The organism is Microbacterium sp. NFH-22A-Y, assembly GCF_021401375.1.
GTDB classification, from domain to species: domain Bacteria; phylum Actinomycetota; class Actinomycetes; order Actinomycetales; family Microbacteriaceae; genus Microbacterium; species Microbacterium hominis.
Genome location: NZ_JACBGF010000005.1, coordinates 57,672 through 114,557 on the forward strand (window position 1 = coordinate 57,672; position 56,886 = coordinate 114,557).

A 56,886-nucleotide genomic window follows, 5' to 3' on the forward strand; every position below is an offset into this window, starting at 1 on the left:
GTCGGCGGCACGATCGACATCGGCGGCACGAGCTTCGAGGTCGTCGGCATCGTGGCGTCCGCCTCCTCGTCGGCCGACACGGCGGCGAACGTCTACATCCCCCTCGACGTGGCCCAGACGCTGTCCGGCGCGGGCGACGTGGTGTCGGCGGTGTACGTCCAGGCGACCTCCAGCGATCGCATCGCCGACGTGCAGACGGCGCTGGCCGCCGTGCTGCCGGACGCGACCGTGAGCTCGCAGTCCGAGCTCGCCTCGACCGTCTCCGGCTCCCTCTCGAGCGCGAGCTCGCTCATCACGAGCCTCGGGACGTGGCTGTCGATCATCGTGCTCGCCGTCGCCGTCGCCCTGGCCGTGCTGTTCACGATCTCCGGCATCTCGCGTCGTACGCGTGAGCTGGGAACGCTCAAGGCGATCGGCTGGTCCAACTCGCGCGTCGTCGGCCAGGTCGCGGGGGAGTCGATGGTGCAGGCGCTGATCGGCGGTATCGCCGGTGTCGTGCTCGGCCTGATCGGCGTGGTCATCATCAACGTCATCGCGCCCACGATCTCCTCCACGCCCGCGACGACGACGGGCGGGCGAGGCCCCGGCGGCATGGGACAGGCCCCGGGAGGAGGCCAGGGCGGGTTCGGTCAGCTCGCACAGACCGCCACCGACATCGTCCTGCACGCGCCCCTCTCGGTCTGGATCATCGCGCTCGCACTCGGCCTCGCTGTGGCCGGCGGCCTCGTCGCCGGTGCCTTCGGCGGATGGCGCGCGGCCCGCCTGAGCCCCGCCGAGGCACTGCGAGCCGTCTCGTGAACGCCACCGCATCCCACCCCACCGACCCCCGTAACGAAGAGAGCTCCGACATGACCCTCATCGACCCGACCGTCGGGCGCGCCGCCGACCCCGCCGGCGCGCCCGCCTACCGGCTGACCGCCGTCACGAAGACCTACCGACAGAAGGGGCGCGAGGTCCAGGCGCTCCGGGGCGTCGACCTCGAGATCCCCACGGGAGAGTTCGTGACCATCCAGGGGCCGACCGGCGGCGGGAAGTCGACGCTCCTGCAGCTGCTGGGGGCGCTCGACACGCCGACCACCGGGAGCGTCGTCATCGGCGAGACCGACCTGGCCTCGGCATCCGGCGCGGACCTGGAGCGCCTGCGCGCCCACGAGATCGGCTTCGTGTTCCAGGCGTTCAACCTCATCCCGACGCTGACCGCGGCGGAGAACGTCGCGATGGGCCTCGAACCGCTCGGACTCGACCGGGCCGAGCGCGACGTGCGGGTCGCCGAGGCGCTCGACCACGTGGGGCTGTCCGACCGCGGCGCCCACCGCCCGGGTGAGCTGTCCGGCGGTCAGCAGCAGCGCGTCGCGATCGCGCGCGCCATCGCGAAGCGCCCCCGCGTGCTGCTCGCGGACGAGCCCACGGGCAATCTCGACGAGCACATGCGCGACGAGATCCTCGTGGTGCTCGAGCAGCTCAATGCGGAGGGGCTGACGCTGGTCATGGTGACGCACGACTCCGCGGTCGCGAAGCGCGCACGCCGTCGGCTGCGCCTGGAGAAGGGGACCGTCCGCGACATCAGCCGCTGACGCGCGACGCACCGGGGCGGGGCCTAGGGTGGCTCTCATGGCCCAGCCCCAGTGCGTCGTCTACGACGGCGGCATCGCCCACCCGATCGATGCCTCCCCGGCCGAGGCGCTCGCCGAGGCGCGCCGACGCGGCGGGATGCTGTGGATCGGGCTGACCGCGCCGACCGACGACGACGTGCACGAGCTCGCCGAGGTGCTCCACCTGGAGCGCCTCGGCGTCGCCACGGCCCTCCGCACGCATCAGCGCTCGAAGCTGGAGCGCTTCGGCGACCATCTGTACGTCGTCGTCCAGCCCTCCCAGTACGACGACACCACCGAGACGGTGCAGTGCCGAGAGGTGGACCTCTTCGTGGGCGCCGACTTCTTCGTCGTGATCTCCGGCGACGGCGCGGTCGACGTCGACCGGCTGCGCGCGCTACTCGACGAGCATCCCGACATCGCCGCGCGCGGACCGCTGGGCGTGCTCTGGGGGACCTTCGAGTACGTCACCCGGGGCTACCGCGACGTGATGGACGGCATCGAGCACGACATCGACGAGATCGAGGAGGAGCTGTTCGGCGAGGACGAGGGCGTGTCCCGGCGCATCTTCGCCCTGCAGCGCGAGGTGATCGACCTGCGACACGCGACGGCGCCGCTGCCGGCCATCATGGACAGGCTCGAGCACTACGTCGCCCTCCGGACGCCGAACGGCGAGGCACCCGGCTACCGCGAGCTCGCCGACCGGGCCCGGTACATCGACGCGCGGGTCGCGGCGTTCCGCGAGACCCTCGACAACGCGCTGACGATCCACGCGACGCTCGTCGACCAGCGTCGCAACGATCAGATGAGCGAGATGACGCGCCGGAGCATCGAGCAGAACGACCAGGTCAAGAAGATCTCGTCGTGGGCGGCGATCGGCTTCGCGCCGACGCTCGTCGCCGGCATCTACGGCATGAACTTCCAGCACATGCCGGAGCTGGCGTGGCCCTGGGGGTATCCGTTCGCCCTCGGGCTGATGGCGGCCGTGAGCGCGGGGCTCTACGTGGTCTTCAAGAAGAAGGACTGGCTCTAGGCGTTTCGGCTCACGGCTGCGCCGCGCGCTCAACGACCGGTGGTTGCCGTCCCGGTCGTTGAGCGCGCGCAGCGGGTCGAAACGCCCCGCTCAGCCGCGTCGCCCGCCTCAGTGGGTGTCTTCGGCCTCGATCTCGGTGCGGTCGCCGGACCACAGCGTGTGGAAGGTGCCGGGCTTGTCGATGCGCTTGTAGGTGTGCGCTCCGAAGAAGTCGCGCTGACCCTGGATGAGCGCCGCCGGCAGACGCTGTGCGCGCAGGCCGTCGTAGTACGCGAGCGACGACGAGAACGCGGGCGCCGGGATGCCGGCGGCGGCGGCCCGCGCCACGATGGTGCGCCAGGCATCCTGCGCACGCGTGAGCGCGTCGACGAAGTACGGCGCCGTCAGGAGCACCGCGAGGTCGGGCTCGGCGGCGTAGGCGTCGGCGATGCGGTTGAGGAACTGGGCGCGGATGATGCAGCCGGCGCGCCAGATCTTGCTGACCGCGCCGAGGTCGATCGACCAGTCGTAGTGCGCGGCGCCGGCGCGGATCTCGTCGAAGCCCTGCGAGTAGGCGACGATCTTCGAGGCGTAGAGGGCCAGGCGCACCTGCTCGATGAACGCATCGGCCTCCGCGCCGCTCAGGGGCGCGGCGCCGTCGTCGTCCGGTCCCGGAAGGCCTCCGGAGATCGAGCGCTGCTCGGGGTGGCTCGACAGCGACCGGGCGAACACCGCCTCGGCGATGCCCGAGACGGGCACACCGAGGTCGATCGCCGTCTGCACGGTCCAGCCGCCGGTGCCCTTGGCGCCGGCCTGGTCGAGGATGACATCCACCAGCGGCGCACCGGTCTCGGCATCCACCTGGCGCAGCACCTCGGCCGTGATCTCGATGAGGTAGCTCTCGAGCTCGCCGGTGTTCCACTGCGCGAACACGTCGGCGATCTCGGCGGGGGTCTTGCCGGTCGCGCGACGGATGAGGTCGTAGGCCTCGGCGATGAGCTGCATGTCGGCGTACTCGATGCCGTTGTGCACCATCTTCACGAAGTGGCCGGCGCCGTCGTGACCGATGTGGGTGACGCACGGCTCGCCCTCGGCGACCGCCGCGATGGAGCGGAGGATGGGGCCGAGCGTGACCCACGCCTCGTCGGGACCGCCGGGCATGAGCGACGGGCCGAGGAGGGCGCCCTCCTCACCGCCCGAGACGCCCATGCCGACGAAGTTGAACCCGCGCTCGCGCACGGCCTTCTCGCGACGGATGGTGTCGGTGAACAGGGCGTTGCCGCCGTCGATGATGATGTCGCCGGGCTCGAAGACGTTCATCAGCTCGTCGATGACCGCATCGGTCGGGCCGCCGGCCTTGACCATGATCAGCGCCGTGCGCGGCTTCTGCAGGCTGGCGGCGAACTCCTCGTAGGAGAAGGCGGGCACGAAGCCGGCTTCGGGGTGCTCGGCGACGAGCTCATCGGTCTTGGAACGCGACCGGTTGAAGACGGCGACGGTGTTGCCCTCGCGCGAGGCGAGGTTGCGGGCGAGGTTCGAGCCCATCACCGCGAGCCCGACGACTCCGATGTTGGCCGTGGGCGACACGGGCGTGGTGGTCTCGGCAGCGGTCTGTTCGGGCACGTCGAACTCCTCAGGGATCAGTCGGGGATTCACAAGTCAGCGTAGTCCGCCGCGGGGGTCGTCGGCGCAGCATGACGACGGGCGGTGAGCCGACGCGTCACCGAGATGTCCCGGTCGCCGAGTCCCTCCGCGACGATCTCGTCGAAGATGTTGCGCAGGGCGGGCAGCAGAGCGGGGTGGATGCCGGTGGCCCCGGCCACGTCGGCGGCGAAGCCGAGATCCTTCACCATGTATTTGGCGGCGCCGGAGGGGGAGTCGTCGCCGGAGACCAGTCGGTGCCGCCGGCTGGTGAGGAGGTTCGAGCCCGCGTAGCCGCCGGACAGGAGCGCCCACAGGGCGTCCAGATCCAGCCCCGACCGCGCGGCGAGCTCGGTCGCCTCGCCGAGCGCCGTGATGGTCGCCGCGACGACGAGCTGGTTGCACGCCTTGGCGACCTCGCCGGCGCCCAGCGGTCCGAGATGTACGGCGCGCCCGCACGGAGCCAGGAGCGCCGCCGCGCGGGCCGCGTCGTCGCCGGCGCCGCCGATCATGATGGACAGGGTGCCGTCTTCCGCGCCGTCCGCCCCGCCGGAGACGGGACAGTCCACGACCCGGATCGCCCCGCCGCTGGTCCGATGGAGACGCTCGGCGAGCGCGCGCACGCCGGTGGGCGACGAGGTCGAGCCGATCATCAGCAGCAGGGCGTCCGCGCCGGCGAGCAGCCCGTCCTCGCCGTCCAGGACGGCTTCCAGCTCGGGGAGGTCGGGGAGCATCACGAGGATCGCGTCGCTGCGGGCCGCGAGCTCGCGCGGTGTCGCGACGAGCGTGGCACCGCCGGCCTCGAGGTCGGGGCGCGGGGATCGCGTGAACACGCTCAGGGATCCGCGGGCGTGCAGCAGGCGACGCGCCATCGGCGCTCCCATCGCGCCCACACCGATCACGCCGAGGCGGACGTTCTCGTCATCGAGAGGAAGGGTCATGGAGGCCACGATAGCGGCTGTCCAACAGGATGGACAATGTTCAACAAAGTGGACGTGCGATAGAGTGGTGATCACGCCCACCCGATGAAGGGATCACGCATGTCGGACACGTCGATGGAGATCACCCCGTCCCCCGATGCGGGGTCCCCGACGGCGCCGTCGCTGCGCGCCGTCGCCGCCGTGCCGCTGCGGGAGGAGCTCTGCCGCCTCATCGAAGCGCTCGAGCCGCGCGTGCAGCTGGTGCGCGATCACGAGCTGGTCCCCCCGATGCGCGGTCCGGCCGACTGGTCGGGCGATCCCTCCTTCCGGCGCACGCCGGCCCAGCAGGAGCGCTACGAGCGCATGGTGGACTCGGCCGACGCGCTGTTCGGCATCCCCGATGTCGAGCCGGCGGCCCTGGCGCGCACCGTCGCCGCCAATCCGCGTCTGCGCTGGGTGATGACCACCGCCGCCGGCGGCGGTGCTCAGGTGCGCGCGGCGCAGCTGGCGCCCGAGGCGCTGGAGCGGATCGTCTTCAGCACCACCGCGGGCGTCCACGGTGCGGCGCTGGCCGAGTTCTCCGTCTTCGGCATCCTCGCCGGGGCGAAGGACCTGCCGCGGCTGCAGCGCGACCAGGCCGCGCGGGAATGGCCGTCGGCGCGCTGGGAGATGCGCCACCTGGACGAGCTCACCGTGCTCGTCGTCGGGCTGGGGGGCATCGGCTCCGCCTGCGCGGAGCGGTTCCACGCGCTCGGTGCGCGTGTCTGGGGGACGACGCGCTCGGGAGAGCCCGTCGCCGGCGTCGATCGGCTCGTGCCGCTCGACGAGCTCGCCGACGCGGTGGCGCAGGCGGATGCCGTCGTCGTCACCCTTCCCGGAACGGAGCAGACGCACCACCTCATCGACGCGCGCATCTTCGCCGCGGCGCGCCCCGGACTCCTCCTGGCCAGCGTCGGGCGCGGCAGCGTCATCGACGAGCGTGCGCTGCTGGCAGCGCTCGACGACGGCACGGTCGCCTTCGCGGCTCTCGACGTGTTCGAGGTCGAGCCCCTTCCGCGCGAGTCCCCGCTCTGGTCGCACCCGCGCGTGCTGGTGAGCCCCCACACGGCGGCACTGAGCAGTCGCGAGGAGGAGCGCATCGCGCGGCGGTTCGCGTCGGATGCGACGCGGCTGCTCGATGGCGCGCCGATGCACGCGGTTGTCGATACGGTCGAGTTCTACTGACGTCCGCGCGTGCCGGCGGACTCCGCGCGAAGGAGGACCATGAGCGACGACCTCGATGACCGCGCCGGACGCGACCCTGCGCCCGCCGTGACCCGCAGCATCCGCCTGCTGGAGCTTCTGGCCGAGGCGCGCCGACCGCTCAACCTCACCGAGATCGCCGGAGGGCTGGGGCTGGCGAAATCGTCGACCGCGAACCTCTGCCTCGCGCTGGAGGCGGCGCGCATGATCGAGCGCGGTGCCCAGGGGTACCGCCTCGGACTGCGCACCGCCGAGCTGGGCGGCGCCTTCGCCGCGCAGTTCAACCAGGTGCGGGAGTTCTACGACATCTGCGACGCCTCGCCGGTGCTCGCCGGCGAGCTCGTGCAGATCGCGATCCTCGACGGTGCCGACGCCCTCTACATCGCCCGGCACGAGGGGTCGCGCTCGCTGCGCATCGGGACCCCGTTGGGCTCGCGGCTGCCCGCGGCCCTCAGCGCGACGGGGCGGGCGATGCTCTCCACGCTGACGGATGCCGAGGTGACGGCCCTCGTCGGGCGGGACGCGGTCTTCCCCCCGGTGACGCAGAACTCGACGCGCGATCTGGCGGGGCTGCTGAGCCGGCTCGTCGAGGCGCGCGAGCGCGGGTGGGCACTCGACGCCGAGGAGTCGTTCCCGGGCATCGTGGGCGTCGCCGTCCCGCTCGAGGGGTGGGCGCCGGGCGACCCGCAGCTCGCGATCGGTGTCGGCATCCCCGTCGCCGAGGCGACGCCGGAGCATGTCGACGCCGTCGCCGCGGCTCTCCGTGACGTCGCGCGCCAGCTGACGAACCCGTTCAGCGCGGCCGCACGTCGCGGCTGACGACCTCGCGCCGGCCCGGGAAGCGATCTTCTGCGCGCCGACTGCGTTCAACATATTGAACTATGTCCACTGGGTTGATACTCTGATCGCACACGCGGCCCAGCCGTGCCGATCAAAGGAGATGGCAGTGACAGAGCTTCGACCCCCCGTCACCGCGAGTGCGGCCGACGACCCCGAGTACGCGGCGAACCTTCGCCGGGCCACGCTGGCCTCCAGCATCGGCAGCGCGCTCGAGTACTTCGACTTCGCCCTCTACGGGCTGTCGACCGCGCTGATCTTCAACGTGCTCTTCTTCTCGCAGGACGACCCGGCGATGGCGACGGTGGCGGCGTTCGCGACCTTCGGCGTCGGCTTCGTCGCCCGCCCGTTCGGCGGCCTGTTCTTCGGCGTGCTCGGCGACCGCCTCGGGCGCAAGTGGGTCCTCGTCATCACGATCCTCCTGATGGGCGGAGCCTCCACCGCCATCGGCCTGCTGCCCACCTATGCGCAGATCGGCCTGTGGGCGCCGGCCCTCCTCGTGCTCATGCGCCTTCTGCAGGGCTTCGGCGCCGGCGCCGAGCAGGCGGGTGCGACCGTGCTCATGGCGGAGTACGCCCCGGTGCGCCGACGCGGCTTCTTCTCGGCGCTGCCGTTCATCGGCATCCAGGCCGGCACGCTGCTGGCCGCCGTGGTCTTCAGTCTGATCACCCTCCTGCCCGATGACCAGCTGCTCACGTGGGGGTGGCGCGTCCCGTTCCTGTGCTCGTTCGCCCTCATCCTCGTCGCTCTCTTCATCCGCATGCGCCTTCGCGAGACGCCGACGTTCGTCGAGCTGGAGAAGCATGAGCAGATCAACGACCGTCCGGTGCGGGAGATCTTCGGCCACGGCCTGCCCGGCGTGATCGTCGGCATCGGTCTGCGGATGGCCGAGAACGGCGGCTCGTACATGTTCAACACCCTCGCGCTCACCTTCTTCGTCGCCGTCGCCGGGCACAACGCCGACAAGAGCCTGCTGACCTGGGGCGTCACGCTGGGCTCGCTCATCGGCATCTTCACCGTCCCGCTGTCGGGCGCCCTGTCGGATCGGATGGGACGGCGCACCGTCTACCGGATGGGCTCGCTGTTCCTGCTCGCGTACGCCTTCCCCGCCTGGTGGCTGCTCACCCTCGGCAACCACGCGATCGCCATCGCGGTGATCGCCGTCGGCATCGGCTTCGGGGTGAACGTCATGCTCGGACCGCAGTGCGCGATGCTGCCCGAGCTGTTCGGCAACCGCCACCGCTACCTCGGCGTCGCGATGGCGCGCGAGCTGTCCGCGGTGCTCGCGGGCGGTCTGGCCGGCGTGCTGGGTGCCTACCTGATCGCCGTCAGCGGCGGCAACTGGGTGCTCCTCGGCATCTACATGGCCACGCTGGCCCTCATCACCACGGCCTCCACCTTCCTCGTCCCCGAGACGCTGCGGCGAGACCTCACGCGCCTGGACGACGCCGTGAAGGTGTCGCGCGACGAGTCGGGGGAGGGCGTGTCCTCCACGACCGTGACGATCCGGACGGTCCGCTGGTGACGCGGTCCGCGCGTCCGGGGCAGTTCGCGGGGGAGTTCGCGGGGGACTTCCCGTGCTGATCGGTCGCGCCCGCATCGGAGGGGAGATCGTCGATGTGAGGTGGAGTCCCGACGGTCCGGTCCCGATCGGCTCGCCGTTCGCGGCCTTCGCGTCGGGGACGCTCCCGGTCGACACCGGCGCGCCGCGAGGGGATGCCGTGCTGCTGGCGCCGGCCGACCCGGGGGTGCTCGTCGGCATCGCGCAGAACGGCCCCGATCACGTCGCGCCCGTCCAGGCGTGGCTGAAGAGCCCCCGCACGGTGGTCGCCTCCGGCGTCGCGGTCCGCCTGCGCCGTGACGCGGGCCGCACGGTCGCGGAAGGCGAGATTGCGGTCGTGATCGGCCGCGACACCGCCGGTCTCACCGCGCAGACGGCGGAGCGCTATGTGCTGGGCGTGACCGCCGTGAACGATCTGTCCAGTCCCGATCGTGCGACGGTGGACGTGCGCAACTTCGAGTCCAAGTCGGGCATCGGCTACACGCCGCTCGGCCCGTGGATCGACACCGCGGCCGACATCGACCGCGTCGCGCTGCGTCTCGAGATCGACGGCGCGGCGGTCGCCGAGACGGATGCCGCGGCCCTGCCGGTCCCGATCCGCGACTGCCTGGCCTACGTGGCGTCGTGGACGCCGCTCGGCCCCGGCGACGTCGTGATGATGGGGGCGCCGTTCAGTGCCGGTGAGGTGAGGCCGGGTGAGCGGATGGATGTCGTGGTGGGCGCGGTGCGCCTCACGACGCCGACCGCGTGAGGGCGGCGTCCCGGTCAGAGGTGAGCGACCTCGCGGGAGACGAGCGTGAGGTGCTCGCGCGCCGAGGCCTCGGCCGTCGCCCCGTCGCGGAGGGTGATCGCCCGGGCCGTCGCCACGTGCGCTTCCAGCGTCCCCACGCGCGGCATTCCGGGGGTGAGGCCGCGCACGGCGCGTCCGCGCAGGATCTCGGCGATCGGCGCGCTGAGCTTGCCGAACAGCGGATTGCCGCCCGCCTGCAGCAGCAGCGAGTGGTAGGCGATGTCGACCTCGAGGTACTCGTCGGAGTCTCCGAGTCCCTCGGCGCCGAGCTCGCTCAATCGCACGGCCAGCTCCAGGAGCCGCGCGCGGTCGGCATCGCTGCCGCGCTCCGCCGCCACCCGGGCGGCGATCGGCTCCACGGCGATGCGCAGCTCGGTCAGCTCGACCAGCACGTCGCGGCGGCGCGGGCCGTCGAGGCTCCACTCGATGACGTTCGCATCGAGACTGTCCCATTCCTCCCGCGGGCGCACGACCAGGCCGACCCGGCGTCGGGAGCGCAGGAACCCGTGGGCCTCGAGCACGCGCACCGCTTCGCGCACGACGGTGCGGGAGGCCGCGAACTCCTGCTCCAACGCTGCGACGGTCATGCCCGTGCCGGGGCTGAGCTCGCCGCCGGCGATACGGCGGCCGAGGGTCTCGACGATGTGCGCGTGCGACGCGGTCGGGGTCGTGGGGGGCATCGGTGTCCTTCTGTCCCGGCCCACGCTACCGGTGCGGGTGCGCCGCGGAGGAGGGGTCGCCGGGAAAAAGTATGATCAATGGGTTGCAATAAGTACTACTTTTGTGTCAGCGTGGTGACGCCGCCGGGAACGACCCCGGCGCATGGACGATTCATCGGAGAAGCCCCATGCAAGACTGGACACAGACCCTGGGCGCCGTGCCCCTGCTGCTCATCGCGGCCGGCGCGATCGCCCTGATCCTCGTCCTCATCATCGGAGCGAGGATGCACGCCTTCCTCGTGCTCGTGCTCGTCTCGCTGCTCACGGCGCTCGTCACCGGCATCCCGATCGACAGCGTGGGCAAGGTGCTCATCGACAGCTTCAGCGGCACCGTCGGCGCCGTGGCGCTGCTCGTGGGTCTCGGCGCCATGCTGGGCGCGCTCGTGGAGACGTCGGGCGGTGCGCGCGTGCTGGCCGAGAAGATGGTGTCCGTCTTCGGTGAGAAACGGGCCGCGTTCGCCCTCGGCGTGGCCTCGCTCATCATGGGATTCCCGATGTTCTTCGACGCGGGACTCATCGTGATGCTCCCGGTGATCTTCGCCGTCGGACGACGCATCGGCGGCAAGCACATGCTGCTCTACGGCATCAGTGCCGCTGCCGCGTTCTCGGTCATGCACGTCTTCGTGCCGCCGCACCCGGGGCCCATCACGGCCAGTGAGACGTACGGAGCGAATCTCGGGCTCGTCCTCCTCATCGGTCTCGTCGTCGCGCTGCCGACGTGGTACCTCACCGGCTACCTGTGGGCGAAGTTCACCGACAAGCGCATCCCGCTGGCGATCGTCGACCTCTTCGGCGGCCGCGACGTCGAGCCGACCAACCCGCCCAAGGCCGGCACCGTCATCGGGGTGCTCGCGATCCCGCTCGTGCTGATCCTGCTCAACACGGGCATGTCGGCGCTCGTGTCCGCCGGGGTCGTGGACGGCACGCTCGTCTGGGTGCAGGCGCTGCGCCTGATCGGCACCAGCCAGATCGCCCTGCTCATCTCCGTGCTCGTCGCCCTGTTCGTGCTCGGCACCCGCCGGGGTGTGCACGGGACGGCGCTCGAGAAGATCGTCGATTCCGCCCTCGGGCCCATCTGCTCCGTCGTGCTCATCACCGGCGCCGGCGGCATGTTCGGCGGCGTGCTGCGGGCCTCCGGCATCGGCACCGCGCTGTCCGACTCGCTCGCCTCGATCGGCATCCCGGTCATCTTCGCCGCCTACCTCATCGCGGTCGTCCTGCGCGTCGCCCAGGGCTCGGCGACGGTGGCCCTGGTCACGGCCGCGGGCCTGGTCTCGCCCGCGGTCCTCGCCGCCGGCTTCAGCCCCCTGCAGGTCGCCTGCGTCGTCCTGGCGACGGCCGCCGGGTCGGTCTTCGCCGGCCACGTCAACGACTCGGGCTTCTGGCTCGTCGGGAGGCTGATGGGCATGGACGTGAAGACGACGCTGAAGACCTGGACCGTGCAGCAGGCGCTGGAATCGGTCGTCGGCTTCGCCTTCGTCCTCGTGATCTTCGGGGCGGTGTCCCTTGTCTGAGCTCTTCGACCTCACCGGCCGGCTCGCCCTCGTCACCGGGTCGTCGCGCGGCCTCGGACAGAGTCTCGCCGCAGGCCTGGCCGATGCCGGGGCGCGGGTCGTGGTGCACGGCCGCGATCGCGCGACGGTCGACGCCAGCGCCGACCTGCTGGCCGAGCGGACCGGCGCGCGCGCGGAGACGGTCGTCTTCGACGTGACGGATGCCGCGGCCGTCGAAGCGGCGATCGCCGAGCTGACGGCGCGCGTCGGCGTCCCCGACATCCTGGTCAACAACGCCGGCATCCAGCGCCGCGCCCCGTTCGCCGAGTTCTCGGTGTCGGACTGGGACGACGTGATCGCCACGAACCTCTCGAGCGCGTTCTACGTCTCGCGTTTCGTGGCTCCCGGCATGATCGCGCGCGGCTCGGGCAAGATCATCAACATCGCCTCCGTGCAGTCGGCCCTGGCCCGGCGGACGATCGCCCCGTACTCGGCCAGCAAGGGCGGGATCGCCCAGCTCACCCGGGGCATGGCCGCCGACCTCGCCGGCCACGGCATCCAGGTCAACACGCTGTCGCCGGGCTACTTCGCGACCGAGATGAACGCGGCGCTCGTGGCCGACGCCGAGTTCACGGCCTGGGTGTCGCAGCGCACGCCGGCGGGGCGCTGGGGTCGGGTGTCGGAGCTGCGGGGTCCGCTCGTGTTCCTGGCCTCCGCGGCGAGCGACTTCGTGAGCGGGCAGAACCTGTTCGTCGACGGCGGCATGACCGCGGTCGTGTGATCGAGAGAAGAGAACGATGGATGCTGTTGTCATCAGCGCGCGCGAGGCGCTGACGGTCGAGGACCGCCTGCTGCCCGCCTGCGCGCCCGGACAGGTGCTGCTGCGCGTGGGGTACGTCGGGATCTGCGGATCGGACCTGCACTACTACTTCGACGGCGCGAACGGCGCGTTCGTCGTGACCGAGCCGCTCGTTCCCGGGCACGAGGTGTCGGGCTGGGTCGCCCACGACCCGTCGGGGGCGCTGGCCGAGGGGGCGCCGGTGACGGTGCATCCCGCGCGCTTCGGGCAGCGCACTCCCGCGCTCGCGGAGGCGCCGCATCTCTGGCCCGGCGGCTCGTACCTGGGTAGCGCCTCGACGACGCCGCACACCCAGGGGGCGATGGCCGCGTACGTCACTGTCGAGGCGTCGATGGTGCGCCCGCTCCCGGACACGCTTCCCGTGCGTCGCGCGGTCCTGGCCGAACCGTTGGCCGTGGCGCTCCACGGGGCCTCCCGGGCGGGGGAGATGACCGGCGCGCGCGTGCTGGTGTGCGGCGCGGGGCCGATCGGCCTGCTGGCGGCGGTGGCGGCCCGCGCCCGCGGGGCCGCGAGCGTCGAGGTGTCGGATCTCCTCCCCGAGGCGCTGGAGCGCGCGAGCGCGGTCGGTGCGGATCGCGTCTGGCGGGTCGGCGTCGATGCGATCCCCGATGACGCCTACGACGTGGTCCTGGAGTGCTCCGGGGCCGCCGCCGCGGTGAGCACGGCGATCGCGGCGGTGCGCCGACGCGGCACGGTCGTGCAGATCGGGATGCTGCCGAACGAGCCCCGCCCCGTGAACCTCGCCCCGCTCGTGGCGAAGGAGGCGACGCTGCGTGGGGCGTTCCGCTTCCTGGACGAGATGGAGGAGGCGATCGGGCTGCTGGACGCGCAGCCCGCCGTCGAGAGTGTGATCACGCACGAGTTCTCGCCGCGCGAGGCGGTCGCCGCGTTCGAGACCGCCCGCCGATCGGCTGTGAGCGCGAAGGTCGTCGTCGCCTTCACGGGCGCCGGGGCGACGGAGGGATGACGATGGTGCACCGCGCAGCGCGCATCGTGGTCATGGGGCCGAGCGGGTCGGGCAAGACCGCCGTCGGCGCCGCCCTGGCCGTCGATTTCGGCGTCGATTTCGTGGACGCCGACGATCTGCACCCGCCGGCGAACGTCGCCAAGATGGAGTCGGGCGTGCCCCTCGACGACGACGACCGGATGCCGTGGCTCGATGTCGTGGGCGCGCGGCTGGCCGCGTCGCCGGGACTGGTGATCGCCTGCTCCGCTCTGGCCCGTCGCTACCGCGACCGCATCCGCGCCGCCGCGCCCGACGTCCGTTTCGTGGAGCTGCGGGTGTCGCGGGCGGAGCTGGATCGGCGCATGCGGTCGCGTCAGCACTTCATGCCGGTGGCGCTGCTGGAGTCGCAGCTCGCGACCCTCGAGCATCTGGAGGCCGACGAGGACGGCGTCGCCGTCGACAACGTCGGGGGCATCATCGAGGTGGCCGGCCGCGCCCGCGGGCTGCTGGACGCGGCGCCGCACCCGTAGCCGGCCGACGCGCCCCGGCGGGGGAGCGTGCACCGGCCGTCGCCCCGATACGCTCGAATCGAGGCGCGTCGGGGGCACGGGGGCGGCGGGCCGAGGGATGCCGAACGGAGGTCGAGATGGCGCGGATCGTACTGATGGGGTCGACGGATGCCGCGGTCGAGCTCACCGGAGCAGCGCTCGCCGCGCGCCTGCGTGCCCGCTACATCGACGGCGACGAGTTGCGGCCGCCCGCGCGCCGGCGGCGTCGCCGCGGGGAATCGACGCCGGCGGCGTCGGATGCCGAGATCTGGCTGGATGCGCTTCGTCTCGTCCTCGTGGAGGCGTCTGCGGTCGTGGTGACGACGGGCCCCCTCACCCGCGTCGCCCGAGACGCCGTGCGCGCGCGCGTGCGCGACGTCGTCTTCGTCGAACTGGTCGGCCGCCAGAGCGTCGGCGAGCCCCTCACCCAGGACGAGGCGGGCTTCCGCCTGGCGGCGGGCACCGATCTGCAGGCCGTGGTCGATCGGGTCGCCGATCTGCTCACGGCGCCGTGAGGTGCGCCGCCCCGGGCGGAGGCGCGGCGCGGCGGTACCGGATCAGTCCTTGCGGTAGCCGGAGCGGCCGAGTGTGAAGAGGGCCCCGATGACGGCGACCGTCGCCCCCACCGACATGAGGCCGATGATCCACAGGAGTGCGTGCGACATCCAGCCGTAGTCCATGGGTTCCTCCGGAGTGAGAGACGGGTGAGCGGGGCCGCGGCCGCGCGAGCGCGCCCGATCCGGGCACCGTCTCCATGCTAGCGGGGTCGCTGATAGACTGATGTCCTCCCTCGGCGAGGGATGCCGCGCGTACTCGCACCGGCATCCGTGATCGACGCGGTGTTGCGGGCCCACGCGACTCGGACGACAGTCCGGGCGGGCTCTCCTCACGTGCACACGTTCGAGTCGAGACCCAGACCCAGACCAGGGCGCCACAGCCCGCAAGGAGAATCCATCATGTCGACCGAGACCGACACCAAGGTCATCGCCGAGCTTCGCGAGAACTTCGGCAAGGGCTTCGCCCGCCGCCTGCGCGCCGCCGGCCAGATCCCCGCCGTCATCTACGGCCACGGCACCGACCCGGTGCACGTCGCCCTGCCCGGCCACCAGGTCGCGCTGCTCATCCGCCGCGCCAACGCGGTGCTCGAGCTCGACGTGAACGGCACGCAGCAGCTCACGCTGGTCAAGGACGTCCAGAAGGACCCCGTGCACCAGATCATCGAGCACATCGACCTGCTCGTCGTGAAGAAGGGCGAGAAGGTCCAGGTCGACGTTCCCGTCGTCGTGCTGGGCGAGCCCTTCGCGGGCACGATCGTCAACCTCGACAACGCGACGGTGTCGCTCGAGGTCGAGGCCACCCACATCCCCGAGAACGTCGAGGTCGACGTCGAGGGACTCGAGGACGGCACCCACATCACCGCCGCCGACCTGAAGCTGCCCGCGGGCGCGTCGCTGGTGACCGAGCCGGAGACGCTCATCGTCGCCATCTCGGTGCCGGCTGCGACCAACGCCGAGGCCGACGAGATCGAGGCGGCCGACGAGGCCGTCGCCGAGGAGCAGTCGGAAGAGGCCGCCGAGTAATCGACGCGTCATGACCGGAGCCCGCCGCCACCGATACTGGTGGGGCGGGCTTCGTCGTCCCGCGATCAGTGGAGGAGAGGACATGCCCGAGACCTGGCTCGTGGTCGGCCTGGGAAACCCCGGCGCACGGTACGAGAGCACCCGGCACAACGTCGGGCAGATGGTGATCGCGGAGCTCGCCGCCCGCCGGTCCGAGACGCTGCGCGCGCACAAGGCCCAGGCCCGGGTCGCGGAGACCTGGCTGCGCCCCGGCGGCGCGAAGCTCGTGCTCGCGGCGCCGAACTCCTTCATGAACGTCTCCGGCGGTCCCGTCTCCCAGCTGGCACGGTTCTACGACATCCCGGCGGAGCGGATCGTCCTCGTCCACGACGAGCTCGACATCCCCTTCGACACCGTGAAGCTGAAGACGGGGGGCGGTCACGGCGGTCACAACGGCATCCGCGACGTCGCGAAGGCTCTCGGCACGCCGGACTTCCCGCGGGTGCGGGTGGGGATCGGTCGCCCGCCCGGCAGACAGGATCCCGCGGACTGGGTGCTCGACCCGTTCTCGAGCGCGGAGCGCGCCGCGCTGCCCGTGCTCGTCTCCGACGCCGCCGACGCGGTGGAGCTGCTCGTCGAGGACGGCCTCCTCGCGGCGCAGCAGAAGCACCACGCACCGCGCTCCTGACCTCGCGGGCGAGGCCGGGCGTCCGTTCTCGGACCGGGGCGGCTCAGTAGTACACGGGCGTCGCGGCGACGATACCGACGATGACCGCGGCCGTGACGGCGACGCCGTAGAGGATCGGGCCGGCCGCGGCCACGATGACGGCGGCGATGCCCTGCCCGCGCCCGCGCCGCGTCGCGATCGCGACGATGCCCTGCACGAGGGCCCACAGGCCCAGGACGGTCCCCGCCCAGAAGCCGATCTCGGCCCAGAGCACGAGGCCGCGCACGGGGCTGAGCAGTGCCAGCACCTGGTCGTCGGAGAGGTTCTCCAGCGCCGCGGTCGAAGACACCCCCGCGTGTGCGACCGCCCCGCTGGCGGCGGCGAACGCGGTGACGGTGCTCAGCACCGTCGCGAGGACGACGGCGACGATCGCGACGATGAGCGCGATCGTGCCGAGGGCGCGTGACGGCGACGCGGCGGGTGCCGCCGCGCCCGGATACCCGGGTGCGGTGGCATAGGTCGGGGCGGCGCCGTGAGTCGGGGCGGCGCCGTACGTCGGCGCGGGTGCCGGCGCGGAGCTCGGCGCGGGCGCGCCCGGAGCGGCGACGGGAGAGGGGGCGGCCTGAGGGGGCGCCGCGGGGTGGGGGACGGCCGCCGGCGGGACGTAGACGGGAGGCGCCCCGGGAGCGGGCTGGACGTAGCCGCCGCTCGTTGCGGGGGCCGCCGGCGCGGTGGGCTCGAGGGGCGCAGCGGGCTGCGGGTTGTCGCTCACGTGCTCATCCTAGGCAGAGCCGCCGCTCGGCGCGCGTCGGAGCGGCGTCGCGGCGAGCGGCGCGCAGCGTCCGGTGTCGGCGGTGCGCCGTAGACTCTTCCGGTGACAGTTTCCGGGATCGTTCGCGCCCTCATCCAGGCGGACACGGTCCGCGAAGCCGTCGAGTCCGCGCTCGCCGACACCGACTTCTCGCTCGTCGCGGGACTCGACGCGCCCGTCCTCGCGGCACTCGTCGAGCGCCGCCGCCGCGCCGGACACCCGGCGGCCCTGCTCGCCGTGGCGCCGACCGGCCGGCGGGCCGAAGCGCTCGGCGCGGCGCTGTCGAGCGTCCTGCCGGATGCCGAGGTGCTGCACTTCCCCGCCTGGGAGACCCTGCCGCACGAACGGCTGAGCCCGTCGCCGGAGACCGTCGGGCGGCGTCTCGCCGTGCTGCGCGCCGTCGACCACTGGGACGGCTCCCACCCCCTCATCGTGACCGCGTCGGTGCGCAGCGCGCTGCAGCCGATCGCGGCGGGGCTGACCGACGCCGGCGTGATCGAGCTGTCGGCAGGGGGTCGCGGCTACGACCTCGACGGGGTGACGCGCCGGCTCGTCGACCTCGCGTACCACCGGGTCGACATGGTGTCGCGGCGCGGTGAGTTCGCCGTGCGCGGCGGCATCCTCGACGTGTTCCCGCCCGCCGCCGATCACCCGTACCGCGTCGAGTTCTTCGGCGACGAGGTCGACCAGATCCGCGCGTTCTCCGTCGCCGATCAGCGCTCGTTGCCCGGCGAGGTGGCGGCCGTCACCCTGCTGCCCAGCCGTGAGCTGCTGCTGACGCCGGCCGTGCGCGAGCGCGCAGCGGGTCTTCGCGACCGGTTCCCGGGCCTGCGCGGCATGCTCGAGAAGATGAGCGAAGGCATCCCGGTCGAAGGGATGGAATCGCTCCTTCCGGCCCTCGCGGACGCCGTCGTGCCGCTCGTGGACTATCTCCCCGCCGCGACGGCGGTGGCCCTGGTCGATCCCGAGCGCGCGGTGGGTCGGGCGATGACGCTGGGGGAGACCAACCGCGAGTTCCTCGAGGCGGCCTGGAGCGCCGCCGTCGCCGGCGCCGACACCCCGATCGATCTCGGCTCGGGCGACTTCCTCGCCCTGCCCGAGCTGCGCGCGGCGACCTCGGCGCGCGGCGGTGTGTGGTGGACGCTGAGCGGGTTCGACTCGGGCGACGCCGACGCGGCGGCCGACCTCGCGGGCATCGACGGCGGGCACCGGGCCGATGTCGTGCGCGTCCCCGCCTCCGCGGTGCCGTCGTTCCAGGGCAACGTCGACGGCGCCACGGCGCACGTGGGCGACCTGCTCGCCGACGGCTGGCGCGTCGTGATCGCGGCCTCCGGCGCCGGGCTCGTCGACCGTGCGCGCGACGTGCTGGCCGAGCGCGGCATCGCGGCGCGCACGGTCGACGCGCTGGCCGAAGCCCCCGAGCCGGGCGTGGCCGTCGCCGTGCTCGGGGCGCTCGAGAGCGGATTCGAGCAGCCCGACGCCCGACTGGCGGTGCTCACCGAGGCGGAGTTCTACGGGCGCACCATCGGTGCCGACAGCCGCGTCGTCAAGAAGCTCGCATCGCGGCGCCGCAACGTCGTCGACCCGCTGCAGCTGAAGGCGGGCGACATCGTCGTGCACGCCACCCACGGCATCGGCCGCTTCGTCGAGCTCGTGCAGCGCGAGGTGTCCAGCGGCGGCCGCAACGCCGTGAAGACGACGCGCGAGTACCTCGTGCTCGAGTACGCGCCCTCCAAGCGCGGTCATCCCGGCGACAAGCTCTTCGTCCCCACCGATCAGCTCGACCTGCTCAGCAAGTACGTCGGCGGCGAGGCGCCCACGCTGTCGAAGATGGGTGGCAGCGACTGGGCCGCCGCGAAGGGCAAGGCGCGCAAGGCCGTCCGCGACATCGCCGTGGAGCTCGTCAAGCTGTACTCCGCCCGGATGGCGGCCAAGGGCTACGCGTTCGGTCCCGACACGCCCTGGCAGCGCGAGCTGGAGGAGGCGTTCCCCTTCGCCGAGACCCCCGATCAGCTGCAGACGATCGAGGAGATCAAGGCCGACATGGAGCGGCCGATCCCGATGGACCGCCTGCTGTCCGGCGATGTCGGCTTCGGCAAGACCGAGGTCGCGGTCCGCGCGGCGTTCAAGGCCATCCAGGACGGCAAGCAGGTCGCGATGCTCGTGCCGACGACGCTGCTGGTGAAGCAGCACCTCGACACGTTCACCGAGCGGTTCGCGGGCTTCCCCGTGAAGGTGCGGGCGCTGTCGCGCTTCCAGACCGACAAGGAGGCGCGCGAGATCCTCGCGGGGCTCACCGAGGGCAGCATCGACATGGTCATCGGCACCCACCGCATCCTCACCGAGAAGGTCGTCTTCAAAGACCTCGGCCTCATGATCATCGACGAGGAGCAGCGCTTCGGCGTCGAGCACAAGGATGCGCTGAAGAAGCTCAAGACCAACGTCGACATCCTGGCGATGAGCGCGACGCCGATTCCGCGGACGCTCGAGATGGCGGTGACCGGCATCCGCGAGATGTCGACGCTGCAGACCCCGCCGGAGGACCGGCATCCGATCCTGTCCTACGTCGGTCCGCGCAGCGACAAGCAGATCGCCGCCGCGATCCGTCGCGAGCTCCTGCGCGAAGGCCAGGTCTTCTACGTGCACAACCGCGTGCAGTCGATCCAGCGGGTCGCCGCCCACCTCGCCGAGCTCGTGCCGGAGGCGCGCATCGCGGTCGCCCACGGGCAGATGGGCGAGCACGCCCTGGAGGAGGTCGTCGACGGCTTCTGGGAGCGCCGGTTCGACGTGCTCGTGTCGACGACCATCATCGAGACCGGTCTGGACATCTCCAACGCCAACACGATCGTCATCGACCGCGCCGACAAGTACGGCCTCAGCCAGCTGCATCAGCTGCGCGGACGCGTCGGTCGCGGACGCGAGCGCGCCTACGCCTACTTCCTCTACGACGAGATGAAGCCTCTCTCGGAGACCGCGGCCGATCGGCTCGAGACCATCGCGGTGAACAACGATCTGGGCAGCGGCATGCAGGTCGCCCTCAAAGACCTGGAGCTGCGCGGCGCGGGCAATCTCCTCGGCGCCGAGCAGGCCGGCCACATCGCCGGCGTCGGCTTCGACCTGTACCTGCGCATGATCGGCGAGGCCGTCGCGACGTTCCGCGGCGACGACGTGGAGGGGCCGACCGAGCTGCGCCTGGAGCTTCCCATCGACGCCCGACTGCCGGAGAGCTACATCGACAGCGAGCGTCTGCGCCTGGAGGCCTACCAGAAGCTCTCGGCCGCCGCCTCGCCCGACGCCCGTACGCGCGGCGGGGATGCCGGAGCCTCCAGCGACCCCATCGATCTCGTGATCGAGGAGCTCACCGACCGCTACGGCACGCCGCCGCGCGAGGTCGACGGTCTCGTCGCGATCGCCCGGCTGCGCCGGCGTGCCGCCGTCGCGGGCCTCAGCGACGTCGTCGCGATGGGGCCGAACCTGCGGGTCGTGCCGGCGCCGGCATCCGACTCGCTGCGGGTGCGGCTGCAGCGCCTCTACCCGAAGTCGAAGGTCCTCGCCGGCGGCGAGGCGATGGTCGTGCCGCTGCCGACGGCGGCGGGGGAGCCGCTGGCCGACGGCGATCTGATCGCCTGGGTCGGCCAGCTCATCGACCAGCTCTACCCGCTGCCGGTCGCCGAGGCCGTCGAGGCCTGAGCCCGGGGCGCTCAGATCTCGATCGCCCCCACGGACAGCAGGACGGCCGCCGCGAGAGCCGCGGCGACGGCGACGGCGAAGACGACCCACTCGCCGCGCTGGAAGACGCGGTCGCCGCGACGGCGCCGCGCGAGGGCGAACAGCAGCGTGCCGGGCACGAGGACCAGCATCGCGAGCAGCAGGTACTGGCCTCCGGCGGCGGCGAGCAGGAACAGGGTGTAGGCGGTGGCGCAGGCGGCCACGACCAGGGCGCCGGCGACCGCGCGCGAGCCGTCGGAGCGGGCATCGGCGAGAGCCACACGCAGCCCGTACCCCGCCGTGAGGACGTAGGGGATGAGCGCGAACGCGCTGGTCAGGCTGAGCGCGACGTCGAACGCGTTCGTGGAGAAGAGCACCACGATCAGCAGTGCCTGCACGAGCAGCGTCGACATCGTGAGGGCTCCGACCGGCACGTCACGGGCGTTGGTGCGGGCGAACACCGGGGGCAGGTCGCCGTCGCGCGCCGCGACCAGCAGCACCTCCGCCGCCATCAGCGTCCACGACAGGTACGCCCCGAGCACCGCCACGATGAGCGCCACGCCGACGAAGCCCGCACCCCACGGTCCGACGACCTCGGCGAGCACCCCGGCCATCGACGGCTGGGCCAGCTGCGCGATGCGCTCGCGCGGGAGGATGCCGAAGGACACGATCGTCACCGACAGGAAGATCGCGAGCACGCTGAGGAATCCGAGCACGGTCGCGCGCCCGATGTCGCGGCGGCGGCGTGCGTGCCGCGAGTACGCGCTCGCGCCCTCGACGCCGATGAAGGCGAACACCGTGACGAGCAGGGTGCCGCGCACCTGATCGTAGAGCGGGACGTCGCCGGGGCCGGACAGGTTCGCGGCGAACACCGCCGGATCGAACGCGAACAGACACAGGAACACGAACACCACGATCGGCAGCACCTTCGCGACGCTGACGATGCGGTTGACCGCGGCCGCCTCACGCGTACCGCGACGCACGAGCAGGAAGAAGGTCCACAATCCCGCGGACGACACCGCGACGGCCACGGGCGTGTCGCCCCCGGCGACGGCGGGCAGCACCGCGCCCACCGTCGACATGATGAACACCCAGTAGAAGACGTTTCCCGCGCAGGCGCTCGCCCAGTAGCCGAACGCGGACAGGAAGCCGAGGTAGCGGCCGAACCCGGCCCGCGCGTACGAGTACACGCCGGCATCCAACTCCGGCCGGCGCGCGGCCAGCCGCTGGAAGACGAGCGCCAGCATGAGCATGCCGGTGCCCGCCACCGCCCACGCGACGAGGGAGCCCACCACCCCCGTCTGCGCCGCGAAGGTGCCCGGCAGCGAGAAGACCCCGGCGCCGACCATCGAGCCGACGACGAACGTCGACAGGGTCAGCGTCGAGACGGTGGCGGGGGCGGGGGAGCCGGCTCCGGAGGACACGGCCGTCAGATCACTCCCTGCGCCAGCATCGCCTGGGCGACGCGTTCGAACCCGGCGATGTTGGCGCCCGCGACGTAGTCCCCGTCGCGCCCGTGCCGCTCGGCGGCGTCGAACGCGGCGCGGTGGATGTCGCGGACGATGGCGCGGAGCTTCCGCTCACTGTCCTCGAAGCTCCAGCGCTGTCGCGCGGCGTTCTGGCTCATCTCGAGCGCCGAGGTCGCGACACCCCCGGCGTTGGCCGCCTTGCCCGGGCCGAAGAGCACACCGGCCGACTGGAAGGCGGCGACGGCCGCGGGGGTGCAGGGCATGTTCGCGCCCTCCGACACGGCGCCGACGCCGTTTCCCAGCAGCGCCCGCGCGTCCGTCTCGTCGAGCTCGTTCTGCGTCGCGGCGGGGATCGCGATGTCGACGGCGACCTCCCACGGGCGGGCGCCCTCGACGAAGCGCGCGGAGGCGCGGCGGTCGGCGTACGTCGAGATCCGTGCCCGCTCGACCTCCTTCACCTGACGGAGCAGGCCCACGTCGATGCCCTCGTCGTCGACCACATACCCCGACGAGTCGGACGCCGTCACCGGAATCGCCCCGAGCTGATGCGCCTTCTCGATCGCATAGATCGCGACGTTGCCCGAGCCGGAGACACCGACCCGGCGACCCGACATCGACCGTCCGCGCACCGCGAGCATCTCCTCCGCGAAGAAGACGGCGCCGTAGCCGGTGGCCTCCGTGCGCACCTCCGCCCCGCCCCACTGCACGCCCTTGCCGGTGAACATGCCCGACTCGTGACGGTTGGTGATCTTGCGGTACTGCCCGAACAGGTAGCCGATCTCGCGGCCCCCGACGCCGATGTCGCCGGCGGGGACGTCGGTGTGCTCGCCGAGATGCCGGTACAACTCGTTCATGAAGGCCTGGCAGAACCGCATGATCTCGGCATCCGAGCGCCCGCGGGGATCGAAGTCGCTGCCGCCCTTGGCGCCGCCGATGCCCTGACCGGTGAGCGCGTTCTTGAAGATCTGCTCGAAGCCGAGGAACTTGACGATCGACAGGTTCACGCTCGGGTGGAACCGCAGGCCGCCCTTGTAGGGGCCCAGCACCGAGGAGAACTGCACGCGGAAGCCGCGATTCACGCGGACCCGCCCCTGGTCGTCGACCCAGGGCACACGGAACATGATCTGTCGCTCCGGCTCGACCATGCGCTCGAGGACTCCGGCCGCGGCGAACTCCGGGCGGCTCTCGATGACCGGCGCGATCGAGTTCACGACCTCGTGCACGGCCTGCTGGAACTCGGGCTCGTTCGGGTTGCGGTCGACCACGGCGTCGAAGACGGCGGCGACGGAAGAGGGCAGGGAGGTGAGGGTTTCTGTCACGGTGGAGCTTTCCGGCCGCAGTCCCGGGTGGTTCGGCCTGTCCCACCCTAATGGGGCTCCGACAGAGCCTCGACGGCTCGGCGGCGGCGCCCTAGGGTGAGGTCGGGAGGTCGATCATGCAGTTCGAACACCTCGGGGCCCGGCCCCGCATCCACCCCGACGCCGTGGTCGCGCCGACGGCGGTGATCTCGGGGGACGTGGAGATCGGCGCGGGATGCCAGATCCTCCACGGCGCCGTGCTGACCGCCGAGGGCGGCCCGATCACGCTCGGCACGCACGTGATCGTCATGGAGAACGCGCTGATCCGCGCCAGCGCAGTGCACCCCGTCCACATCGGCTCCCACGTCCTGGTCGGGCCGACCGCCAGTATCTCGGGGGCGACCGTGGGCGACGAGGTGTTCCTCGCCACCGGCACGCGCGTGTTCAACGGCGCGCGCATCGGCGACCGGTCGGAGGTGCGCATCGGCGCCATCGTGCACGTGCGCACCGCGCTGCCCCCGGAGTCGGTCGTGCCGATCGGGTGGGTGGCGGTGGGCGATCCCGCACGGATGCTGTCGCCCGACCGTCACGAGGAGATCTGGGCCCTGCAGAAGGAGCTGGACTTCCCCGGCTTCGTCTTCGGCCTGGACCGCGACACGCCCGATCTGATGATCCAGCTCACCGAGCGCTACGGCGCGGCGCTCGCGCGCCACGCCGACGACCGCCGCGCGGACTGAGCCCGCGCGGCGTCACGGGCGCGGGGCGGCTCACCCCGTGTTCTGCAGTCCGGCCGAGACGCCGGAGACGCTGAGCAGCAGCAGTCGCTGCCACTGCGGCAGATCCGCCTCGTCGTGCTCGCCGGTGCGCAACGTGCGCAGGGCGCGCAATTGCAGCAGCGAGAGCGCGTCGACGTACGGGCTGCGCATCTTGACGGCCCGCTGCAGCACCGGCTTGTTGGCGAGCAGCTCGTCCCCGCCGACGATGCGGACCACCCAGTCGCCGGTCAGCTGCAGCTCGTCGACGACGAGGGCGGCGAGGTCGGGACGGTCGCCCAGGTCGAGGTAGCGGCGGGCGATGCGCCCGTCGGCCTTCGCGAGGCTCATGCCGACGTTGTCGATGACGGTGCGCAGCAGCGGCCACTCCGCGTAGGCGCGGCGCAGGAGCTCGACGTCGCCGACGGCTTCGAGCGCGGAGCCCAGACCGAACCACCCGGCGAGGTTGATGCGCGCCTGCGACCAGGCGAACACCCACGGGATCGCGCGGAGGTCTTCGAGCGACTCGACGGACAGGCCGCGCCGGGCGGGGCGGGAGCCGAGCGCGAGCAGCCCGATCTCCTCCATCGGGGTCACCGTCGCGAACCAGGAGGCGAAGCCGTCGGCCTTCACGAGCGAGAAGAACCGCTCGCGCGATGCGGCATCCATCGTCGCCGCGACCTCGGCGTAGCGCTCGGCGGCGGCGCTGTTGCGCTTCTCGATCGACGGCGCCGAGGCGAGGAGCACGGCGGCCGCGACCTGATCGATGTGGCGCATCGCGATGTTCGTGTCGCCGTAGCGGGCGAAGATCACCTCGCCCTGCTCGGTGAGCTTGAACCGGCCGTCGACCGAGTGCGGGGGCTGGGCGAGGATCGCCGAGTTCGCCGGTCCGCCGCCGCGTCCGAGCGCGCCGCCGCGCCCGTGGAAGAGCGTGAGGTGGATGCCGGTCTGCTTCGCCCACGCGGCGATCTTGGCCTGAGCCTCGTACAGCGCGAGGTTCGCCGCGACCGGGCCGACGTCCTTGGACGAGTCGGAGTAGCCGAGCATGACCTCCAGGCGGCGGCCGGTCGCCTCCAGCCGCGCCGCGAACTGCGGGTGCTCCACGATCTCGGCCATGATGCCGGGGGCGGCCTGCAGGTCGGCGAACGTCTCGAAGAGGGGGATCACGTCCAGCACCGGCGGCGTGCCCCCCGGGCCGACCGCGAGGCGGGCCAGCTCGTGGACGGCGGCGAGGTCGCCGGCGGACTGCGTGAACGACACGATGTAGCGCCCGGCGGCGCGCGGCCCGTACCGGTGCTGGATCTGCGCGATCGTGCGGAACACCTCGAGCACCTCTTCGGCCTGGGTGCTCAGCGGCTCGCCGCCGGCGGCCTCGGCGAGCACCTTGGCGTGGACGGCGGAGTGCTGGCGCACCTCGAGCTCGGCCAGGTGGAATCCGAACGTCTCCACCTGCCACAGCAGCTGCTGCAGGTGGCCGTAGGCCTGCCGGGGTGCGCCGGCCTCGACGAGGGACTGCTGCACGATCCGCAGGTCGCGCAGGAGCACCTCGGGGTCGCGGTAGGCGAGATCGGCGTCGCGCCCGCGGGTCGCCGTGATCCGGCGGGCGATGAGCAGCATCGCACGCTTGTGCGGCTCGACGGCGGCGCGCTTGGCGGCATCCGCGGCGCCGTCCTCGTCGGCGTCGGCGAGGCGCTGCAGGAGTGCGAGGAGCTCGTCGCTGGGCGGTGTCGTGTCGGCGGAGAGGGTGAGGGTCTTCGCGATGCGATCGGCCGAGCGCTCCAGGCCGAGCAGGATGTGCTCGGCGCCGATCGCGGCCGCCTTCTTCGTCACCGCCGCGGTGACGAAGGGGTTGCCGTCGCGGTCGCCGCCGACCCAGGTGCCCAGGCGCACGAAGGGACGCACGACCGGCGCGCGTCCGCCGGCGGCGGGCCCCTGCAGCGCGTCGTCGACGCGGCGGTAGACGTGCGGGACGGCGGTGTAGAGCGTCTCGTCGAAGACGGCCATGATGGCGCGGACCTCGTCGACGGGCGTCGGCTTCTCGGCGCGCAGCGGCGCGGTGCGCCAGAGCGTGTCGATCTCCTCGAGCATGCGGCGTTCGGCCCGACGCTCGTCGGCGCCACCGTTCAGCGAGGCGTCGTGCTCGGTCAGCAGCGTCACGAGACGGCGGATGCTGGTGGACACGGCGCGCCGACGCGCCTCCGTGGGGTGCGCCGTGAACACGGGGTGGAAGCGCATGTCCTGCAGGCGCTGCAGCGCGGTGTCGTCGCCGACCTCGGCGGCGAGGCGCACGAAGGCGGCGGCGACGGAGTCGGCGGCATCCTCCTTCTCCGGACGGCCGTCGCGTTCGCGCAGCACGCGCACCCGCTGGTGCTCCTCCGCGAGGTTGACGAGGTGGAAGTAGACCGTGAAGGCGCGCGCGACCTCGTCGGCGCGTTCGACGGAGAAGGACTCCGCGATCGTCGCGGCCCGCTCGAACGCCTCCGGCGACTCGTCGGTGTAGGCGGCGATGGTCGCGAGCCGCAGGCGCTCGACGTCGTCGTACAGGCCGGGGGAGCCGCTCTCGCGCAGGACGCGACCGAGCAGCGCACCGAGCATGCGCACGTCGGCGCGCAGGCGCTCGGGCAGTTCGTTCTCGGCCTCGTCGCGGCCGACGAGGTCGATCGCTTCGGTTCGGGTGAGTTCGCGCATGACACCACGCTAATGGCACGGTGTTTCACCTTTGTCACGGGGTATGATTCAGCCTGGTGTGAAACCGTGCAGAGTCCGGGGCTGAGACCCGTTCGGAGTCCGCATTCCGGTGTGCCGGGAAGTCTGGTCGGCGATTCCCGTCCGTCGACCCCTCGGAGTGCCCATGTCCTTGCTGCGATCCGCGCGTTTCCCCGCCGTTCTGCTGCTGCTCGCCGCCGCCGCCGGCCTCGTGCTGGCCAACTCGCCGCTGCGCGATGCCGCGTTCGCCGTGGCCGATGCGCACCTGGGCATCCCCGGCGTCGTGGACCTCTCGGTGCGTCACTGGATCTCCGACGGTCTGCTCGCCGTGTTCTTCTTCGTCGCGGCGGTGGAGCTGCAGTTCGAGCTCACGAGCGGGCAGCTCGCCTCCGCGCGGCGCGCCGTGCTGCCGGCGATCGCCGCGGCCGGCGGCGTGCTGGTGCCGGTCGCGCTGTACCTGGCGATCGCCGGGACGCCGGCGACATCGGCCGGGTGGCCCATCCCGACGGCCACCGACATCGCGTTCGCGCTGGGTGTGCTCGCCGTCTTCGGCCGTGGCCTTCCGCCCGCGGTACGGGTCTTCCTCCTGGCGCTGGCGATCCTCGACGACATCGTCGGCATCGTGTTCATCGCCGTGCTGTTCACCTCCGACGTCGACACCGCCATGCTGCTGCTCGCGGTCGTGCTCGTCGTCGTCTTCGCCGTCTGCAGCCGACTCCTCGACACCCGGGCGCGGCCGATCGCGATCGCGGGTCTCGCCGTGTCGGCGCTCGGCACGTGGTACGCCGTGCACGAGTCCGGCGTCCACGCCACGATCGCCGGCGTCGTGCTGGGACTCGTGATGGCGCAGCAGCCGGCGATGCGCACGCGCCACGCGATCGAGCCGTGGGTCAACGGCCTGATCCTCCCGCTGTTCGCCCTGTGCGCCGCGCTCGTGACCATCCCCGCAGTGTCGGCGGGAGAGCTCTCGCCGGCGTTCTGGGGCGTGCTCGTCGCGCTGCCCCTCGGCAAGATCATCGGCATCGGCCTCGCCGGCGGCCTCGCGCAGCGGATCCTGCGCGTCGCTCCCTCGGAGCGGCTGGCCGCGGGAGACCTGCTCGCCGCGGGCGCGCTGGGCGGCATCGGGTTCACCGTGTCGCTGCTGCTGAGCGAGCTGGCGTTCGCCGGTGACCCCGGCATCCGCGATCAGGCGACCCTCGGCGTGCTGGCGGGCTCCGCGATCTCGCTCGTCGCGGCCGGGATCCTCGTATCGTGGCGGGCATGGCATCACCGACGCCGGGTCCCGGCGATTTCCTGACACCTTCGGCATCGCCGGCGTCGTCCCCGGCGTCGTCCACTCCGTCGGGCGATGCGCTACGCCGCGCCGCCGACGTGATGCGCGCCGTCCGCGAGCGGTGCGTGTGGTCGCGGCAGATCACCCACGACGACCTCGTGCCCTACCTCGTCGAGGAGTCGGCCGAGCTGATCGACGCGGTCGAGGCCGGCACGCGCGCCGACCTGCGCGAGGAGCTCGGCGATCTGCTCTGGCAGGTGCTGTTCCACGCCGCCGTCGCCGCCGAAGACCCGGACGATCCGTTCGACATCGACGACGTCGCCGACGCCCTCGCGGAGAAGATGGTGCGCCGCCACCCCCACGTCTTCGGGGATGCCGTGGCCACCACGCCCGAGGAGGTGCTCGTGCACTGGAACGCCGCGAAGGCCGCCGAGAAGCGCGACCGGCGGTCGGTGCTCGACGGCGTCTCGGCGCACATGCCCTCCCTCGCGCTGGCCCAGAAGGTCCTCGGTCGCGCCGCTGCGCTCCCCGATGCGCCGTCCGCACCGCTCGCGGACGGGGTGGCGCCCAGCAGCGAGGAGGAGCTCGGGGCGACGCTGCTGGGGCTCGTCGCGCTCGCGCGGGAACGGGGCTGGGACGCCGAGCGAGCGTTGCGCGGCGCCGTCCGCACGTTGGAGGGCGGCATCCGACAGGTCGAGGCGCGGGGCGCCGGAGCCGACCTGGAAGAATGATCCCGTGGCATCCGTGAACCCGCCGCGCGGCATGCGCGACTTCCTCCCCGCCGACAAGGCCCGTCGCGAGCGCGTGCTCGCCGTCATCCGCGAGCGCTACCGTGCGCACGGGTTCGACGAGATCGAGACCCCCGTCATGGAGGACTACGACCGCCTGCACGCGGGCATCGGCGGCGACAACGAGAAGCTCGCCTTCAACGTCCTCAAGCGGGGGCTGGATGCCGACGCCGTCCGCGCCGGCGCCGACGACGCGGCCGCCCTCAGCGACCTGGGCCTGCGCTACGACCTGACGGTGCCCCTCGCGCGCTTCTATGCGACCCATCGCGCGGAGCTGCCGGCGGTCTTCCGCTCGATCCAGATGGCGCCGGTGTGGCGCGCCGAGCGTCCCCAGAAGGGGCGCTACCGCCAGTTCGTGCAGTGCGACATCGACATCATCGGCGACGCGACCGGGCGCGCCGAGGCGGAGCTGCTGGTCGCGAGCCTCGACACCCTCGACGCTCTCGGGCTGGTCGGCGGCAGCATCCGCATCAACGACCGCCGTGTCCTCGACTGGATGCTCGGCAGCTTCGGCTTCGCCGACGCCGAGCGTGCCGGCGTGCTGATCACGATCGACAAGCTCGACAAGATCGGCCCCGACGGTGTCGCCGCCGAGCTGCGCGGACGGGGCGTGACCGCAGCGGCCGTCGATGCGTTCGAGGCCTTCCTGCGCCGGCCGCAGACGCGCGAGTTCCGCCCGTACGGGGAGGGGCAGATCCGCGGGGCCCTTCCGGACGGGGCACCGGACGACGTGGTCGCCGATCTCGTGGCGATCGGCTCCGCGGTGTCGGCCGCACGGGGGCTCGCCGGCGAGGGCGGGGCGGGCGCCCCACTGGTGTTCGACCCGTTCCTCGTGCGGGGCATGGGGTACTACACCGGCACGATCTTCGAGCTCGCCCACCCGAGCGTCGACTACTCCCTGGGCGGCGGCGGTCGCTACGACGGGATGATCGGGCGATTCCTCGGCCAGCAGGTGCCCGCGGTCGGCTTCTCCATCGGCTTCGAGCGCATCGTCGATCTGCTGGAGGCGTCCGACGAGGGCGGCGCGACCGCGGTCGTCCTCGTGCACGACCGCGACGTGCCGGTGGAGGAGCTGGTCGCACTCAAGTCCGCACTCGTGGCGGAGGGGGCGCGGGTGCGTCTCGAGCAGCGCACGAAGAACCTCAAGGCGCTGCTGGAGCGGGCCGCCGCCGACGGCTACACCTCCTTCGCGACCGTCGCGGCGGGGCAGGAGGCCGCGGCGCTCGAGGTCAAGCCGCTGAGCTGATCGCGCGCCGCGCCGACACCGACCGTTCACCTGGCCGGGGTGGAATCGGCGACGTGAACACCCGACCGGGCCGGAGCGGCGCGCCGCGACGCCGTGTGGCGATGCGCGCCGCCGCGGTCGCCGTGGTCGTCTCGGCCGCGGCGGCGACCCTGATCACGCGGAGCGTGCTGACCCGGCAGGCGGCCATCGCGCGCCGCCGCATCGGCAAGCCGCTCGGCGAGATCGCTCTGGATGCCGATCGGCTCTGGCGCTCGAAGTTGCCGGGGGAGCCGATCGAGCTGGTGGTCGTCGGCGACTCGATCGCTGCCGGGCTCGGGGCCGACCGCGCCAAAGACGTGCTCGGCGCGCGGCTGGCCAAAGGCATCGCCGCGTTCCTCCGACGCCCTGTGCAGCTGCGCACGGTCGCGACGGTCGGCGCGCAGTCGCAGGACCTCGCGCGCCAGCTCGACCGTCTCCCGGGCGGCTACCGGCCGGATGCCGCGGTCATCATCGTCGGGGGCAACGACGTGACCCACCGCACGCCGGTGTCGGGGGCGGCCGCCGATCTCGAGGAGGCGGTGCGGCGCCTGCGGGCGACGGGCGCCGCCGTCGTCGTCGGCACCTGTCCCGACCTGGGGGCGCTGCGTCCGGTGCCTCAGCCGCTGCGCGCTCTGGGGGCGCAGGCCTCGCGTCAGCTCGCCCACGCGCAGGCGGCCGCGGCCCGCCGCGCCGGCGCCCGCGTCGTCTCGTTGCGCCGCACCGTGGGCCCGATGTTCGTCGAGAACCCGGACGACATGTTCAGCCTGGACCGCTTCCACCCGAGTGCCCTGGGCTATCGGCGCACGGCGGACGCGCTCGTGCCCGAGATCGTCGCCGCGCTCGCCGAGGGGGCGTTGGCTCGGGAGTGAGACCGCGGCGGTCGCCGCGCGGACCTCCCAACTGTTCTAGTTGTCATAGAATGGATGCGGAGGCCGCATGCTGATCCGCACCGATCCGACGAGCGATGTGCCGCTGTTCGCGCAGATCGCGGCATCCGTCCGCGCGGACGCCCTCGCCCGCCGTCTCCGCCCGGGAGACCGCCTGCCCTCGGCGCGCGAGGTCGCCGCCGCGCTCGACGTGAACCTGCACACCGTGCTGCACGCCTATCAGCAGCTGCGCGACGAGGGTCTCGTCTCGATGCACCGCGGTCGCGGCGCCGTCGTCACGGTCGCGGCGGATCGCCTGGCCGAGCTCCAGCCCGACATCACCGACCTCGTCGCGCGCGCCCGCTCCCGCGGACTGTCGCCGCAGGCGCTGGCCGCGCTCATCCACCACACATCCGATCCGGAGGAGTCACCATGACCACCCCGCGGCCGCGCGCCGTCTCCCGCTTCCTCGTCGTCGCCGTCGCGATCCCCGTCGTCGCCACCCTCGTCGCCGTGCTGCTGCAGCTGGGGGCCCGCGCCTCCCTGCCCGACCCGATCGCCATCCACTGGGGCGTCGACGGAGGGCCGGACGGCTACGGCCCCCTCGCGGTGGCGGTGCTCTCCACCGCGGCGATCGGGCTCGGGGTGCCCCTGCTGATCGCGGCCTCCGCGCTCAACGGGCTGCGCCGCGGCGACCGCGGCCCCGCCTACCGGATGATGGGCGCCCTCGCCGGGGCGACGTCCGTGTTCACCGCGGTCCTGACCACGTCGTCGGTGCTGATGCAGCGGGGCGTCGCGGAGGCCGCGGCCGGGCCGTCCGTCCTCCCCTGGCTGCTGGTCGCGGCCGTCGTCGCCGTCCCGGTCGGCGTCCTCGCCTGGTTCCTCCAGCCCCACGAGCGCATCGTGTCGACTCCGACGACCGCGGCGATCTCCCCGCCCCTGTCGAGCGGGGAGCGCGCCGTCTGGCTGCGCAGCGTCCGTCTCGCGCGGGGCGGTCTCATCGTGCTCGGTGCGGCCCTGGCGCTGCTGGTCGTCGTCACGATCCTCACCGTGGCCGTCAGCGGCAGCGCGGTGGCCGCGACGATCCTCATCGTGCTGATCGTTCTGATGGCCGCGGTCATCGCCGCGACCGCGGTCTTCCACGTGCGCGTCGATGCGACGGGCTTGACCGTCAACTCGGCGACCGGCTTCCCGCGGATCCACCTCCCGCTCGCCGAGATCGACCGCGTGGAGGTGGTCGAGGTCAACCCCATGGGGGAGTTCGGCGGCTGGGGGCTGCGCTGGGCCCCGGGCGGCGGCTTCGGCGTCGTGCTGCGCACCGGACCCGGAATACGCGTCACGCGCCGCGACCGGCGGGTGTTCACGGTCACCGTCGACGACGCCGGCACCGGGGCGGCGCTGCTCGCCGCCGAGGCGGAGCGCGCCGCGGGGCGTTGACCCGGCCGCGCCGAGGCGGTTGGGTGGAGCCATGACCGAGCTCTCCCTCGCGGCCGCGCATGAGGTCGACCGCTACCTCGTCGACACGCTCGTCGACGCCGACGACAGCCTCGACGCGGCCGTGCAGGCCCAGCGCGCCGCCGACATGCCGGCGATCGAAGTGGCGCCCACGGGCGGCAAGCTGCTGTGGCTGCTCGCACGCCTCAGCGGAGCGCGCCGTGTGCTCGAGATCGGGACGCTCGGCGGGTACTCGACCATCTGGCTGGCGCGCGGCATCCCCGATGACGGCCGGGTCGTGACGATCGAGGCCGAACCCCGCCACGCCGAGGTCGCACGGCGCAGCATCGATCGCGCCGGGGTGGGGGAGCGCGTCGACATCTGCGTCGGTCGCGGAGCCGACGTGCTGCCGACGCTGGAGGATCAGGCTCCCTTCGACCTCGTCTTCATCGACGCCGACAAGGAGTCCAACACCGTCTACCTCGACTGGGCCGCGCGCCTGGGCCGGCCGGGGACGCTCATCGTGGTCGACAACGTGGTGCGGGCGGGACGGGTGGCGGATGCCGAGGATCCCAGCCCTCAAGTGCGGGGCGTCCGGGCGGGGCTGCAGATGCTCCGCGACGACCCGCGCTTCACGGCCACGGCCCTGCAGACGCTGGACGCGAAGGGCTGGGACGGGATCGCGCTCGCGCTGGTCGTTTGATCCGGTGCCGCGCATGTGGCCCCGCCATCCAGGTCACTAGACTCAAGGACGGAGCCGAGACACACCCGTGACGCTCCAAGGTTCACCCTCCACAAGCAAGGAGTCCCCTGTGGCACTGATCGAGGCTGTAGGCGCACGCGAGATCCTGGATTCGCGTGGCAACCCGACCGTCGAGGTGGAGGTGCTGCTCGACGACGGCATCGTCCAGCGCGCGGCCGTCCCGTCGGGCGCATCCACCGGCGCCTTCGAGGCGTACGAGCTGCGCGACGGCGACAAGAGCCGCTACGGCGGAAAGGGCGTGCTGAAGGCCGTCAACGCCGTCATCGACGAGCTCGGCCCCGCGATCGAGGGCGTGGAGGCGAGCGAGCAGCGCGTCATCGACGAGATCCTCATCGCCACCGACGGCACCGAGAACAAGTCGCGCTGCGGCGCGAACGCCATCCTCGGCGTGTCGCTGGCCGTCGCGAAGGCGGCCGCCGACGCGGCCGACCTGCCGCTGTTCCGTTACCTGGGCGGCCCGAACGCGCACGTGCTGCCCGTTCCGCTGTTCAACGTCATCAACGGTGGCGAGCACGCCGACAACGGCATCGACTTCCAGGAGTACTTCCTCGCCCCCATCGGTGCGGAGACCTACGGCGAGTCCCTGCGCTGGGGCACGGAGGTCTACCACGTCCTCAAGGGCGAGCTGAAGGCCGCCGGCTACAACACCGGTCTCGGCGACGAGGGCGGCTTCGCCCCCGACCTGCCCAGCAACCGCGAGGGCCTCGACTTCCTCATCAAGGCGATCGAGAAGGCCGGCTTCACCCCCGGCAAGGACGTCGCCGTGGGTCTGGACGTCGCCGCGACCGAGTTCTACAAGGACGGCGTGTACACCGTCGAGGGCAAGGCGTGGTCGGCCGAGAAGCTGACCGACTACTTCGCCGACCTCGTCGCGAACTACCCCGTCGTCACGATCGAGGACGCCCTCGCCGAGGACGACTGGGACGCCTGGAAGCACCTCACCGACGCGATCGGCTCGAAGGTCCAGCTCGTCGGCGACGACCTGTTCGTCACCAACCCGGTGCGCCTGCAGAAGGGCATCGACCTCGGCGTCGCGAACGCCCTGCTCGTCAAGGTGAACCAGATCGGGACGCTCTCGGAGACGCTCGATGCGATCTCGCTGGCCACCCAGAACGGGTACCGCTCGATGCTGTCGCACCGCTCCGGCGAGACCGAGGACACGACCATCGCCGACCTCGCCGTCGCGGTGAACGCGGGTCAGATCAAGACCGGTGCGCCCGCCCGCAGCGAGCGCGTCGCGAAGTACAACCAGCTGCTGCGCATCGAGGAGGAGCTCGGCGACGCCGCGGTCTTCGCCGGACGCGCGGCGTTCCCCCGCTTCAAGGGCTGAGGATTCGCTGAACCGATCGGGGCGGCGTACGGCGGGCGCGTGAGCGCCACGTAGGCTGGACCCCATGACGAGAGAGGGAGCCGTGCGCGACGCGCCGGCTCCCTCTTCCCGTCCCGGACGGCGCCCCGCGACGCCCGACGGGACGCGGGGGCGCGTCGACGTGCGGGCCTGGGCCGGCGGCATCCGTTTCTCGGCCTTCATGGTCATCATGCTGGGACTCGTCGTCCTCGCGGTGTTCACGCTCGTGCCCACGGTCGGCACCTATCTGGGCCAGCGCCAGCAGATCGCCGCGCTCACGCACTCCGTCCAGGTCACGGAGGCCGACGTCGCGGCGCTGCAGCAGCAGAAGGACCGCTGGAACGACCCCGCCTACGTCACGTCGCAGGCGCGCGAGCGGCTGTACTACGTGCGCCCCGGCGAGGTGGTCTACCTCGTCGACAACGACCTGCCCGCCACGGCGATCCCGCAGGAGCAGTCCGCGGTGAGCGCGCAGGTGCAGGAGACGCGCACCGACTGGATGGCGCAGCTCGTGCGCTCGATCGCGGGCGCCGGACTCGCCCAGACGGCGACCGTGACGCCGACCGATCCCGCCGGCTGATCAGCAGTCGGTCAGCGCGCCCCGGTACCCTGGACGGGTGTCGCACCCCGCCCTGACTCCTGCCTCCGACGCCGACCTCGAGGTCATGCGCGCCCAGCTGGGGCGGCCGATGCGCGGTGTCGTCGGCATCGCCGCGCGGTGCGTGTGCGGCAATCCCACCGTCGTCGCCACCGAGCCGCGCCTTCCGGACGGCACACCGTTCCCCACGTTCTACTACCTGACGCACCCGGGCGCGACGGCGGCCATGTCGGCGCTCGAGGCGACCCAGGTCATGCCGGAGCTGGCCGCCATGCTCGAGACCGACCCCGACGTCGCCGCCGCCTACGCGGCCGCCCACGCCGCATATCTCGCCGACCGCGCCGTCTACGGCGAGGTCCCCGAGATCGCGGGCATCTCGGCGGGCGGGATGCCGACACGCGTGAAGTGCCTGCACGCCCTGGCGGGTCATGCGCTGGCCGCGGGGCCGGGCGTCAACCCGATCGGCGACCTCGCCCTCGCCCGCGGTGACTGGTCGCCCACGCGGTGCACGTGCGTCGTGCCGCGGAGCGCCCCGTGACGCGCGGCGCACATCGGGCGCTGGGCGTGGCCGCGGCGTTCGCACTCGTCGTGCTGATCGACGGGTCCGCCGCCGGTGCGGCGACCCCGGCCACGGCCGCCGCCGTGGTCGGGACCCCGGCGGCCGCCTCGGTGTCGACACCGGCCGTCACCGACCCGGCACGCGCCGCGGAGTACTGGCTGGACGAGTACGGCATCCGCTCCGCCTGGCAGACCACCCGCGGCAAGGGCACGACGATCGCCGTGATCGACACCGGGATCGGGCGGTCGCCCGTCGAGTTCTCCGGCGCCGTGGTCGGCGGCGCGGACTTCTCAGGAGCGGGTTCCTCGGACGGTCGCACCCCCGTCGGTGCCGTCGATGCGAACCACGGCAGCTGGGTGGCCTCGCTCGCCGCGGCGCGGGGGACCGGCGCCGACACCGGCATGATCGGCGTGGCTCCCGAGGCGGACCTGCTGTCCCTGTCGATCGGGTTCGGTGCGGCATCCTCCGTGCCGTTCGTCCAGCAGGTGGCCGACGCGATGGTGTGGGCCGTCGACCACGGGGCCGACATCATCAACCTGTCGTTCACGACGAACACGCTCACCTGGGACACCTCCTGGGACGACGCCTTCCAGTACGCCTTCGACCACGACGTCGTCGTCGTGGTCGCGGCGGGGAACAAGGGCAGCGGCACGGAGGAGGTCGGTGCCCCCGCCACCATCCCCGGAGTGCTGACCGTCGGCGGCGTCAACCGCGCCGGCGTCGCGAGCGAGCGCGCCTCGACCCAGGGGATCACGATCGGCATCTCGGCGCCGAGCGAACAGCTTCTCGGCGTCTCCGCCGACGGGCAGCTGGTCGTCTGGGACGGCACGAGCGGCGCGGCGCCCATCGTGGCGGGGATCGCCGCGCTCGTCCGCTCGGCGCACCCCGAGCTGAACGCCGACAACGTCATCAACCGCATCATCAAGACCGCACGCCCCGCGGCCGGGTCGACCAAGGTCCCCGACGAGAAATACGGCTACGGACTCATCGACGCCAACGCGGCCGTCGGTGCGGCGGTCGCCGAGGTCGACGCCAACCCCATGGGGAGCCTCGCGGAGTGGGTGCGGCTCTACCGCCGCGCCGACGCCGGGCCCCAGCCCACCCCCACCTCGACGCCGGTCGTCATCGAACAGCTCCCGCAGGCGGAGACGCTCGAACGTCGCTCGCCGCTGCTGCCCAGCGCCGACACCCTGCGCTACGGGACGGTACCGCTCGTCGGGGTCACCCTGACGGCTATACTGGTCGCGCTCGGTGTCACTGCTGCTGCCCGGCGCATCAGATCGGAGCGCGCACCTCGTACTCCGAGCCGTTGATTCAAGGAGTACTTCCCCTGTGACCCACGCAGAGACCAGCACGGCCGCCACGTCCTCACACGGGGCCGTTCCCAAGATCCTCATCGTCGGCGGCGGCTACGCCGGCTTCTACACCGCCTGGAAGCTCGAGAAGCACCTGCGCAAGGGCGAGGCGGAGGTCACGGTCGTCGACCCGCTGCCGTACATGACGTACCAGCCCTTCCTCCCCGAGGTGGCCGCCGGTGAGATCGAGGCCCGTCACGTCATCGTGGGGCTGCGCCGTCACCTGAAGAAGACGCGCATCGTCACCGCGAAGGTCACCGGCATCGACCACGCCACCCGCACGGCGACCATCACGCCCGCCGAGGGCGAGCCGTGGCAGGAGAGCTACGACCAGATCGTCGTGACCGCGGGTGCCGTCTCGCGCACCTTCCCGATCCCCGGCATCGCCGAGAACGCGATCGGCCTGAAGACGATCGAGGAGGCCGTCGCCGTCCGCGACCGCATCCTCACCAACTTCGACCGCGCCGCGAACCTGCCCGCGGGCCCCGAGCGCGACCGTCTGCTGACCGTCGTCGTCGTCGGCGGCGGCTTCGCCGGCATCGAGGTGTTCGCCGAGACCCGTGCGCTGGCGTCCTCGCTGCTCAAGGACTACCCGCAGCTGCGCTTCGAGGACACCCACTTCCACCTCATCGAGGCGATGGGTCGCATCATGCCCGAGGTGTCGCTCAAGACGAGCGAGTGGGTGCTCAAGGACCTCGCCAAGCGCGGTGCGAACGTCCACCTCGACACGCAGGTGACCGGCGCCGTCGACGGCAACGTCGAGCTCTCCACAGGTGAGACCATCCCGACCGACCTGATCATCTGGACGGCCGGCGTCATGGCGAACCCCACGGTGGTGCGCGGCAGCGACCTGCCGGTGGAGGAGCGCGGCCGCATCCGCACGCGCGCCGACCTGCGCGTGGGCACCCCGGAAGAGATCGTCGAGGGCGCGTGGGCCGCCGGAGACGTGTCGGCCGTCCCCGACCTGACCGGCAAGGGCGTCGGCGGCTACTGCGTGCCGAACGCCCAGCACGCCGTGCGTCAGGCGAAGCTGCTCGCGAAGAACCTCGTCGCCGTCCTGCGCGACGAGGTGCCGCGCGAGTACATCCACCACAACCTGGGCGCCGTCGCCGGCCTCGGCCTCTACAACGGCGTGTTCCAGTCGGGCAACCTCGCCCTCAAGGGCTTCATCGCCTGGTGCGCCCACCGCGGCTACCACGGTCTCGCGATGCCGTCGTGGGAGCGCAAGTGGCGTGTGATCGGCGACTGGTGGCACAACTTCTGGCTGCGTCGCGACAACGTCTCGCTGCAGACCGTCCAGAACCCGCGCTACGTCTTCGAGGAGTTCGCCTCCCGGCCGCGCCCGGCCGCACCGGCCGCCGCTCCCGCCGCACCCGCGATCGACCCCAAGTCGGTCGCCGCGGAGAAGAGCGCCGCCGCGGAGCCCAAGGTCGAGGAGAAGGCTTCCGCCGCCAGCTGAGGCATCCGTTTCGCACGCACCGGACCCCCACCCGCCCCGCGGTGTGGGGGTCCGCTGCGTGCGGCGTCGCTACGCTGGGAGCGGGCCCCCGTAGCCCAACGGCAGAGGCAGGCGACTTAAAATCGCTTCAGTGTGGGTTCGAGTCCCACCGGGGGTACGGGACGGAGACGATCAGCCGGCGACGCCGCGCGGGTCGGCCACGAAACGGCCGATGAGCTCGTACGCCGCGCGTGCCTCGCGGGTCCAGTGCGCCCCCGGATAGACGTGGAAGCCGTCGCCGGCCACGACGATGCGCGCGGGCGATCCCGCAGACCGCGCCTTCGCGACGAACGCGACGGCATCGTCGTGGAATACGTCGTTGGCGCCCTGTAAGACGATCGTCGGAGCCAGCCCTGCAAGGGTGTCGTCGATCGGGCTGATCGAGGGATCCCGGAGGTCGCGCGTGCCGGCCCACGCCCCGGCCGCAGCGCGCAGACCGGTGCAGCGCAGAGTGGGGTCGCGCCGTTCCCGCTGCCAGGCTCCGGCCGTGCGCATGGTCGGGTCGACCCACGGCGCCAGCAGGATCAGTCCGTCGAGCGGATGCCGATGGGTGTCGCGGACGCGCAGAGCCAACGTCGTCGCGACGTTGCCCCCGGCGGAGTCGCCCGCCACGAAGATCTCCCTGGTGGTGGGGCGGTGCGCCACCTCGTCGTAGACCGCGTCGATGAACGCCTCCGCCTCGTCGACGGTGTGCTCCGGCGTGAGCGGATACGGAGCGATCGTGAGGGCGGCGCGCGTGGCCGTCATGATGCGCTGGACGATCCACCAGTGCTCGCGGACCATCGGGCTCACGAACCCGCCGCCGGGCAGGTAGATCAGTTCGCGTCCGACGACGTGATCGTGCGGCTGCCAGCGCAGCACCGTCGAACCCGCGACCGTGCTCTCCGTCAGAAGCCCGAACGCGCCGGCATCCCGCGGCGGCGGGGCGAAGGTGCGCTGCGGATCGACCCGGGACAGATACTCTGCACCGGAGAGGTCACGACGCGTCCGCCCGGACGTGAGCCACAGCGCGCCGACGGTGAGCTTCATGAGCAGGGTCACGCGTCGAGACTAACGTCCGGGTTCCGCTGTCGATGACACCGCGTGTCATCTAGGCTGGTGCCCTCACGCGCGAAGGAGCCCCGATCAGATGAGCCTCGACCTCCTGAGCCTGCGCCTGCAGTCCGACGATGCGCGGCGCGATCCGTCGGCCTCCTGGGCGGCACGCTCCGCGGCGATCGCGGAGCTGTCCGGGCCCGTGGCGACGATCGACCTCGACGCGTTGCGCTTCAACGCGATGGACCTCGTCGTGCGCTCCGGAGGCGTTCCCATCCGCGTGGCGAGCAAGTCGATCCGCGTGCGCGAGGTGCTCGATGCGACGCTCGCGATCGCGGGCTTCCGCGGCATCCTCGCGTTCACCCTGCCGGAAGCGCTCTGGCTCGCCCGCGACCACGACGACGTGGTGCTCGGGTACCCGACCGTCGACCGGGCCGCGCTGGCCGCGCTCGTGCACGACGAGGAGGCGGCCGCCCGCATCACGCTGATGGTCGACGACCTCGCGCAACTCGACGTGGTGGATGCCGTGGCCTCGCCCGCCTCCCGCGCGACGCTCCGCGTCGCGATCGACGCGGACGCCTCCTGGCGGTCTCCGGTGCTCGGACACATCGGTGTGCGACGCTCGCCCGTGCACGAGCCCGCCGAGGTCGCCCGTCTCGCACGCGCGATCACGCGCCGACCCGGCTTCCGCCTCGTCGGGCTGATGATGTACGAGGCCCAGATCGCCGGACAGCCCGACGCGACCGGCTCGGGCGACGCCGTCATCAGATGGATGCAGGGCAGATCGCGCAGCGAGCTCGTCGAGCGTCGCGGGGCCATCGTCGCCGCACTGCGGGAGATCGCACCGCTCGAGTTCGTCAACGGCGGCGGCACGGGCTCGCTCGAGTCGACCTCGGCCGACCTCGCGGTCACCGAGACGACGGCCGGCAGCGGCCTGCTCGCCGGGCACCTCTTCGACGGATACCGCGCGTTCGACCCGGCGCCCGCGGCGGCGTTCGCCCTCGAGGTGGTCCGAAAGCCCACCGCGGACATCGCCGTGGTGCTCGGCGGCGGGTGGATCGCGTCGGGACCGCCCGTGGCCTCGCGTCAGCCCCTCCCGGTGTGGCCGCCGGGCCTCAAGACCCTCGCGCGCGAGGGCGCCGGAGAGGTGCAGACCCCGTTGCAGGGCGATGCTGCCCGCGGCCTGGCGGTGGGGGATCGCGTGTGGTTCCGACACGCCAAGAGCGGCGAGCTCGCCGAGCGCGTCGACCGCTACCACTTCACCCTCGGCGATCGCCTCGTGGGCGAAGCGCCGACGTACCGCGGCGAAGGGAAGAGCTTCCTGTGACACGACCGGGCGGCACATGGCAGAACTGGGCGCGCACCGAACGGGTCCGTCCGCAGCTGGTCGAGTACCCGACGACCGTGGAGGCCGTCCGACGCTCGGTGCGCTCGGCCGCCGCCCGCGGACGAGCCGTGAAGGCGGTGGGCGCGGGACACAGCTTCACCGGCATCGCCGTCGCGCCGGGAACCCTGCTGGAGCTCACGGAGCTCTCGGGCCTGGTCTCCGTCGACCGCGACCGGGGGAGGGCCCGGCTCCTCGCCGGCACACGGCTGCACCGGATCCCCGCCCTTCTCGCGCCCTACGGACTCGCGATGGCCAACCTGGGCGACATCGACCGGCAGTCCATCGCGGGAGCCGTCTCGACCGGCACCCACGGGACGGGTCTGGGCTTCGGCGGGCTCGCGACCCAGGTGGTGGCCGCGACGCTCGTCACCGCCGACGGCGAGCTGCTCACCGTCGACGAGGACCACGAGCCCGAGCTGCTGCCCGCCGTCGCCCTCGGTCTGGGTGCCCTCGGCATCCTCGTCGACGTCACACTGCAGTGCGTGCCCGCCTTCGGCCTGCACGCCGAGGAGCGCCCCGAGGACCTCGACGCGGTGCTCGGCGCGCTGGATGCGCGGATGCGCGACGCCGACCATTTCGAGTTCTACTGGTTCCCGCACACCGACGTCGCCCTCACCAAGACGAACACCCGGCTCGCCGCCGATGCGCCCACCGCGCCGCTGTCGATCGTGTCGCGGGTGATCGACGACGTGGTCGTCGGCAACGGCGTGCACCAGCTGGCCTGCTCCGTCGGTCGGACGGTCCCGGCCCTCGTCCCCGGCATCAATCGGCTGTCGGCACGGGTGTGGGGAGACCGCGAGTTCTCCGACGCCTCGCACCGCGTGTTCGCGACGAGCCGCGGGGTGCGCTTCCGCGAGATGGAGTACGCGGTGCCGATCGAGCACCTGGGCTCGGCCGTCCGCGCCGTACGCGCGCTCGTCGACGCGCGCGGGTGGCGTGTGGAGTTCCCGATCGAGGTGCGGGTCGCCGCCGGCGACGACCGCTGGCTGTCGACGGCCCACGGCCGCGACAGCGGGTACATCGCGGTGCATCGGTACTGGCGGGCCGATCATCGCGCCTACTTCGAGGCGGTCGAGCAGATCATGCTCGATCACGACGGACGTCCGCACTGGGGGAAGCTCCACACCCTGGATGCGGCGACCCTACGGAGCCGCTACCCCCGCTTCGACGACTTCGTCGCCCTGCGCGAGCGACTCGATCCCGGGCGCATGTTCCGCAACCCCTACCTGGACCGGATCCTCGGCGCCTGATCGCGTCGGCCGCGCGCGCGGCGCGGGTGCGCGAGGTGGGGAACGCCTGGGAGTGGGGGTCGGGGCCGACGCGGGACGCCGCGACGCCGATAGGATGAGCCTCAGTCGATGGGAGTCGTATGGAATGGCTGATCCCGGTCCTGATCGTCGTCGCTCTGGTGGTGATCGCCGGAATCTATCTGTGGGCGACGTACAACTCGCTGGTGGCGCTCGGCGTGCGCGTCGACGAGGCCTGGAGCGACATCACTGTGCAGCTCAAGCGTCGCGCCGACCTGCTCCCGAACCTCATCGAGACGGTCAAGGGCTACGCCGCGCATGAGAAGGCGGTCTTCGAGAACGTCACCCGCGCGCGCGCCGAGACCCTCACCGCGGGCTCGCCCGCGGAGGCCGGCGTCGCCGAGGGGCACATGCAGCAGGCGCTGAAGTCGCTGTTCGCCGTGGCAGAGGCCTACCCGCAGCTGCAGGCGAGCCAGAACTTCCTCCAGCTCCAGCAGTCGATCGTCGACACCGAGGACAAGATCCAGGCGTCGCGCCGGTTCTACAACGGTGGTGTGCGCGAGCTCAACACCAAGATCAAGGTGTTCCCGAACAACATGTTCGCCCGGAACCTCGGCTTCCACGAGCGGGAGTTCTTCGAGGTCGTCGACGGCGCCGCCATCGCCGAGCCGCCGCGCATCCAGTTCTGAACGCGCGCGCGGCATGTACTCCGCGATCGCACGCAACAAGCGCAACACCTGGCTGATCCTGGCCGGCTTCGTCGTCGTGCTCGGACTCATCGGTCTCGCCGCCGGCTGGCTCGCGGGCAACAACTGGTGGATCACCGCCTTCGTGCTGCTCGGCTCCGCGGGCTACGCCACGGTGCAGTATTTCGTCGCCGATCGGGAGGCGCTCGCGCTGTCGGGGGCCCAGCCGGTGACGAAGGAGCAGGCCCCCCGCTACCACCGCCTCGTCGAGAACCTCTGCATCTCCACCGGCACCCCCATGCCGGCGCTGTACGTCGTGGAGGATCCCGCCCCCAACGCGTTCGCCACCGGACGCACGCCCGATCGGGCCGCGATCACGGTCACCACCGGGCTGTTCGAGCTCATGACCGACCGTGAGCTGGAGGGCGTGCTCGGCCACGAGCTCGGCCACATCCGCAACTACGACATCCGGGTGTCGCTCGTCGTCTTCGGCCTCGTCGTCGCCGTCGGCCTCGTCGCCGACATCCTGCTGCGCATCGCCTTCTTCGGGGGCGGCCGTCGCGGCGGCAACAACCAGTCGCAGCTGGTCTTCCTGATCTTCGGCGTCGTGGCCGCCATCGTCGCGCCGCTGCTGGCCGCCCTCGTGCAGGCGGCGATCTCCCGCCAGCGCGAGTACCTGGCCGACGCGACGAGCGCGCTGACCACCCGCGACCCCGACGCGCTCGCGTCCGCGCTCGCCAAGCTCGGTGAGTACGGGCGGCCGCTCGCCAAGGCGAACACCTCGATGGCGCACCTGTGGATCAGCGACCCGCTGCGCCCCGGAGCGGTGCAGCGCATGTTCGCGACGCATCCGCCGATCCCCGATCGCATCGCCCGTCTGGAGGAGATGGGCGGACGGTTCTGAGTCTTAGACTGGCGGGATGAGCGGTTCCGACGACACACCCGGCTCCGCACCACGCGGGTCGTTCCTCGACGCCCTGCGCGAGCGGACGGTCGCCTCGGACATCGACCGCGGACTGCCGCGCGGACTGCGCGTCGCGACCGCCTACGCCTGGCGGTTCGTCGTGATCGCGGCGGCCGCCGGCATCCTCATCTGGCTCGTCATCCAGCTGAAGCTCCTCGTCATCCCGCTGCTCGTCTCCATCCTGATCACGGCGCTGCTCTGGCCCGTGTTCACGTGGATGCTGCGCCGCGGCGTGCCGCGATGGCTCGCGATCGTGATCGCCGTCATCGGCACGATCGGCGTGATCGGGGGGCTCCTGTGGCTCGCCGTCTGGCAGATCACCCGCGAGTGGGCGAGCGTGCAGGCGCGCACGACGGAGGCGATCGGCCAGTTCCGCGACTACCTGATCGACGGCCCCCTGCACCTGACCGCCCAGCAGATCGACGACCTCCTCGCGCAGGCGTGGACCTTCCTGCAGCAGCAGGCGGAGCTGCTGTGGTCGGGTGCCCTCGTCGTGGGCTCCACGGTCGGGCACGTGGTCACCGGCGCCGTGCTCGCGCTGTTCATCCTGCTGTGCACGCTGGCGGACGGCGCCGGCATCTGGCGGTGGGTCGTGCGGCTCTTCCCGCGCCGCGCGCGCAGCGAGGTCGACGGCGCGGGTCGCGCGGGATGGCGGACGGTCGTCACCTACGCCCGCACCCAGCTGCTGGTCGCGACCATCGACGCGACCGGCATCGCGCTCGGCGCCTTCCTGCTGGGCGTTCCGCTGGCGATCCCGATCGGCGTCCTCGTCTTCCTCGGCGCCTTCGTCCCCTTCGTCGGTGCGATCGTCACCGGAGCGCTGGCCGTCTTCCTCGCCCTCGTCTACAACGGACCGTGGATCGCGCTGTGGATGCTGGTGGTGGTGCTCGCCGTCCAGCAGCTGGAGGGACACGTCCTGCAGCCGCTGCTGATGGGGTCCGCCGTCAAGGTGCACCCGCTGGCCGTGGTCCTCGTCGTCACCGGGGGAGCCATGATCGCCGGCATCCCGGGCGCCCTCTTCGCGGTGCCCCTCGCCGCCTTCGTGAACGTCGTCGCCGTCTATCTGGGGCGTCGAACCGAGAACGGGGCGCTGCCACCCGACAGCGCCGACCTCATCTGGAGCACCGTTCCCCGCAGCAGGAAGAAGACCGCGTGACCCTCCCGACCCTGGCGGAACTCGAGGACGCCGCCGCCGTCCTCCGCGACGTCATCGTGAAGACCCCCTTCGACGTCTCCGAGCACCTCACGGAGGTGCTGGGTGCGCCGGTGTACCTCAAGCTCGAGAACCTCCAGCGCACCGGATCGTTCAAGATCCGCGGCGCGACCTACCGTCTGTCGCGGCTGAGCGCGGAGGAGCGTGCGCGCGGCGTCGTCGCCGCCTCGGCGGGAAACCACGCCCAGGGCGTCGCCCTGGCCGCCCAGAAGCTCGGCATCCCGGCGACGATCTTCATGCCGCTCGGCGTCCCGGTGCCCAAGCTGCTCGCCACCCGCGGATACGGCGCCGAGGTGGTGCTGGAGGGGGCGACGGTCGAGACGCCGCTGCGCCTCGCCGCAGAGTTCGCCGAGCGCACCGGCGCCGTGATGATCCACCCCTACGACCACCGCGATGTCATCGTCGGTCAGGGGACACTGGGCCTGGAGGTCTGGGATGCCGTGCCCGACCTCGACACCGTCGTGGTCGGCATCGGCGGGGGAGGCCTGGTCGCGGGCGTCGCCGCCGCGGTGAAGGCCCGCGCCGCGCTCGAGGGCCGCACGGTCCGGGTGATCGGCGTGCAGGCGGAGAACTCCGCCGCCTACCCGTCCTCTCTTGCCGCGGGGGTGCCCCTCACGGTCGACACGACCCCGACGATCGCGGACGGCATCGCCGTCGCGCGCCCCGGTGACGTGCCCTTCGAGGTGATCAGCGAGCTGGTCGACGAGGTCGTGACGGTCAGCGACGACGACATCGCGCGGGCCCTGCTGGTGCTGCTCGAACGCGCGAAGCAGGTCGTCGAGCCCGCCGGAGCCGTCGGCGTGGCCGCGATCCTGGCCGGGAAGATCGTCGCGAGCGGGCCGACCGCCGTGATCCTGTCAGGCGGCAACATCGACCCGCTGCTGCTGCAGCGTGTCGTGGCGCACGGACTCGCGGCATCCGGTCGGTACATGACGCTGCAGGTGCCGCTGCCGGATCGTCCGGGCCAGCTCGCGCGGGTGTCGGAGCTGCTGGCGATCGCCGGCGCGAACGTGATCGAGGTGCTGCACACGCGCCACGGCCAGGGGCTGCAGATCAGCGAGGTGATCCTCCAGCTCAGCGTCGAGACGCGCGGTCAGGAGCACCGCGCCCACGTCATCAGCGTGCTCGAGGAAGCGGGCTTCCGCCCCCGCGTCGCGCAGGACTGAGCTCCCCGCGAGTTTCGGTCGCCTCACGCGCCCGAAGCGCGCGTGGATGCCGTTTCGGGCGCTCGAAGCGACCGAAACGCGGGCCGCAGTCGGCTCCTGTGGACGGGGAGAGATGGGGCGGGGGATGCTGCGGCATCCTCGAGTCATGTCCGAGCTGCCGCGCGCGTTCACCGTCGCTCACGCGCGCGCCCAGGGGACTGCGGCGTCGGCACTGCGCTCGCGCGCGCAGTGGGCGCGTCCGTTCCGCGGGCTGCGCGCCGCGGTCGACGCGACGTGGGTCGACGTGACCCGGGCCCGCGTGGAGGCGGCGGGGGAGGGCGTCTTCGTGTTCGGCCCCAGCGCGCTGCGGCTGTGGGGGCTCGACCTGCCCGCGCCCTACGCCGACGACGGACTTCTGCACCTCGCGGTGCCGCGTCCGGGACGGGCTCCGCGCGGCGAAGGTGTGGTGGGGGTCAGCGTCGGCATCGATCCGGTGCTCTGCACCTGGCGGCTCGGCATCCGGGTCACGACGCCCGCACGGACGTGGGTCGATCTCGCGCGGATGCTGTCCGTTCCGGCGCTCGTCGCCGTCGCCGATCGACTGTGTCTGCCCGAGCTCGACGCGTGCACCATCCGCGAGCTGCAGGTCGCGCTCGGCCTGTCGCCGCGGGTGCGCGGCGCCGCGCACCTGCGTGCCGCGTGGCCGCTCGTGGTGCCCGGGGCGGAGTCGTACCCGGAGTCGCAGATCCGGGTCTCGCTGGAGACCGCGGGTCTGCCGCGACCGCTCGTGAACGCCGAGATCCGCGACGGCCGAGACCTGGTGGCGCGCGTCGACCTGCTCTTCGCGCCCTGGGGCGTGGTCGTGGAGTACGAAGGGGCCCATCATGCCGATGACCGGCGCCAGTGGCGCCGCGACCTCACCCGGATCGGGGAGCTGCAGCGCCTGGGCTACATCGTCGAGCGTGCGCATGCCGACGACCTGCGCGATCCGGCGCGGCTGGTCGCGCGCGTCCGCACGCACCTCGAGCGCCGCGGCTGGCGCGGCTAGCGGCCCGTGCCGACGAGTTTCGGTCGCCTCACGCGCCCGAAACGCGCGCGGATGCCGTTTCGGACGCTCGAAGCGCCCGAAACGTCGGCGTCACTGACCGTTGTAGGTCTCGACCTTGACGATCTCGACGGCGATCTCGCGGCCGTTGGGGGCCGTGTACGAGGTCTTCTCGCCCTCGGACAGGCCCAGGATGGCCGCGCCGAGGGGCGACGCCTCGCTGTAGACGTCGAGCTCCGAACCGGCCGCGATCTCGCGGCTGCCGAGCAGGAACACCTCTTCGCCGCCGGCGACGATCGCGGTGACGACGGTGCCGCCCTTGACGGTGCCGTCAGACTCCGGCGCCTCGCCGACGACGGCATCCTTCAGGAGGGCCTGGAGGGTGCGGATGCGCGCCTCCTGCTTGCCCTGCTCGTCCTTGGCGGCGTGATAGCCGCCGTTCTCCTTGAGGTCGCCCTCTTCGCGGGCGGCCTCGATGCGCTTGGCGATCTCTTCGCGACCCGTCGTCGACAGGTGCTCGAGCTCGGCGGCGAGCCGGTCGTAGGCGTCCTGGGTGAGGAAGGTCTCCGTGTTCTCGGGCACGTCGTCTCCTTGTCGATGAGCGTGGTCGTTGACCGTTGTCGGTGCGGCCGCGCGGCGCGACGGCGGCTTCGAGGAGAAGCGCCGTCGGTGCGGGCCTAAGCCAAACGCCCCGGCAGCTGCCAGGGCGCGTGTGTCGGATCAGCCTACGGGATCCAGCACGACGGGACCAAACCGGTCGTCGCCTCGGCCGTCGTCACGACGGTCTCCGAGAAGCTCCGGCTGTGCGCGTCGTCGGCGGGGTAGGAGACGACCTTCCACCCGACGATGCCGTGCTCGGTGTCCTGCGCCTCGATCACGCAGTCGACCGCGGCACCGCGCGGCAGGGTGAGCTGGAAGTCGACCGTCACGCTGTGCGCGTCGTCGAGGTGGAACGCGGTCACGTCGATGTCCACGGACTGCGCGGCCTGCGCGTAGGTGCTCCACCCGAAGTAGCCGACCACGGCGATCGCGAGCGCTCCGACGCCGATCCAGGCCCACCGGCGCCCGCGGATGCCGCGTCCGCGTCCGTAGCGGTCGTCGAGTTCCTGCTGCGTGCGCATCGCGGTCATGACACTTCCCGAGGTTCTAGGCTGGACTTCCAGGCTAAGCGCTCCGCGCGGAACAGAGGAACGATGCACGCACTGACGGTCGCACTCGCGAGCGTCGCCGCCGAGGCGACGCCCACCCCGACGATGACGGTCGATCCGGATGTCGTCACGCCGGGATTCGCGGGCTTCGTCGCCATCGCCCTGCTGTCGGTCGTCGTCATCTTCCTCATCGTCGACATGCTCCGCCGCATCCGCCGGGCGGGATACCGCTCCGAGATCGCCGAGGAGCTCGACGCCCACGAGCGCGACGCCGCGGCCGCGGCCTCCGATGCGCAGGCCCGGGCCGCCGTCGAGGCGAGCGACACCGACGACCAGGACATCGACCCGCCGTCGCGCTGACCGCGCCCGTCGCGCGCGGCGGCGCTCAGCCGGCCGCGCCGAGCGAGGGGGCGAGCGGATCGAGAGCGATCAGCAGGCACGCCGTCCAGTGGCACAGGAACGCCAGCACCGTGCACACGTGGAAGATCTCGTGGAAGCCGAAGTGGCCGGGCCACGGGTTCGGCTTCTTGAGCGCGTAGACGACGGCGCCGGCGGTGTACAGCAGCCCGCCGACGATGACGAGGATCATCATCGCCAGGTTCGCCGCCATCAGGTCGCCGAGGTACATCACGGCCGCCCAGCCCAGCAGCAGGTAGAGCGCGACGTACAGCCAGCGGGGCGCGTGGATCCAGAAGACGCGGAACAGGATGCCGAGAAGGGCACCGGACCATACGAGCACGAGCAGCAGCGCGCCCTTGCCGGGGGGCAGTGCGAGCACCGCGATCGGCGTGTAGGTGCCGGCGATCAGCAGGAGGATGTTCGCGTGGTCGATGCGCTTGAGGACGGCCTTCGTCGTGGGGCCCCAATTGAAGCGGTGGTACAGCGCCGAGTTCCCGAACAGGAGCAGCGAGGTCGCCATGAACACCGCGGCGGCCCACTTCGCCGGAGCGCCCTGCGCGAGGACGATGAGCACGACACCCGCGGCGATCGCCACGGGGAAGGTGCCCGCGTGGATCCAGCCGCGCCACGACGGCTTCAGCTCCACCTGGGCGCCGACGGATGCCGCTTCGATGAGGGGAAGCTGGGGCATGTCCGCGCCGTCGGAGGCTGCGTGTCGGGTCACGGTCCTGAGCCTACGCGCCCGCGTATGCCGGCTCGTGCACATAGCGCCTGCGCGAGACGACGGCGGTGCGCGCGGTAGCGTAGTGGCCGTGACACCCACCGGTTCGGGCGAGGGGCGCGGGTTCCTCTATCGCCTCTACAGTTCGCGCCTGCGACGTGAGCTGACCCCCGATACCGTTCCGCACCACGTGGCGATGATGATCGACGGCAACCGCCGCTGGGCACGCCAGGCGGGTTTCACCACGGTCGCCCACGGCCACCGTGCCGGGGCCGCGAAGATGCACGAGTTCCTGCGCTGGTGCGATGACCTCGGCATCCGCGTCGTCTCGCTCTACCTGCTGTCGACGGACAACCTCACCAAGCGCGACTCGCAGGAGCTCGCCGACCTCATCGAGATCATCGCCGAACTGGCCGACGAGCTGTCGCACGAACCCGGCTGGCGCGTGCAGCACGTCGGGCGCGCCGAGGTCCTCCCGGCCGATCTCGCCCGGGTGCTGCGGACGGCGGAGGAGCGGACCGCCGGCAACACCGGGCTGCACGTCAATCTCGCCGTCGGCTACGGCGGGCGCGGGGAGATCGTGGATGCGGTGCGCAGCATCATCGCGCAGCATCACGAGCGCGGCGGCTCGCTCGAAGAGCTGGCGGCCAGCCTCACGCCGGAGCAGATCGGCGAGCACCTCTACACGGGCGGCCAGGCCGACCCGGACCTCGTCATCCGCACCTCCGGCGAGCAGCGGCTGAGCGATTTCCTCCTCTGGCAGTCGGCCCACTCGGAGTTCTACTTCGTGGAGGCGCTGGGACCGGACCTGCGCGAGGTCGACTTCCTCCGCGCCATCCGCGACTACGCCACCCGCGACCGCCGTTACGGCGGCTGAGCACCCGGCCCCGCGCACGGCGCGTGGGACAATGGCAGACGTGAACGACCTGGAGCCCTACCTCGAGACCTTCGACAGCGCGACGGGATACCTCGACTGGGCGGCCTTCGGTCCGCTGTCCCCGGCGGTGCGGGCGGAGATGCGCGCCGACGCCGAGCTGCTCGGCAGCGGACGGCGCTCGAGCATCGATCTCGTGACCGCGCGTGTGACCGAGGCGCGCGATCTGGTGGCGGGCGTCCTCGGATGCGCGCCCGAGGAGGTCGTGCTGCAGCCGTCGACGACCCACGGCCTGTTCCATACGATGCAGGGCCTCACCGGCACGGTGGTCGTCTCCGCGCAGGACTTCCCGTCGCTCCGGGTCACCGCTCGGCGCGCCCAGGACGCGCGCGGCCTGCTCAGCGTGCGGGAGATCGACGCGATCGACGGCATCGTGACGGTGGATGCCGTCGCGGAGGCGCTCGACGACGACGTGACGGCCGTGGGCGTGAGCCTCGTCGACTTCCGGACGGGCGCCCTCGCCGACCTCGCGGCGCTGCGCGAACTCATCGGTGACCGTCTGCTGATCGTCGACGCGATTCAGGGATTCGGGGTCACCGAGGTGGACTGGGCCGCTGCGGACGTCGTCTGCGCGAACGGCTACAAGTGGCTGCGCGCGGGCCGGGGCACGGGCTTCGCGCGCTTCTCGGACCGCGCCCGGGAGCGCATCGAACCCGTCCTGTCGGGGATCTCCGGGATGCAGGGGGATGCCACGACTCCGGGCGTGCCCGCGCCCCTCGTGACCGCGGCGGCGTACCAGGTCGCTCCCACCGACCCCCTCGCGGCCGGCCGCCTCGCGGCGGCGCTGCGCGAGATGACGGATGCCGGCATCCCCGCGATCGCCCAGGAGCTGCGCGCGCGTGCACGCGACGTGATGGATCTCGCCGACCGTTACGCGGTACCGGTGCTGACCCCCCGCGACCGGCACGCCGGCATCGTCACCCTCCAGCCCGCCGCGCACGACGCCGCCGCGCTCGCGGCCGCCCTCGCGAACCACGGTGTGACGGTGACCGCGCGCGGCGCCACCATCCGCGTGTCGCCGCACGTGGGCACCGGTGCCGACAGCCTGCGTCTGCTCGGCGACGCCCTCGCCGAGGTGGCCGCCACGCGTGTCGTCATCGACGCCGCGCCGGGAGCGCTCGCGCTCTCCGAGGCGGACATCGTCCCGGCGCCGCCGGCGCTGGCCGACGCCGTCGGCTCCGACACCGCGAATTAACACGCCGGACACCGCAGCGCGGCGTGTCGTGGATGACGTCGGCGCGTCGCCCGCCGTACGGTCATCACATCGGGCAAGGCGCCCGGTCGAGTCGGCCTCATCACGACTCGTGGCCACGGTCGACTCGAGACTGCCGGGTGCTCCACCCGGGGCGGGAGTGAGTTGTGACCACACGGGCTTCACTGCAGCAACGCCGGATCGATGACGTCGCCGAGGAGGTCGCGGACACGGATCTGCGCACCTACGTCCTCGACACCTCGGTCCTGCTGAGCGATCCGCGGGCTTTCTTCCGCTTCGCCGAACATTCGGTCGTCGTGCCGGTCGTCGTCGTCACCGAGCTCGAAGGCAAGCGCCACGACCCGGAGATCGGCTACTTCGCGCGCCAGGCGCTGCGTCACCTCGACGAGCTGCGGGTCGAGCACGGCAGACTCGACTTCCCCGTGCCCGTCGGCGAGGGCGGCACCCTGCGCGTCGAGCTCACCAACACCGACCCCTCCGTGCTGCCCGCGGGCATGCGCCTGGGCGACAACGACACCCGCATCCTCGCCGTGGCGATGCACCTGGCCCAGGAGGGTCAGGAGGTGACCGTCGTCTCGAAGGACCTGCCCATGCGGGTGAAGGCGGCGTCCCTCGGCATCCCGGCAGAGGAGTACCTCGCCGAACAGGCGGTCGACAGCGGGTGGACCGGCATCGCGGACATCGCCGTATCGGGCGACGACATCAGCGACCTCTACGAGAGCGAGGTCGCCACGAGCGAAGAGGTGCGCGGGTTCCCGGTCAACACGGGGCTCGTCATCCACTCCGAGCGCGGCTCCGCCCTCGGGCGCGTCACCGGCGACGGGGCGTTCCGCCTGGTGCGCGGCGACCGCGACGTCTTCGGCCTGCACGGGCGCAGCGCCGAGCAGCGCATCGCCATCGACCTGCTTCTCGACCCCGAGGTGGGCATCGTCTCGCTCGGCGGTCGCGCCGGCACCGGCAAGTCGGCCCTCGCGCTCTGCGCGGGACTGGAAGCCGTGCTGGAACGGCAGCAGCAGAAGAAGATCATCGTCTTCCGCCCGCTGTTCGCCGTCGGCGGTCAGGAGCTGGGCTACCTGCCGGGCGATCAGGCCGAGAAGATGAACCCGTGGGGGCAGGCGGTGTTCGACACGCTCGGCTCCGTCGTGTCGGGCAACGTCCTCGAGGAGGTGGTCGCGCGCGGGATGCTGGAGGTGCTTCCCCTCACGCACATCCGCGGACGCTCGCTGCACGACGCGTTCGTGATCGTCGACGAGGCGCAGTCCCTCGAGCGCAACGTTCTGCTGACGGTCCTCAGCCGCATCGGGCAGAACTCCCGCGTGGTGCTCACCCACGACGTCGGGCAGCGCGACAACCTGCGGGTGGGCCGCCACGACGGCATCGCCTCGGTCATCGAGACGCTCAAGGGCCACGGCCTCTTCGGCCACGTGACCCTCGTCCGCTCGGAGCGCTCGGCGATCGCCGCGCTCGTCACCGACCTGCTGGAGCAGGGCGAGCTGAGCTGAACCCCGCGGGCGCGGCGGGGGCTACTCCCAGCGGTAGCCCTCGCCGCGCACCGTCACGATGTGCTCGGCGCCCAGCTTCGCCCGCAGATACCGGACGTACACGTCGACCACGTTCGAGCCGGGGTCGAAGTCCAGACCCCAGATGCGGCTGAGCAGCGTCTCGCGGGTGAGCACCTCGCCCGGATGCCGCAGGAACTGCTCCGCCAGCGCGAACTCCCGAGCCGAGAGGTCGACCTCGCGCCCCGCCACGGTCGTGCGTCGCGCGAGCAGGTCCAGACTGACGTCGCCCTGCGTCAGCACCATGACGATCGTGCCGGTGCGCTCCCGCAGACGTGAGCGCACCCGTGCCATGAGCTCCGCCAGCGAGAACGGCTTCGGCACGTAGTCGCTGGCCCCGGCGTCCAACCCGTCGACGGCGTCGCGCGCCGAGCTGCGGGCGGTGAGCATGATCACCGGCACGGTCGCGCCGTCCGCGCGCAGATGCCGCAGCACCTCGAACCCGTCCATCGTGGGAAGGCCCACGTCGAGGATCACGAGATCGATGTCGCCGCGCAGCGCCCGTTCCAGGCCGGCCGGACCGTCGTCGCACGCGACGCTCTCATGGCCCTCGGCTGCCAGGGCGCGCGACACCATGGACACGATGTGCGGTTCGTCGTCGACGATGAGGATGCGGGTCATCCGGAGGCCTCCCGTTGTTGGACGACATCCCCCGCGCGCACGGGCGTCGGGAGGGTCGCCTGCGTGCCGATGGGGATCTCGATGGTGAACGTCGCGCCGCCTCCCGGCGTGTCGGCGACGGTGCAGTGACCGGCGTGGGCGCGCGCGATCGTGTCGACGATCGCCAGCCCCAGTCCCGATCCGCCCACCGCGCGCTTGCCGGTGCCCCGATCGAAGCGGCGGAAGATGCGATGCCGCAGCGACGGCGGGATGCCGGGGCCGTGGTCGCGCACCCACAGCTGCGCGCCGGAGGGGTGCACGGCACTCCCGATCTCGATGGGGGAGTCGGACGGCGTGTACTTGGCCGCGTTGTCCGCCAGTTGCAGCCACGCCTGCAGAAGACGGTCGTGGTCGCCGTGGATGATGCCCGCCGCGCGCTGTTCGACGCTCCAGCCGTGGCCGCCGATCACCGTGACGAGCTCGGCGACGCGCTGGGTGAGCGCCGCCAGATCGACGTCGCCCATCGTGAAGCTGTCGCTCTCCACCGCCGCCAGCAGATCGATGTCGCCGATCAGCCGCGTCATGCGATCCAGCTCGGCGATGCCGAGGGTCCGGGTGGACGCCACATCGGCGGGGTCCGCGGCATCCATCAGCTCGAGGTGTCCCCGCACGATCGTGATCGGCGTCTTCAGCTCGTGGCGCACGTCGTCGAGCAGTCGGCGCTGCGCGTCGAAGAGCGCGTCGGGGGTGTCGAGACCCTCGGGGAGTTCGGGGAGATCGGGAAGGCGACGCGGATCCGCGTCGACGAGGAACCAGCCGACGACCGCCGTCGCGGCCAGGGTGAGGACCGCGGCGGCAGCGAAGACGCCGACGTCCGCCCAGGTCGTCTCGGTGCCCGTGGCCGCGTGCAGCAGGAGCAGGGCCAGCGCGGTGAACGCGAATCCGCCGGTCACGACGGCGAGCAGCACCGCCAGCGTGCGCGCACGACGTCCCGTGCGGGCGGTGCTGGCGGCGCGGTTCACCCTCTGATTATCGACCCGGGATCGACGCGGCCGCGATCAGCCCGGGTGGGTCATCGAGAGCAGGTCGAGCTTGGCGTCGAGCTGCTCCTCCGTCAGCTCGCCGCGCTCGACGTAGCCGAGGTCGATGACGGCCTCGCGCACCGTGATGCCCTTGGCGACGGCGTGCTTGGCGATCTTCGCCGCGGCCTCGTACCCGATCAGCTTGTTCAGCGGCGTCACGATCGACGGCGACATCCCCGCGAAGGCGGCGGCGCGGTCGAGGTTCGCCTGCAGGCCGTCGATCGTCTTGTCGGCCAGCACGCGCATCGCGTTGGACAGCAGCCGGATCGACTCCAGCAGGGCGGTGCCCATGACGGGGATCGCGACGTTGAGCTCGAACGAGCCCGACGCGCCGGCCCAGGCGACCGTGGCGTCGTTGCCGATCACCCGGGCACACACCATGAGCGTGGCCTCGGGTACGACGGGGTTGACCTTTCCGGGCATGATCGACGAGCCCGGCTGCAGGTCGGGGATGTGCAGCTCCCCGAGTCCGGTGTTGGGGCCGGAGCCCATCCACCGCAGGTCGTTGTTGATCTTCGTGAGCGACACCGCGATCGTGCGCAGCGCGCCGGAGGCCTCGACGAGCCCGTCGCGGTTGGCCTGGGCCTCGAAGTGGTCCTTCGCCTCCGTGATCGGCAGCTCGGTCTCCTCAGCCAGCAGCGCGATGACCTTCTGCGGGAAGCCGAGCGGGGTGTTGATGCCGGTACCCACGGCGGTGCCGCCCAGCGGGACCTCGCCCACGCGGGGGAGCACCGCGCGTACCCGCTCGATGCCGAGGCGGATCTGGCGGGCGTAGCCGCCGAACTCCTGGCCGAGGGTCACCGGCGTCGCGTCCATCAGGTGCGTGCGGCCGGACTTCACGGCGTCCTTCCACAGCTCCGCCTTCGCCTCGAGCGCGACCGCCAGGTGGTCCAGCGCCGGGATGAGGTCGTCGATGAGGGCCTGCGTGACCGCGATGTGCACCGATGTCGGGAACACATCGTTGGACGACTGCGACGCGTTGACGTGGTCGTTCGGGTGCACCGGGGCGCCGAGCTTCTGCGTCGCGAGGGAGGCCAGCACCTCGTTCATGTTCATGTTCGAGGAGGTGCCCGAGCCGGTCTGGTAGGTGTCGACCGGGAAGTGCGCGTCGTAGCGGCCCGTGATGACGTCATCGGCGGCGGCGGCGATCGCATCGGCGATCGCGCCGTCCAGGGTGCCGAGCTCCTTGTTCGCGAGGGCGGCCGCCTTCTTGATGCGGGCGAGCGCGGCGATCTGGGTCGACTCGAGTCCCGTCCCCGAGATCGGGAAGTTCTCCACGGCGCGCTGCGTCTGCGCGGCGTACAGCGCGTCCTTGGGGACGCGCACCTCACCCATCGTGTCGTGCTCGATGCGGTACTCGGTGGTCTCGGTCATTGCGGTCACGTCCTCGTTTCCTGTGCGTGTTCTGTTGTGGTGATGTCGGGCGGGGCGCGGGCGGACCGGTCAGGCCTCGTCGAGTCCGACCGTGACGTGCGGCACGGCGGTGCCCTCGCTCAGCCGGTAGTTGGCCCCGACGATGCCCAGTCGTCCCTCGGCCACGGCCTCGGCGATCAGCCGCGAAGAGGCGAGGAGGTCGTCGACCGTGTTCTTGAGGTGTTCGCGGCCGACCTCCTCGGCATCCAGCGTGCGCGG

General features: G+C 72.1%; 54 protein-coding genes and 1 tRNA gene (2 of these 55 running past the window's edge). 40 read left to right on the forward strand and 15 right to left on the reverse strand.

The genetic code is table 11. The annotated features are described in order from the left end of the window. The 3 genes in view from L0965_RS15570 to L0965_RS15580 are tightly spaced (at most 50 nt apart) and all read left to right on the forward strand, a layout consistent with a single transcriptional unit that may run on beyond the window. Positions 1-798: the 3' portion of an ABC transporter permease gene (locus tag L0965_RS15570; RefSeq protein WP_101306009.1), read on the forward strand. Its footprint begins 699 nt before the window's first position; only the last 798 of its 1,497 coding nucleotides appear in the window; the start codon falls outside the window, past its left edge; its stop codon occupies positions 796-798. 50 nt (positions 799-848) lie between these two features. Then, the gene (locus L0965_RS15575) at positions 849-1,574 is read left to right on the forward strand and encodes an ABC transporter ATP-binding protein (RefSeq protein WP_234058001.1); all 726 of its coding nucleotides are present in this window, start codon (positions 849-851) and stop codon (positions 1,572-1,574) included. A gap of 37 nt (positions 1,575-1,611) precedes the next feature. After that, positions 1,612-2,625, forward strand: coding sequence for a magnesium and cobalt transport protein CorA (locus tag L0965_RS15580; protein ID WP_101306010.1), 1,014 nt, complete (start codon positions 1,612-1,614; stop codon positions 2,623-2,625). A 108-nt stretch (positions 2,626-2,733) separates the two neighbouring features. Here L0965_RS15580 and gndA read toward each other — a convergent pair whose 3' ends face one another. Beyond that, the gene (gene gndA, locus L0965_RS15585; RefSeq protein WP_101307199.1) at positions 2,734-4,227 is read right to left on the reverse strand and encodes an NADP-dependent phosphogluconate dehydrogenase; all 1,494 of its coding nucleotides are present in this window, start codon (positions 4,225-4,227) and stop codon (positions 2,734-2,736) included. A gap of 29 nt (positions 4,228-4,256) precedes the next feature. Then, complete coding sequence (locus L0965_RS15590) at positions 4,257-5,186, reverse strand: NAD(P)-dependent oxidoreductase (RefSeq protein WP_101306011.1); 930 nt, start codon at positions 5,184-5,186, stop codon at positions 4,257-4,259. 99 nt (positions 5,187-5,285) lie between these two features. On the opposite strand from L0965_RS15590, the gene L0965_RS15595 reads away from it, so the two are divergent. The 4 genes from L0965_RS15595 (at position 5,286) to L0965_RS15610 (ending at position 9,556) form a co-directional block, all read left to right on the forward strand. Next, on the forward strand, positions 5,286-6,389 hold the full coding sequence (locus tag L0965_RS15595; RefSeq protein WP_232784023.1) for a D-2-hydroxyacid dehydrogenase: 1,104 nt from the start codon (positions 5,286-5,288) through the stop codon (positions 6,387-6,389). 39 nt (positions 6,390-6,428) lie between these two features. Next, positions 6,429-7,226 (forward strand): IclR family transcriptional regulator, encoded by a 798-nt coding sequence (locus tag L0965_RS15600; protein ID WP_061782180.1) that lies wholly within the window; start codon positions 6,429-6,431, stop codon positions 7,224-7,226. 121 nt (positions 7,227-7,347) lie between these two features. Beyond that, positions 7,348-8,769, forward strand: coding sequence for an MFS transporter (locus tag L0965_RS15605; protein ID WP_060959820.1), 1,422 nt, complete (start codon positions 7,348-7,350; stop codon positions 8,767-8,769). Positions 8,770-8,821: 52 nt separating this feature from the next. Beyond that, a complete protein-coding gene (locus L0965_RS15610) occupies positions 8,822-9,556 on the forward strand; it encodes a fumarylacetoacetate hydrolase family protein (protein WP_101306012.1) in 735 nt (244 codons plus the stop codon). Between the two features lie 14 nt (positions 9,557-9,570). Here L0965_RS15610 and L0965_RS15615 read toward each other — a convergent pair whose 3' ends face one another. Next, positions 9,571-10,275 (reverse strand): FadR/GntR family transcriptional regulator, encoded by a 705-nt coding sequence (locus L0965_RS15615; RefSeq protein ID WP_060959818.1) that lies wholly within the window; start codon positions 10,273-10,275, stop codon positions 9,571-9,573. Between the two features lie 167 nt (positions 10,276-10,442). Between L0965_RS15615 and L0965_RS15620 the strand changes: the two genes are divergently transcribed. From L0965_RS15620 to pth, 7 genes are all read left to right on the forward strand, one after another. Next, positions 10,443-11,828 carry a GntP family permease gene (locus L0965_RS15620; RefSeq protein WP_060959817.1) on the forward strand — a complete coding sequence of 462 codons (1,386 nt, stop codon included), beginning with the start codon at positions 10,443-10,445 and terminating at the stop codon, positions 11,826-11,828. Then, positions 11,821-12,588, forward strand: a complete 768-nt coding sequence (locus L0965_RS15625; protein ID WP_060959816.1) for an SDR family oxidoreductase — start codon at positions 11,821-11,823, stop codon at positions 12,586-12,588. Before L0965_RS15620 ends, L0965_RS15625 begins: the two co-directional genes overlap by 8 nt. Positions 12,589-12,604: 16 nt before the next feature. Next, positions 12,605-13,633, forward strand: a complete 1,029-nt coding sequence (locus L0965_RS15630) for a zinc-binding dehydrogenase (protein WP_101306013.1) — start codon at positions 12,605-12,607, stop codon at positions 13,631-13,633. Positions 13,634-13,635: 2 nt separating this feature from the next. Next, on the forward strand, positions 13,636-14,142 hold the full coding sequence (locus L0965_RS15635) for a gluconokinase (RefSeq protein ID WP_101306014.1): 507 nt from the start codon (positions 13,636-13,638) through the stop codon (positions 14,140-14,142). A 116-nt stretch (positions 14,143-14,258) separates the two neighbouring features. Next, a complete protein-coding gene (locus L0965_RS15640) occupies positions 14,259-14,675 on the forward strand; it encodes a shikimate kinase (RefSeq protein ID WP_101306015.1) in 417 nt (138 codons plus the stop codon). 441 nt (positions 14,676-15,116) lie between these two features. After that, complete coding sequence (locus L0965_RS15645) at positions 15,117-15,740, forward strand: 50S ribosomal protein L25/general stress protein Ctc (RefSeq protein ID WP_060959812.1); 624 nt, start codon at positions 15,117-15,119, stop codon at positions 15,738-15,740. A gap of 82 nt (positions 15,741-15,822) precedes the next feature. Further along, positions 15,823-16,407 carry an aminoacyl-tRNA hydrolase gene (pth, locus tag L0965_RS15650; protein WP_060959811.1) on the forward strand — a complete coding sequence of 195 codons (585 nt, stop codon included), beginning with the start codon at positions 15,823-15,825 and terminating at the stop codon, positions 16,405-16,407. 43 nt (positions 16,408-16,450) lie between these two features. On the opposite strand, the gene L0965_RS15655 is transcribed toward pth, so the two are convergent. Next, on the reverse strand, positions 16,451-17,158 hold the full coding sequence (locus tag L0965_RS15655) for a hypothetical protein (RefSeq protein WP_198553691.1): 708 nt from the start codon (positions 17,156-17,158) through the stop codon (positions 16,451-16,453). A 102-nt stretch (positions 17,159-17,260) separates the two neighbouring features. Between L0965_RS15655 and mfd the strand changes: the two genes are divergently transcribed. After that, positions 17,261-20,887: a transcription-repair coupling factor gene (gene mfd / locus L0965_RS15660; protein WP_101306016.1), complete on the forward strand. Its 3,627-nt coding sequence runs from the start codon at positions 17,261-17,263 to the stop codon at positions 20,885-20,887. 11 nt (positions 20,888-20,898) lie between these two features. Here the strand turns inward: mfd and L0965_RS15665 are convergent, their stop codons facing one another. Both L0965_RS15665 and gdhA read right to left on the reverse strand, forming a co-directional pair. Further along, positions 20,899-22,338, reverse strand: a complete 1,440-nt coding sequence (locus L0965_RS15665; RefSeq protein WP_101306017.1) for a basic amino acid/polyamine antiporter — start codon at positions 22,336-22,338, stop codon at positions 20,899-20,901. Beyond that, positions 22,335-23,693: an NADP-specific glutamate dehydrogenase gene (gene gdhA / locus L0965_RS15670; RefSeq protein ID WP_060959809.1), complete on the reverse strand. Its 1,359-nt coding sequence runs from the start codon at positions 23,691-23,693 to the stop codon at positions 22,335-22,337. Before gdhA ends, L0965_RS15665 begins: the two co-directional genes overlap by 4 nt. A gap of 116 nt (positions 23,694-23,809) precedes the next feature. Between gdhA and L0965_RS15675 the strand changes: the two genes are divergently transcribed. After that, positions 23,810-24,409, forward strand: a complete 600-nt coding sequence (locus tag L0965_RS15675) for a gamma carbonic anhydrase family protein (protein ID WP_101306018.1) — start codon at positions 23,810-23,812, stop codon at positions 24,407-24,409. 30 nt (positions 24,410-24,439) lie between these two features. Here the strand turns inward: L0965_RS15675 and L0965_RS15680 are convergent, their stop codons facing one another. Then, positions 24,440-27,112 carry a phosphoenolpyruvate carboxylase gene (locus tag L0965_RS15680; RefSeq protein ID WP_061782183.1) on the reverse strand — a complete coding sequence of 891 codons (2,673 nt, stop codon included), beginning with the start codon at positions 27,110-27,112 and terminating at the stop codon, positions 24,440-24,442. A gap of 163 nt (positions 27,113-27,275) precedes the next feature. Between L0965_RS15680 and L0965_RS15685 the strand changes: the two genes are divergently transcribed. The 13 genes from L0965_RS15685 (at position 27,276) to L0965_RS15745 (ending at position 38,994) form a co-directional block, all read left to right on the forward strand. After that, positions 27,276-28,427, forward strand: a complete 1,152-nt coding sequence (locus tag L0965_RS15685; RefSeq protein WP_060959806.1) for a Na+/H+ antiporter NhaA — start codon at positions 27,276-27,278, stop codon at positions 28,425-28,427. Next, positions 28,391-29,134 (forward strand): MazG family protein, encoded by a 744-nt coding sequence (locus L0965_RS15690; protein WP_101306019.1) that lies wholly within the window; start codon positions 28,391-28,393, stop codon positions 29,132-29,134. The genes L0965_RS15685 and L0965_RS15690 overlap by 37 nt, the downstream gene beginning before the upstream one ends. A 31-nt stretch (positions 29,135-29,165) precedes the next feature. Next, positions 29,166-30,437, forward strand: a complete 1,272-nt coding sequence (gene hisS, locus L0965_RS15695) for a histidine--tRNA ligase (RefSeq protein WP_232784052.1) — start codon at positions 29,166-29,168, stop codon at positions 30,435-30,437. 101 nt (positions 30,438-30,538) lie between these two features. Next, positions 30,539-31,324 (forward strand): SGNH/GDSL hydrolase family protein, encoded by a 786-nt coding sequence (locus L0965_RS15700; protein WP_101307201.1) that lies wholly within the window; start codon positions 30,539-30,541, stop codon positions 31,322-31,324. Between the two features lie 67 nt (positions 31,325-31,391). Beyond that, complete coding sequence (locus L0965_RS15705) at positions 31,392-31,757, forward strand: GntR family transcriptional regulator (protein ID WP_101306021.1); 366 nt, start codon at positions 31,392-31,394, stop codon at positions 31,755-31,757. Further along, on the forward strand, positions 31,754-32,758 hold the full coding sequence (locus L0965_RS15710; protein WP_101306022.1) for a DUF1648 domain-containing protein: 1,005 nt from the start codon (positions 31,754-31,756) through the stop codon (positions 32,756-32,758). The genes L0965_RS15705 and L0965_RS15710 overlap by 4 nt, the downstream gene beginning before the upstream one ends. Before the next feature lie 31 nt (positions 32,759-32,789). After that, on the forward strand, positions 32,790-33,458 hold the full coding sequence (locus L0965_RS15715) for an O-methyltransferase (protein WP_101306023.1): 669 nt from the start codon (positions 32,790-32,792) through the stop codon (positions 33,456-33,458). A 109-nt stretch (positions 33,459-33,567) separates the two neighbouring features. After that, complete coding sequence (eno, locus tag L0965_RS15720) at positions 33,568-34,848, forward strand: phosphopyruvate hydratase (protein WP_060959801.1); 1,281 nt, start codon at positions 33,568-33,570, stop codon at positions 34,846-34,848. Positions 34,849-34,912: 64 nt separating this feature from the next. Then, positions 34,913-35,446 carry a septum formation initiator family protein gene (locus L0965_RS15725; RefSeq protein ID WP_101306024.1) on the forward strand — a complete coding sequence of 178 codons (534 nt, stop codon included), beginning with the start codon at positions 34,913-34,915 and terminating at the stop codon, positions 35,444-35,446. An 85-nt stretch (positions 35,447-35,531) separates the two neighbouring features. Continuing rightward, entirely contained in the window at positions 35,532-36,002 is a 471-nt protein-coding gene (locus L0965_RS15730; RefSeq protein ID WP_101307202.1) for a DUF501 domain-containing protein, read from the forward strand. Between the two features lie 20 nt (positions 36,003-36,022). Further along, positions 36,023-37,336 carry a S8 family serine peptidase gene (locus tag L0965_RS15735; protein ID WP_374198343.1) on the forward strand — a complete coding sequence of 438 codons (1,314 nt, stop codon included), beginning with the start codon at positions 36,023-36,025 and terminating at the stop codon, positions 37,334-37,336. Between the two features lie 19 nt (positions 37,337-37,355). Then, on the forward strand, positions 37,356-38,837 hold the full coding sequence (locus tag L0965_RS15740) for an NAD(P)/FAD-dependent oxidoreductase (protein ID WP_101306025.1): 1,482 nt from the start codon (positions 37,356-37,358) through the stop codon (positions 38,835-38,837). A gap of 84 nt (positions 38,838-38,921) precedes the next feature. After that, positions 38,922-38,994: transfer RNA gene (locus L0965_RS15745), tRNA-Leu, on the forward strand. A gap of 14 nt (positions 38,995-39,008) precedes the next feature. On the opposite strand, the gene L0965_RS15750 is transcribed toward L0965_RS15745, so the two are convergent. After that, complete coding sequence (locus tag L0965_RS15750; RefSeq protein WP_101306026.1) at positions 39,009-39,917, reverse strand: alpha/beta hydrolase; 909 nt, start codon at positions 39,915-39,917, stop codon at positions 39,009-39,011. Positions 39,918-40,005: 88 nt separating this feature from the next. Between L0965_RS15750 and L0965_RS15755 the strand changes: the two genes are divergently transcribed. The 7 genes from L0965_RS15755 (at position 40,006) to L0965_RS15785 (ending at position 47,601) form a co-directional block, all read left to right on the forward strand. Next, the gene (locus tag L0965_RS15755; RefSeq protein WP_101306027.1) at positions 40,006-41,238 is read left to right on the forward strand and encodes an alanine racemase; all 1,233 of its coding nucleotides are present in this window, start codon (positions 40,006-40,008) and stop codon (positions 41,236-41,238) included. Further along, positions 41,235-42,548: a D-arabinono-1,4-lactone oxidase gene (locus tag L0965_RS15760; protein WP_101306028.1), complete on the forward strand. Its 1,314-nt coding sequence runs from the start codon at positions 41,235-41,237 to the stop codon at positions 42,546-42,548. Before L0965_RS15755 ends, L0965_RS15760 begins: the two co-directional genes overlap by 4 nt. A gap of 119 nt (positions 42,549-42,667) precedes the next feature. Continuing rightward, positions 42,668-43,234, forward strand: a complete 567-nt coding sequence (locus L0965_RS15765) for a LemA family protein (protein WP_005052555.1) — start codon at positions 42,668-42,670, stop codon at positions 43,232-43,234. A gap of 13 nt (positions 43,235-43,247) precedes the next feature. Next, a complete protein-coding gene (locus L0965_RS15770; protein ID WP_101306029.1) occupies positions 43,248-44,135 on the forward strand; it encodes a M48 family metalloprotease in 888 nt (295 codons plus the stop codon). Between the two features lie 16 nt (positions 44,136-44,151). Then, on the forward strand, positions 44,152-45,351 hold the full coding sequence (locus tag L0965_RS15775; protein WP_061782591.1) for an AI-2E family transporter: 1,200 nt from the start codon (positions 44,152-44,154) through the stop codon (positions 45,349-45,351). Then, the gene (gene ilvA / locus L0965_RS15780) at positions 45,348-46,574 is read left to right on the forward strand and encodes a threonine ammonia-lyase (protein WP_101306030.1); all 1,227 of its coding nucleotides are present in this window, start codon (positions 45,348-45,350) and stop codon (positions 46,572-46,574) included. The genes L0965_RS15775 and ilvA overlap by 4 nt, the downstream gene beginning before the upstream one ends. A gap of 145 nt (positions 46,575-46,719) precedes the next feature. Continuing rightward, on the forward strand, positions 46,720-47,601 hold the full coding sequence (locus tag L0965_RS15785; protein ID WP_101306031.1) for a hypothetical protein: 882 nt from the start codon (positions 46,720-46,722) through the stop codon (positions 47,599-47,601). A gap of 90 nt (positions 47,602-47,691) precedes the next feature. On the opposite strand, the gene greA is transcribed toward L0965_RS15785, so the two are convergent. Together greA and L0965_RS15795 are read right to left on the reverse strand one after the other, a co-directional pair. Beyond that, positions 47,692-48,180 (reverse strand): transcription elongation factor GreA, encoded by a 489-nt coding sequence (gene greA, locus L0965_RS15790; RefSeq protein WP_060959230.1) that lies wholly within the window; start codon positions 48,178-48,180, stop codon positions 47,692-47,694. Positions 48,181-48,323: 143 nt separating this feature from the next. Continuing rightward, entirely contained in the window at positions 48,324-48,728 is a 405-nt protein-coding gene (locus tag L0965_RS15795; RefSeq protein ID WP_101306032.1) for a DUF4307 domain-containing protein, read from the reverse strand. 63 nt (positions 48,729-48,791) lie between these two features. Here L0965_RS15795 and L0965_RS15800 point away from each other — a divergent pair, with 63 nt between their 5' ends. Beyond that, the gene (locus L0965_RS15800) at positions 48,792-49,106 is read left to right on the forward strand and encodes a hypothetical protein (RefSeq protein ID WP_061782553.1); all 315 of its coding nucleotides are present in this window, start codon (positions 48,792-48,794) and stop codon (positions 49,104-49,106) included. Positions 49,107-49,131: 25 nt separating this feature from the next. Here L0965_RS15800 and L0965_RS15805 read toward each other — a convergent pair whose 3' ends face one another. Continuing rightward, a complete protein-coding gene (locus L0965_RS15805) occupies positions 49,132-49,836 on the reverse strand; it encodes a hemolysin III family protein (RefSeq protein WP_060959231.1) in 705 nt (234 codons plus the stop codon). 121 nt (positions 49,837-49,957) lie between these two features. Here L0965_RS15805 and L0965_RS15810 point away from each other — a divergent pair, with 121 nt between their 5' ends. From L0965_RS15810 to L0965_RS15820, 3 genes are all read left to right on the forward strand, one after another. Then, positions 49,958-50,743: an isoprenyl transferase gene (locus L0965_RS15810; protein WP_060959232.1), complete on the forward strand. Its 786-nt coding sequence runs from the start codon at positions 49,958-49,960 to the stop codon at positions 50,741-50,743. A gap of 31 nt (positions 50,744-50,774) precedes the next feature. Further along, positions 50,775-51,995 (forward strand): aminotransferase class V-fold PLP-dependent enzyme, encoded by a 1,221-nt coding sequence (locus tag L0965_RS15815; RefSeq protein WP_101306033.1) that lies wholly within the window; start codon positions 50,775-50,777, stop codon positions 51,993-51,995. A 164-nt stretch (positions 51,996-52,159) separates the two neighbouring features. Continuing rightward, on the forward strand, positions 52,160-53,515 hold the full coding sequence (locus tag L0965_RS15820; RefSeq protein ID WP_061782551.1) for a PhoH family protein: 1,356 nt from the start codon (positions 52,160-52,162) through the stop codon (positions 53,513-53,515). Positions 53,516-53,536: 21 nt separating this feature from the next. Here the strand turns inward: L0965_RS15820 and L0965_RS15825 are convergent, their stop codons facing one another. From L0965_RS15825 to L0965_RS15840, 4 genes are all read right to left on the reverse strand, one after another. After that, complete coding sequence (locus tag L0965_RS15825) at positions 53,537-54,193, reverse strand: response regulator transcription factor (RefSeq protein WP_060959235.1); 657 nt, start codon at positions 54,191-54,193, stop codon at positions 53,537-53,539. After that, positions 54,190-55,194 carry a cell wall metabolism sensor histidine kinase WalK gene (locus L0965_RS15830; protein WP_060959236.1) on the reverse strand — a complete coding sequence of 335 codons (1,005 nt, stop codon included), beginning with the start codon at positions 55,192-55,194 and terminating at the stop codon, positions 54,190-54,192. The genes L0965_RS15825 and L0965_RS15830 overlap by 4 nt, the downstream gene beginning before the upstream one ends. A 36-nt stretch (positions 55,195-55,230) precedes the next feature. Beyond that, positions 55,231-56,628: an aspartate ammonia-lyase gene (locus L0965_RS15835; protein WP_101306034.1), complete on the reverse strand. Its 1,398-nt coding sequence runs from the start codon at positions 56,626-56,628 to the stop codon at positions 55,231-55,233. 69 nt (positions 56,629-56,697) lie between these two features. Next, positions 56,698-56,886, reverse strand: the end of a protein-coding gene (locus tag L0965_RS15840) for a carbonic anhydrase (RefSeq protein ID WP_101306035.1). 462 nt of this gene lie beyond the right edge of the window; the window shows 189 of its 651 coding nt (coding positions 463-651); the start codon falls outside the window, past its right edge — the gene reads right to left on this strand; the stop codon is at positions 56,698-56,700.

Coding starts and splice junctions, on each gene's coding strand:
- L0965_RS15680 (WP_061782183.1), bottom strand. CDS start 27,112: ATGCGCGAACTCACCCGAACCGAAGCGATCGACCTCGTCGGCCGCGAC.
- L0965_RS15685 (WP_060959806.1), top strand. CDS start 27,276: ATGTCCTTGCTGCGATCCGCGCGTTTCCCCGCCGTTCTGCTGCTGCTC.
- L0965_RS15590 (WP_101306011.1), bottom strand. CDS start 5,186: ATGACCCTTCCTCTCGATGACGAGAACGTCCGCCTCGGCGTGATCGGT.
- L0965_RS15675 (WP_101306018.1), top strand. CDS start 23,810: ATGCAGTTCGAACACCTCGGGGCCCGGCCCCGCATCCACCCCGACGCC.
- L0965_RS15635 (WP_101306014.1), top strand. CDS start 13,636: ATGGTGCACCGCGCAGCGCGCATCGTGGTCATGGGGCCGAGCGGGTCG.
- L0965_RS15825 (WP_060959235.1), bottom strand. CDS start 54,193: ATGACCCGCATCCTCATCGTCGACGACGAACCGCACATCGTGTCCATG.
- L0965_RS15705 (WP_101306021.1), top strand. CDS start 31,392: ATGCTGATCCGCACCGATCCGACGAGCGATGTGCCGCTGTTCGCGCAG.
- pth (WP_060959811.1), top strand. CDS start 15,823: ATGCCCGAGACCTGGCTCGTGGTCGGCCTGGGAAACCCCGGCGCACGG.
- L0965_RS15835 (WP_101306034.1), bottom strand. CDS start 56,628: ATGACCGAGACCACCGAGTACCGCATCGAGCACGACACGATGGGTGAG.
- L0965_RS15815 (WP_101306033.1), top strand. CDS start 50,775: ATGGCAGACGTGAACGACCTGGAGCCCTACCTCGAGACCTTCGACAGC.
- L0965_RS15800 (WP_061782553.1), top strand. CDS start 48,792: ATGCACGCACTGACGGTCGCACTCGCGAGCGTCGCCGCCGAGGCGACG.
- L0965_RS15770 (WP_101306029.1), top strand. CDS start 43,248: ATGTACTCCGCGATCGCACGCAACAAGCGCAACACCTGGCTGATCCTG.
- L0965_RS15730 (WP_101307202.1), top strand. CDS start 35,532: ATGCGCGCCCAGCTGGGGCGGCCGATGCGCGGTGTCGTCGGCATCGCC.
- L0965_RS15640 (WP_101306015.1), top strand. CDS start 14,259: ATGGCGCGGATCGTACTGATGGGGTCGACGGATGCCGCGGTCGAGCTC.
- L0965_RS15755 (WP_101306027.1), top strand. CDS start 40,006: ATGAGCCTCGACCTCCTGAGCCTGCGCCTGCAGTCCGACGATGCGCGG.
- L0965_RS15700 (WP_101307201.1), top strand. CDS start 30,539: ATGCGCGCCGCCGCGGTCGCCGTGGTCGTCTCGGCCGCGGCGGCGACC.
- L0965_RS15775 (WP_061782591.1), top strand. CDS start 44,152: ATGAGCGGTTCCGACGACACACCCGGCTCCGCACCACGCGGGTCGTTC.
- L0965_RS15600 (WP_061782180.1), top strand. CDS start 6,429: ATGAGCGACGACCTCGATGACCGCGCCGGACGCGACCCTGCGCCCGCC.
- L0965_RS15785 (WP_101306031.1), top strand. CDS start 46,720: ATGTCCGAGCTGCCGCGCGCGTTCACCGTCGCTCACGCGCGCGCCCAG.
- L0965_RS15795 (WP_101306032.1), bottom strand. CDS start 48,728: ATGACCGCGATGCGCACGCAGCAGGAACTCGACGACCGCTACGGACGC.
- L0965_RS15615 (WP_060959818.1), bottom strand. CDS start 10,275: ATGCCCCCCACGACCCCGACCGCGTCGCACGCGCACATCGTCGAGACC.
- hisS (WP_232784052.1), top strand. CDS start 29,166: ATGCGCGACTTCCTCCCCGCCGACAAGGCCCGTCGCGAGCGCGTGCTC.
- L0965_RS15620 (WP_060959817.1), top strand. CDS start 10,443: ATGCAAGACTGGACACAGACCCTGGGCGCCGTGCCCCTGCTGCTCATC.
- L0965_RS15595 (WP_232784023.1), top strand. CDS start 5,286: ATGTCGGACACGTCGATGGAGATCACCCCGTCCCCCGATGCGGGGTCC.
- L0965_RS15725 (WP_101306024.1), top strand. CDS start 34,913: ATGACGAGAGAGGGAGCCGTGCGCGACGCGCCGGCTCCCTCTTCCCGT.
- L0965_RS15805 (WP_060959231.1), bottom strand. CDS start 49,836: ATGCCCCAGCTTCCCCTCATCGAAGCGGCATCCGTCGGCGCCCAGGTG.
- L0965_RS15765 (WP_005052555.1), top strand. CDS start 42,668: ATGGAATGGCTGATCCCGGTCCTGATCGTCGTCGCTCTGGTGGTGATC.
- L0965_RS15715 (WP_101306023.1), top strand. CDS start 32,790: ATGACCGAGCTCTCCCTCGCGGCCGCGCATGAGGTCGACCGCTACCTC.
- L0965_RS15605 (WP_060959820.1), top strand. CDS start 7,348: ATGGCAGTGACAGAGCTTCGACCCCCCGTCACCGCGAGTGCGGCCGAC.
- L0965_RS15690 (WP_101306019.1), top strand. CDS start 28,391: ATGGCATCACCGACGCCGGGTCCCGGCGATTTCCTGACACCTTCGGCA.
- L0965_RS15630 (WP_101306013.1), top strand. CDS start 12,605: ATGGATGCTGTTGTCATCAGCGCGCGCGAGGCGCTGACGGTCGAGGAC.
- L0965_RS15575 (WP_234058001.1), top strand. CDS start 849: ATGACCCTCATCGACCCGACCGTCGGGCGCGCCGCCGACCCCGCCGGC.
- L0965_RS15580 (WP_101306010.1), top strand. CDS start 1,612: ATGGCCCAGCCCCAGTGCGTCGTCTACGACGGCGGCATCGCCCACCCG.
- L0965_RS15645 (WP_060959812.1), top strand. CDS start 15,117: ATGTCGACCGAGACCGACACCAAGGTCATCGCCGAGCTTCGCGAGAAC.
- L0965_RS15710 (WP_101306022.1), top strand. CDS start 31,754: ATGACCACCCCGCGGCCGCGCGCCGTCTCCCGCTTCCTCGTCGTCGCC.